This is a genomic window from Campylobacter sp. JH32 (assembly GCF_017846535.1).
Taxonomy (GTDB): Bacteria; Campylobacterota; Campylobacteria; order Campylobacterales; family Campylobacteraceae; genus Campylobacter_D; species Campylobacter_D coli.
Window position 1 is genome coordinate 56,091 of record NZ_JAEQBS010000006.1, and the last position, 57,351, is coordinate 113,441.

Annotated in this window: 62 protein-coding genes, 4 tRNA genes and 2 pseudogenes (2 of these 68 running past the window's edge); 23 read left to right on the forward strand and 45 right to left on the reverse strand. The window is 33.0% G+C overall.

Annotated elements, in window-relative coordinates; translation table 11 throughout:
- Positions 1-667, reverse strand: the 5' portion of a protein-coding gene (locus KAR67_RS05675) for a biotin synthase (RefSeq protein ID WP_002780005.1). The gene continues 170 nt to the left of window position 1, outside the view; 667 of the gene's 837 nt are visible here — the first part of the coding sequence; the start codon lies at positions 665-667; the stop codon falls past the left edge of the window.
- Between the two features lie 2 nt (positions 668-669).
- The gene (topA, locus tag KAR67_RS05680; protein WP_002839175.1) at positions 670-2,772 is read right to left on the reverse strand and encodes a type I DNA topoisomerase; all 2,103 of its coding nucleotides are present in this window, start codon (positions 2,770-2,772) and stop codon (positions 670-672) included.
- A gap of 228 nt (positions 2,773-3,000) precedes the next feature.
- Here topA and KAR67_RS05685 point away from each other — a divergent pair.
- A pseudogene (locus KAR67_RS05685) lies at positions 3,001-4,259 on the forward strand (MFS transporter).
- A 61-nt stretch (positions 4,260-4,320) separates the two neighbouring features.
- Here the strand turns inward: KAR67_RS05685 and secY are convergent.
- The 24 genes from secY to rsmA all read right to left on the reverse strand — a co-directional run bounded on the left by secY (position 4,321) and on the right by rsmA (position 17,840).
- Complete coding sequence (gene secY / locus KAR67_RS05690; RefSeq protein WP_002779426.1) at positions 4,321-5,586, reverse strand: preprotein translocase subunit SecY; 1,266 nt, start codon at positions 5,584-5,586, stop codon at positions 4,321-4,323.
- On the reverse strand, positions 5,586-5,978 hold the full coding sequence (gene rplO, locus KAR67_RS05695; protein WP_002783551.1) for a 50S ribosomal protein L15: 393 nt from the start codon (positions 5,976-5,978) through the stop codon (positions 5,586-5,588). The genes secY and rplO overlap by 1 nt, the downstream gene beginning before the upstream one ends.
- Positions 5,979-5,982: 4 nt before the next feature.
- On the reverse strand, positions 5,983-6,426 hold the full coding sequence (gene rpsE / locus KAR67_RS05700; protein ID WP_002779428.1) for a 30S ribosomal protein S5: 444 nt from the start codon (positions 6,424-6,426) through the stop codon (positions 5,983-5,985).
- Between the two features lie 11 nt (positions 6,427-6,437).
- Positions 6,438-6,794: a 50S ribosomal protein L18 gene (gene rplR / locus KAR67_RS05705; protein WP_002779429.1), complete on the reverse strand. Its 357-nt coding sequence runs from the start codon at positions 6,792-6,794 to the stop codon at positions 6,438-6,440.
- Positions 6,795-6,803: 9 nt separating this feature from the next.
- On the reverse strand, positions 6,804-7,340 hold the full coding sequence (rplF, locus tag KAR67_RS05710; protein ID WP_131235594.1) for a 50S ribosomal protein L6: 537 nt from the start codon (positions 7,338-7,340) through the stop codon (positions 6,804-6,806).
- Positions 7,341-7,417: 77 nt separating this feature from the next.
- A complete protein-coding gene (gene rpsH / locus KAR67_RS05715; RefSeq protein WP_002779432.1) occupies positions 7,418-7,813 on the reverse strand; it encodes a 30S ribosomal protein S8 in 396 nt (131 codons plus the stop codon).
- 9 nt (positions 7,814-7,822) lie between these two features.
- On the reverse strand, positions 7,823-8,008 hold the full coding sequence (locus tag KAR67_RS05720) for a type Z 30S ribosomal protein S14 (RefSeq protein ID WP_002779433.1): 186 nt from the start codon (positions 8,006-8,008) through the stop codon (positions 7,823-7,825).
- A 1-nt stretch (position 8,009) separates the two neighbouring features.
- Positions 8,010-8,555: a 50S ribosomal protein L5 gene (rplE, locus tag KAR67_RS05725; RefSeq protein WP_032685754.1), complete on the reverse strand. Its 546-nt coding sequence runs from the start codon at positions 8,553-8,555 to the stop codon at positions 8,010-8,012.
- A gap of 3 nt (positions 8,556-8,558) precedes the next feature.
- Positions 8,559-8,792 carry a 50S ribosomal protein L24 gene (gene rplX, locus KAR67_RS05730; protein ID WP_002779437.1) on the reverse strand — a complete coding sequence of 78 codons (234 nt, stop codon included), beginning with the start codon at positions 8,790-8,792 and terminating at the stop codon, positions 8,559-8,561.
- Positions 8,792-9,160 carry a 50S ribosomal protein L14 gene (gene rplN, locus KAR67_RS05735; protein ID WP_002779438.1) on the reverse strand — a complete coding sequence of 123 codons (369 nt, stop codon included), beginning with the start codon at positions 9,158-9,160 and terminating at the stop codon, positions 8,792-8,794. Before rplN ends, rplX begins: the two co-directional genes overlap by 1 nt.
- The gene (gene rpsQ, locus KAR67_RS05740; protein WP_002779439.1) at positions 9,160-9,411 is read right to left on the reverse strand and encodes a 30S ribosomal protein S17; all 252 of its coding nucleotides are present in this window, start codon (positions 9,409-9,411) and stop codon (positions 9,160-9,162) included. Before rpsQ ends, rplN begins: the two co-directional genes overlap by 1 nt.
- A 9-nt stretch (positions 9,412-9,420) precedes the next feature.
- Positions 9,421-9,606 (reverse strand): 50S ribosomal protein L29, encoded by a 186-nt coding sequence (gene rpmC, locus KAR67_RS05745; protein ID WP_002779440.1) that lies wholly within the window; start codon positions 9,604-9,606, stop codon positions 9,421-9,423.
- Entirely contained in the window at positions 9,593-10,018 is a 426-nt protein-coding gene (rplP, locus tag KAR67_RS05750) for a 50S ribosomal protein L16 (protein WP_002779441.1), read from the reverse strand. The genes rpmC and rplP overlap by 14 nt, the downstream gene beginning before the upstream one ends.
- A 2-nt stretch (positions 10,019-10,020) precedes the next feature.
- Positions 10,021-10,722, reverse strand: coding sequence for a 30S ribosomal protein S3 (rpsC, locus tag KAR67_RS05755; protein WP_002779442.1), 702 nt, complete (start codon positions 10,720-10,722; stop codon positions 10,021-10,023).
- Positions 10,722-11,129 carry a 50S ribosomal protein L22 gene (rplV, locus tag KAR67_RS05760; RefSeq protein ID WP_002779996.1) on the reverse strand — a complete coding sequence of 136 codons (408 nt, stop codon included), beginning with the start codon at positions 11,127-11,129 and terminating at the stop codon, positions 10,722-10,724. The genes rpsC and rplV overlap by 1 nt, the downstream gene beginning before the upstream one ends.
- A 10-nt stretch (positions 11,130-11,139) precedes the next feature.
- Positions 11,140-11,421, reverse strand: a complete 282-nt coding sequence (rpsS, locus tag KAR67_RS05765; RefSeq protein ID WP_002779444.1) for a 30S ribosomal protein S19 — start codon at positions 11,419-11,421, stop codon at positions 11,140-11,142.
- A gap of 1 nt (position 11,422) precedes the next feature.
- Positions 11,423-12,253, reverse strand: a complete 831-nt coding sequence (gene rplB, locus KAR67_RS05770; RefSeq protein ID WP_002779445.1) for a 50S ribosomal protein L2 — start codon at positions 12,251-12,253, stop codon at positions 11,423-11,425.
- A 1-nt stretch (position 12,254) separates the two neighbouring features.
- Positions 12,255-12,536: a 50S ribosomal protein L23 gene (locus KAR67_RS05775; RefSeq protein WP_002779990.1), complete on the reverse strand. Its 282-nt coding sequence runs from the start codon at positions 12,534-12,536 to the stop codon at positions 12,255-12,257.
- A 2-nt stretch (positions 12,537-12,538) separates the two neighbouring features.
- Positions 12,539-13,153: a 50S ribosomal protein L4 gene (rplD, locus tag KAR67_RS05780; RefSeq protein WP_002783544.1), complete on the reverse strand. Its 615-nt coding sequence runs from the start codon at positions 13,151-13,153 to the stop codon at positions 12,539-12,541.
- Positions 13,150-13,725, reverse strand: a complete 576-nt coding sequence (gene rplC / locus KAR67_RS05785) for a 50S ribosomal protein L3 (protein ID WP_002864792.1) — start codon at positions 13,723-13,725, stop codon at positions 13,150-13,152. The genes rplD and rplC overlap by 4 nt, the downstream gene beginning before the upstream one ends.
- A 9-nt stretch (positions 13,726-13,734) precedes the next feature.
- Positions 13,735-14,046 carry a 30S ribosomal protein S10 gene (gene rpsJ, locus KAR67_RS05790; protein ID WP_002779353.1) on the reverse strand — a complete coding sequence of 104 codons (312 nt, stop codon included), beginning with the start codon at positions 14,044-14,046 and terminating at the stop codon, positions 13,735-13,737.
- 197 nt (positions 14,047-14,243) lie between these two features.
- Entirely contained in the window at positions 14,244-15,005 is a 762-nt protein-coding gene (locus KAR67_RS05795; RefSeq protein WP_002853086.1) for a pseudouridine synthase, read from the reverse strand.
- Positions 15,006-15,040: 35 nt separating this feature from the next.
- Positions 15,041-17,071: a ribonuclease J gene (locus KAR67_RS05800; RefSeq protein WP_162284601.1), complete on the reverse strand. Its 2,031-nt coding sequence runs from the start codon at positions 17,069-17,071 to the stop codon at positions 15,041-15,043.
- Positions 17,046-17,840, reverse strand: coding sequence for a 16S rRNA (adenine(1518)-N(6)/adenine(1519)-N(6))-dimethyltransferase RsmA (gene rsmA / locus KAR67_RS05805; protein WP_002783542.1), 795 nt, complete (start codon positions 17,838-17,840; stop codon positions 17,046-17,048). Before rsmA ends, KAR67_RS05800 begins: the two co-directional genes overlap by 26 nt.
- An 84-nt stretch (positions 17,841-17,924) precedes the next feature.
- Between rsmA and KAR67_RS05810 the strand changes: the two genes are divergently transcribed.
- From KAR67_RS05810 to KAR67_RS09665, 3 genes are read left to right on the forward strand one after another with little or no spacing between them, the layout of a single operon-like run.
- Positions 17,925-18,461, forward strand: coding sequence for a purine-nucleoside phosphorylase (locus KAR67_RS05810; RefSeq protein ID WP_002779357.1), 537 nt, complete (start codon positions 17,925-17,927; stop codon positions 18,459-18,461).
- A 19-nt stretch (positions 18,462-18,480) separates the two neighbouring features.
- Positions 18,481-19,551, forward strand: coding sequence for a 23S rRNA (adenine(2503)-C(2))-methyltransferase RlmN (gene rlmN / locus KAR67_RS05815; protein WP_002779983.1), 1,071 nt, complete (start codon positions 18,481-18,483; stop codon positions 19,549-19,551).
- Positions 19,548-19,652 carry a hypothetical protein gene (locus KAR67_RS09665; RefSeq protein WP_002779359.1) on the forward strand — a complete coding sequence of 35 codons (105 nt, stop codon included), beginning with the start codon at positions 19,548-19,550 and terminating at the stop codon, positions 19,650-19,652. Before rlmN ends, KAR67_RS09665 begins: the two co-directional genes overlap by 4 nt.
- 452 nt (positions 19,653-20,104) lie before the next feature.
- Here KAR67_RS09665 and KAR67_RS05820 read toward each other — a convergent pair.
- A tRNA-Met gene (locus tag KAR67_RS05820) sits at positions 20,105-20,181 on the reverse strand.
- Between the two features lie 104 nt (positions 20,182-20,285).
- Between KAR67_RS05820 and KAR67_RS05825 the strand changes: the two genes are divergently transcribed.
- From KAR67_RS05825 to KAR67_RS05845, 6 genes are all read left to right on the forward strand, one after another.
- A tRNA-Ser gene (locus KAR67_RS05825) sits at positions 20,286-20,373 on the forward strand.
- A 104-nt stretch (positions 20,374-20,477) separates the two neighbouring features.
- Entirely contained in the window at positions 20,478-21,047 is a 570-nt protein-coding gene (locus KAR67_RS09670) for a hypothetical protein (RefSeq protein WP_223206573.1), read from the forward strand.
- Complete coding sequence (locus KAR67_RS09675; RefSeq protein ID WP_004284592.1) at positions 21,029-21,442, forward strand: glycosyl transferase family 90; 414 nt, start codon at positions 21,029-21,031, stop codon at positions 21,440-21,442. Before KAR67_RS09670 ends, KAR67_RS09675 begins: the two co-directional genes overlap by 19 nt.
- Positions 21,443-21,550: 108 nt before the next feature.
- Positions 21,551-21,626, forward strand: a tRNA-Ala gene (locus tag KAR67_RS05835).
- 1 nt (position 21,627) lies between these two features.
- Positions 21,628-21,703 (forward strand) — tRNA-Val (locus KAR67_RS05840).
- Positions 21,704-21,933: 230 nt separating this feature from the next.
- A complete protein-coding gene (locus KAR67_RS05845) occupies positions 21,934-22,464 on the forward strand; it encodes a GNAT family N-acetyltransferase (protein ID WP_002789817.1) in 531 nt (176 codons plus the stop codon).
- Here the strand turns inward: KAR67_RS05845 and leuD are convergent.
- Genes leuD through leuA form a run of 4 tightly spaced genes read right to left on the reverse strand, consistent with a single transcriptional unit; the run spans position 22,444 to position 27,055 of the window.
- Entirely contained in the window at positions 22,444-23,046 is a 603-nt protein-coding gene (gene leuD / locus KAR67_RS05850) for a 3-isopropylmalate dehydratase small subunit (protein WP_002785517.1), read from the reverse strand. The two genes, KAR67_RS05845 and leuD, sit on opposite strands and share 21 nt — an antisense overlap.
- 1 nt (position 23,047) lies before the next feature.
- Complete coding sequence (gene leuC, locus KAR67_RS05855) at positions 23,048-24,460, reverse strand: 3-isopropylmalate dehydratase large subunit (RefSeq protein WP_072212035.1); 1,413 nt, start codon at positions 24,458-24,460, stop codon at positions 23,048-23,050.
- Positions 24,447-25,523 (reverse strand): 3-isopropylmalate dehydrogenase, encoded by a 1,077-nt coding sequence (gene leuB, locus KAR67_RS05860; protein WP_002783534.1) that lies wholly within the window; start codon positions 25,521-25,523, stop codon positions 24,447-24,449. Before leuB ends, leuC begins: the two co-directional genes overlap by 14 nt.
- Entirely contained in the window at positions 25,520-27,055 is a 1,536-nt protein-coding gene (gene leuA / locus KAR67_RS05865) for a 2-isopropylmalate synthase (RefSeq protein ID WP_002783533.1), read from the reverse strand. Before leuA ends, leuB begins: the two co-directional genes overlap by 4 nt.
- Before the next feature lie 346 nt (positions 27,056-27,401).
- On the opposite strand from leuA, the gene KAR67_RS05870 reads away from it, so the two are divergent.
- A complete protein-coding gene (locus KAR67_RS05870) occupies positions 27,402-28,031 on the forward strand; it encodes a hypothetical protein (protein ID WP_002779976.1) in 630 nt (209 codons plus the stop codon).
- A gap of 23 nt (positions 28,032-28,054) precedes the next feature.
- On the opposite strand, the gene KAR67_RS05875 is transcribed toward KAR67_RS05870, so the two are convergent.
- The 4 genes and pseudogenes from KAR67_RS05875 to queF all read right to left on the reverse strand — a co-directional run bounded on the left by KAR67_RS05875 (position 28,055) and on the right by queF (position 30,009).
- Positions 28,055-28,699 (reverse strand): outer membrane beta-barrel protein, encoded by a 645-nt coding sequence (locus KAR67_RS05875; RefSeq protein ID WP_002779974.1) that lies wholly within the window; start codon positions 28,697-28,699, stop codon positions 28,055-28,057.
- A gap of 83 nt (positions 28,700-28,782) precedes the next feature.
- Positions 28,783-28,899: pseudogene (locus KAR67_RS09680) on the reverse strand (modification methylase); the annotation flags it as partial.
- Between the two features lie 213 nt (positions 28,900-29,112).
- Positions 29,113-29,439 (reverse strand): PepSY-like domain-containing protein, encoded by a 327-nt coding sequence (locus KAR67_RS05880; RefSeq protein ID WP_002779367.1) that lies wholly within the window; start codon positions 29,437-29,439, stop codon positions 29,113-29,115.
- A 186-nt stretch (positions 29,440-29,625) separates the two neighbouring features.
- On the reverse strand, positions 29,626-30,009 hold the full coding sequence (gene queF, locus KAR67_RS05885; protein ID WP_002779368.1) for a preQ(1) synthase: 384 nt from the start codon (positions 30,007-30,009) through the stop codon (positions 29,626-29,628).
- 160 nt (positions 30,010-30,169) lie between these two features.
- Here queF and KAR67_RS05890 point away from each other — a divergent pair, with 160 nt between their 5' ends.
- The gene (locus tag KAR67_RS05890) at positions 30,170-30,769 is read left to right on the forward strand and encodes an NAD(P)/FAD-dependent oxidoreductase (protein ID WP_002779369.1); all 600 of its coding nucleotides are present in this window, start codon (positions 30,170-30,172) and stop codon (positions 30,767-30,769) included.
- Positions 30,770-30,773: 4 nt separating this feature from the next.
- Here KAR67_RS05890 and metA read toward each other — a convergent pair whose 3' ends face one another.
- The 6 genes from metA to ruvC form a co-directional block, all read right to left on the reverse strand.
- Complete coding sequence (gene metA / locus KAR67_RS05895) at positions 30,774-31,655, reverse strand: homoserine O-succinyltransferase (protein WP_170876434.1); 882 nt, start codon at positions 31,653-31,655, stop codon at positions 30,774-30,776.
- A 10-nt stretch (positions 31,656-31,665) separates the two neighbouring features.
- Positions 31,666-31,887 (reverse strand): sulfurtransferase TusA family protein, encoded by a 222-nt coding sequence (locus tag KAR67_RS05900; RefSeq protein ID WP_002779371.1) that lies wholly within the window; start codon positions 31,885-31,887, stop codon positions 31,666-31,668.
- A 9-nt stretch (positions 31,888-31,896) separates the two neighbouring features.
- Positions 31,897-32,931, reverse strand: a complete 1,035-nt coding sequence (locus KAR67_RS05905) for a YeeE/YedE family protein (RefSeq protein WP_002779372.1) — start codon at positions 32,929-32,931, stop codon at positions 31,897-31,899.
- A gap of 11 nt (positions 32,932-32,942) precedes the next feature.
- Positions 32,943-34,214 (reverse strand): O-acetylhomoserine aminocarboxypropyltransferase/cysteine synthase, encoded by a 1,272-nt coding sequence (locus KAR67_RS05910; protein ID WP_002789803.1) that lies wholly within the window; start codon positions 34,212-34,214, stop codon positions 32,943-32,945.
- A gap of 424 nt (positions 34,215-34,638) precedes the next feature.
- On the reverse strand, positions 34,639-37,197 hold the full coding sequence (gene flgE, locus KAR67_RS05915) for a flagellar hook protein FlgE (RefSeq protein WP_192801065.1): 2,559 nt from the start codon (positions 37,195-37,197) through the stop codon (positions 34,639-34,641).
- A 203-nt stretch (positions 37,198-37,400) separates the two neighbouring features.
- A complete protein-coding gene (gene ruvC, locus KAR67_RS05920; protein ID WP_011050020.1) occupies positions 37,401-37,883 on the reverse strand; it encodes a crossover junction endodeoxyribonuclease RuvC in 483 nt (160 codons plus the stop codon).
- Positions 37,884-37,978: 95 nt separating this feature from the next.
- On the opposite strand from ruvC, the gene dnaA reads away from it, so the two are divergent.
- The 7 genes from dnaA to KAR67_RS05950 all read left to right on the forward strand — a co-directional run bounded on the left by dnaA (position 37,979) and on the right by KAR67_RS05950 (position 45,005).
- A complete protein-coding gene (dnaA, locus tag KAR67_RS05925) occupies positions 37,979-39,301 on the forward strand; it encodes a chromosomal replication initiator protein DnaA (protein WP_060786271.1) in 1,323 nt (440 codons plus the stop codon).
- 164 nt (positions 39,302-39,465) lie between these two features.
- Positions 39,466-40,533: a DNA polymerase III subunit beta gene (gene dnaN, locus KAR67_RS05930; RefSeq protein ID WP_002779379.1), complete on the forward strand. Its 1,068-nt coding sequence runs from the start codon at positions 39,466-39,468 to the stop codon at positions 40,531-40,533.
- Positions 40,534-40,564: 31 nt separating this feature from the next.
- The gene (gyrB, locus tag KAR67_RS05935) at positions 40,565-42,877 is read left to right on the forward strand and encodes a DNA topoisomerase (ATP-hydrolyzing) subunit B (RefSeq protein ID WP_170876436.1); all 2,313 of its coding nucleotides are present in this window, start codon (positions 40,565-40,567) and stop codon (positions 42,875-42,877) included.
- Positions 42,878-43,039: 162 nt separating this feature from the next.
- Positions 43,040-43,444, forward strand: coding sequence for a twin-arginine translocation signal domain-containing protein (locus KAR67_RS05940; protein WP_002779927.1), 405 nt, complete (start codon positions 43,040-43,042; stop codon positions 43,442-43,444).
- 154 nt (positions 43,445-43,598) lie between these two features.
- Positions 43,599-44,441, forward strand: a complete 843-nt coding sequence (locus KAR67_RS09685; protein WP_002829346.1) for a hypothetical protein — start codon at positions 43,599-43,601, stop codon at positions 44,439-44,441.
- Between the two features lie 11 nt (positions 44,442-44,452).
- Positions 44,453-44,617, forward strand: a complete 165-nt coding sequence (locus KAR67_RS09690; RefSeq protein ID WP_002826931.1) for a hypothetical protein — start codon at positions 44,453-44,455, stop codon at positions 44,615-44,617.
- Between the two features lie 97 nt (positions 44,618-44,714).
- Entirely contained in the window at positions 44,715-45,005 is a 291-nt protein-coding gene (locus tag KAR67_RS05950) for a cytochrome c (RefSeq protein WP_002798903.1), read from the forward strand.
- Between the two features lie 263 nt (positions 45,006-45,268).
- Here the strand turns inward: KAR67_RS05950 and KAR67_RS05955 are convergent, their stop codons facing one another.
- Positions 45,269-46,915 carry a cation acetate symporter gene (locus KAR67_RS05955; RefSeq protein ID WP_002785504.1) on the reverse strand — a complete coding sequence of 549 codons (1,647 nt, stop codon included), beginning with the start codon at positions 46,913-46,915 and terminating at the stop codon, positions 45,269-45,271.
- Positions 46,912-47,271, reverse strand: a complete 360-nt coding sequence (locus KAR67_RS05960) for a DUF485 domain-containing protein (RefSeq protein WP_002787440.1) — start codon at positions 47,269-47,271, stop codon at positions 46,912-46,914. The genes KAR67_RS05955 and KAR67_RS05960 overlap by 4 nt, the downstream gene beginning before the upstream one ends.
- 230 nt (positions 47,272-47,501) lie before the next feature.
- Between KAR67_RS05960 and KAR67_RS05965 the strand changes: the two genes are divergently transcribed.
- The 3 genes from KAR67_RS05965 (at position 47,502) to KAR67_RS05975 (ending at position 54,882) form a co-directional block, all read left to right on the forward strand.
- Entirely contained in the window at positions 47,502-48,803 is a 1,302-nt protein-coding gene (locus tag KAR67_RS05965) for a Na+/H+ antiporter NhaC family protein (protein ID WP_002797292.1), read from the forward strand.
- Positions 48,804-48,936: 133 nt separating this feature from the next.
- Positions 48,937-53,427, forward strand: a complete 4,491-nt coding sequence (gltB, locus tag KAR67_RS05970) for a glutamate synthase large subunit (protein WP_162284597.1) — start codon at positions 48,937-48,939, stop codon at positions 53,425-53,427.
- A gap of 9 nt (positions 53,428-53,436) precedes the next feature.
- Positions 53,437-54,882 (forward strand): glutamate synthase subunit beta, encoded by a 1,446-nt coding sequence (locus KAR67_RS05975; RefSeq protein ID WP_004284567.1) that lies wholly within the window; start codon positions 53,437-53,439, stop codon positions 54,880-54,882.
- Here the strand turns inward: KAR67_RS05975 and KAR67_RS05980 are convergent, their stop codons facing one another.
- Both KAR67_RS05980 and KAR67_RS05985 read right to left on the reverse strand, forming a co-directional pair.
- The gene (locus KAR67_RS05980) at positions 54,883-55,458 is read right to left on the reverse strand and encodes a ribonuclease HII (protein ID WP_002809657.1); all 576 of its coding nucleotides are present in this window, start codon (positions 55,456-55,458) and stop codon (positions 54,883-54,885) included.
- 37 nt (positions 55,459-55,495) lie between these two features.
- Positions 55,496-56,143 (reverse strand): ferritin family protein, encoded by a 648-nt coding sequence (locus KAR67_RS05985; RefSeq protein ID WP_002779391.1) that lies wholly within the window; start codon positions 56,141-56,143, stop codon positions 55,496-55,498.
- Positions 56,144-56,293: 150 nt separating this feature from the next.
- Here KAR67_RS05985 and ilvD point away from each other — a divergent pair, with 150 nt between their 5' ends.
- A protein-coding gene (gene ilvD / locus KAR67_RS05990; RefSeq protein WP_002797287.1) for a dihydroxy-acid dehydratase crosses the window boundary here: on the forward strand, positions 56,294-57,351 show its 5' portion. 619 nt of this gene lie beyond the right edge of the window; 1,058 of the gene's 1,677 nt are visible here — the first part of the coding sequence; the start codon lies at positions 56,294-56,296; the stop codon falls past the right edge of the window.

The window sequence follows — 57,351 nt, forward strand, 5'->3', positions numbered from 1 at the left end:
CCATAACCACAGTATTAGGCAAAGCTTCTTTAGTATCACTTATAATTTTTAAAGCCTCATCAGCACTTAATTTTGGAACTTGTAGTTTTAAATTTTCATTGGCTATAAAAAAATTAATAGGCGTTGAAAAAGGCTGTAATTCTTGCAAAGATTTTCTAAAACTTAGTCTATCTTCTTCACTCTCACCCATACCATAAATTCCACCACAACAAAGCATAAGTCCTGCTTCTTTAGCGTTTAAATTGGTTTGAAATCTACTTTCCCAAGTATGAGTGGTGCAAATTTGTGGAAAAAATTCCTTAGAAGTTTCAAGATTGTGATTATAAGAAAAAATTCCTGCTTTTTTAAGTTCTTTGAGTTGTTCCACGCTTGCCATACCATTACAGGCAATTAAAAGCAAATTAGGCACTTCTTTTTGCACAGCCTTAGCAGCCTCACAAACATACTCAAGCTTTTCATCATCAAGCCCAAGTCCTGCTGTAACCAAACAAAAACCCAAGGCTTCATTTTTCTTTGCCATTTTTGCTTCTAAAACGATTTGTGAAAGTTCTTTACGACGATATTTTTGAATATCTGTTTTTACATGAGCGCTTTGGGTGCAGTATTTGCAATCTTCAGAACAATTTCCACTGGCTATATTTGAAATAGCACAAAGCATGATTTGCATGATTAATCCTTTATTTCTTTTTTAATTTTGCATTTTAAACATTCTAAGAATGTGCCTTTTTTTAGCTCTTTTATCACTAAATTTTCTCCACATTCCTCACATTTTTCATCGCTTGGTTTATATTTACTTATAAAATTACATTTTGGATAAGCACTACAACCATAAAATTTACCGCGTTTTGAAAGGCGCTCTACTATCTCACCCTCTTTGCAACTTGGACAAGTAATGCCTATGCCCTTTGCTTTAGCCTTGCTAACACTTACTTCAGCTTCATTCTTGCTTTCATTTTTTAAATTTCTTGAGTATTTGCATTTTGGAAAATTTAAACAAGCTACAAATTCTCCAAAACGCCCTTTTCTAATCGCAAGTTCACCACCACAATCAGGGCAATTTTCACCCAATTTAGTCACCGTTTTTTGGCTTGCAATTTTTGTTTTTCCTTCTTCAACCTTCCTCATAAAGGGATAATAAAATTCTTTCAAAGTTTCTTGCCAATTAGCTTTATCTTCTGCAATCTCATCTAAAGTATTTTCAAGATTTGAAGTAAATTTACTATCTACTATATCACTGAAATTCTTTTCAAGCACTTCAGTTACACTAAAAGCGACTTCACTAGGAATGAGTTGTTTTTTATCGATTTTTACATAATCACGGCTTGTGAGTATAGAAATAGTCGGCGCATAAGTTGAAGGGCGACCTATGCCTAAGCTTTCAAGTTTTTTCACAAGTCCAGCTTCGGAATATCTTGAAGGAGGTTCTGTAAAATGTGAGTTCATTTCTAAATTTTGTATTTTTAAATTTTCACCTATTTTAAAATTTGGTAAAATTTTATCCTTATCCATATCACCATAAACTTTATAATACCCATCAAAAAGAATTTTCCTACCACTTATCTTAAACACTGCTCTGTCATTTTTTACAAAAACATTTTGAGTTTGAGAGATAGCAGGATTCATCTGACAAGCTAAAAAACGATTATAGATAAGCGTATAGAGCTTTAACTCGTCTTTATCTAAAAATTTAGCTGCGATTTCTGGAGTAAAATTTAAATTAGTAGGGCGTATAGCTTCGTGAGCTTCTTGTGCGCCTTTAGCTTTTGTAGTATAAACATTTGCTTTGGTTGGAAGATAGTCTTTGCCAAAATTTGCTTGTATGAATTTTCTTGCATTTTCTACTGCTTCTTTGGCTAAATTTAAACTATCGGTTCTCATATAAGTAATAACCCCCATCACACCCTCATGAGTATTTACTCCCTCATAAAGTTTTTGAGCTATCATCATAGTTTTTTTAGGGTTAAATCCCAAACGATTGCTTGCGCTTTGTTGTAAGGTTGAAGTCATAAAAGGTGGAGGTGGAGCAATTTTTCTTTCTTTGCTTTCTATATCGCTTATAGCATAATTTTCATTTTTACACGCTTCAAAAACAAGCTTTGCACGATCTTTATTTGTAAGAGTAAGCTTTTCTATCTTTGCTTTATCAAATTCGACAAGTTCTGCATTTAAATCCTTTTGAAATATCATATCTATACTAAAATATTCCAAAGGAACAAAAGCACGAATTTCTTTCTCACGATCAACGATAATCTTTAAAGCCGCACTTTGAACACGGCCCGCGCTTAAGCCTCTTTGAATTTTTTGCCCTAGCAAAGGACTTAATTTATATCCTACAATACGATCTAATAAACGCCTAGTTTGCTGAGCATTAACAGAATTCATATCAAGTTTTCTAGGATTTTTTAAAGCATTTTCGATAGCATTTTTGGTAATCTCATGAAAAACGATACGCGGTAAGACATTTTCATCTTTGCCTATAGCTTTTGCAATATGATAGGCTATAGCCTCTCCTTCTCTATCCTCATCGGTTGCTAAATAAATCTCTTTTGCTCCCTTTGCTTTTTCCTTAAGTTCTTTAACTAAAACACTATGATCGCTTGTGATTCTATACTCAGGGATAAATTCATCATTTTCTATTTTTATACCAAAACTTGATTTAGGTAAATCTCTTATATGCCCTTTAGAAGCTATGACTTCATATTCTTTGCCCAAAAAATTGCCTATAGTTTTTGCTTTTGCAGGAGATTCGACTATGATCAAATTTTTTTTCATTTGCTACTGCCTTTGTAAATTTCATTAAAAATACTATTAATAATTAAAGATAAATAATTTCTATAAAAAATTAAAAGCTGAATTTAGCTAAAAATTTTTGAAATTCTACTTATAATGAAAGATATTTTATCTATACAAATGAAAAACAGGAGTATAAATTACAAATAGAAGTAATTTTAAATACAAAAGAAAATTTTTTGAGTATAATAAAACTAAAAAGGTTCAAATATGAAGAAAAAATCTTATAAATTTCACCCCAATGATACAAAATTAGATAAAAAAATGGTTGAGATCACAGAAAAATCAGGCTTTAAAATCGCAGTATTTTCCATGGCGGCAATGACTATGCTAGGAAGTGTGGTAATCTCATCAGCACTGCCTGCAATCAATAGACATTTTGAAGATATTTTAATCCAATCAGGTGCAAATATGCAAACAAATTTTACCCTAGCACATCTTGATATTTTAGTGCGTTTAGTATTAACCCTACCTGCTATTTTCGTTGTGATTTTATCTCCTTTTGCAGGAATTTTAATGGATAAACTGGGTAAATTAAAATTTGTTTTTCCTGCAATGATTGTTTGGACACTTGCTGGAGTAAGTGGCTTTTTCTTAAATGATATTTATGCTATACTCACTTCAAGAGCTATTTTTGGGATGGCAACGGCTTTTATAATGACGGGTGCTTCGGCTTTGCTGGGAGATTATTATAGTCATGGTGGCTTTAACCGTAGAGAAAATGCTTTAAGTCTTCAAGGATTTTTTTGTGCGGTAGGGGGTGCAGTGTTTATCTCTATAGCGGGCTTTGTTTCAAGTTATTCTTGGCGCTATCCTTTTTTGGTTTATGGGCTTGGAAATTTAATCACCCTCATAGCCATGATTTATCTTTTGAGCCAAGAAAATTTAAATTTTACAATCATACAAAGATAGAAGAAAAAACTAATTACTGGAAATTTTTTCCTATTTATTTTATAGGATTTTTTATCATGGTGGTTTATTATATATCCCCTACACAACTTCCTTATTATATAGAAGAGCATCTAGGCTTAGATCCTAAATTTATAGGGATTTCAATGTCAATTTCTGCACTTTGTTATGGTATTTTTTCTCTAAGTTACAAATATATCATGCGTTTTTTAAGTATTAAAATGATTTATATTGCTACTTTATTCATTGTGGGCTGTTCTTTTTTGATACTCTTTTTGATCGATGATTTTATCGCTGTTTTATTTGCTTTAGCCTTGCTTGGAATGGGTGGAGGTATCATGCTTGTAAATAACACTGCTTATCTTTTTTCAATCTGTCCTGAAAATGCACGAGCTAGAGCTTATGGAATTTTAGCTAGTTGTATATTTTTAGGGCAATTCTTAAGCCCGATTATCTCTCAGCCTATAGTAAGACAATTAGGACTTGTTGATGCGTTTTTAATATGGGCTATTTTAAATTTTATAGTTTGTATTGTATTTTTATTTTTAAAACAAAGATGAAAAATCGCTTTTTATAGAAAGTATAAAACACAAAGAGAGATATCTCCTCCTTGTGTTAAGTTTATAAACCTATTGCATTTAAGGTTTGGTATTTATTCATATAAATTTGAGCTTCAATTTTTCTCATTGTATCCAATGCAACTTGAACTACAATCAATACAGAAGTACCTCCAAAATTAAAAGGTACACCCATGAATTTAACCAAAACCCAAGGCAAGGTTGCTACAAGTCCTAAATAAATAGAACCCGATAAAGTAAGACGAGAAGCTACTTCATTAAGATAATTTGCTGTCCCTTCGCCTGGACGAATTCCAGGGATAAAACCCCCTTGTTTTTTAAGATTTTCCGCTATATCCTTAGCATTAAATACTATAGAAGCATAAAAATACGCAAAGAAAATTACAAACAAGAAAGTCAAAACATGAAATAAATAACCATTTGGATTCAAAAAGTCATTGATAGCTTGCAAATACGGATTTGTACTTGTTTGCAAAATAGTCGTAGGAAACATTAAAATAGCGCTAGCAAAAATCGGCGGAATAACTCCACTTAAATTGATTTTAATTGGAATATAGTTCATAATACGCTTATTTTGATTTTGCATTACTACTTTACGCGAGTAAGAAATAGGAATTCTTCTTTCTCCAAGCTCTACATATATAATCACGCCAATAGTGATTAAAATCAAAGCAAGGATAACAAAAGCGGTTAAGAAATTCATTTCGCCTGAATTTATCTGTCCTACTGTACCCGAAATAGCTCTTGGAATTCCTGAAACAATACCTGCAAAAATAATCAAAGAAATACCATTTCCTATACCTCTTTGTGTGATTTGTTCACCTATCCACATCAAAAGCATAGTTCCTGCGAGCATAGAAATTGCACAAAGCGCAATAAACATATTTAAATTTTCTATCATTATAGCGCCTGCTCCACCTCTTCCATGTAAACTTTGAAGTCCTATAGCCACACCGATACTTTGAACTAAAGTGATTACTATAGTTGCATAACGGATAATTTGCATATATTTTTGCATACCATCGCGTTCTTTTTTCATTTTACCGATATTTGGGAAAGTAGCTGCTAAAAGCTCCATGATAATCGAAGCAGTAATATAAGGCATAATACCTAAAGAAATGATAGAAAAGCGTTCTGCTGCCCCACCACTAAAAACATTAAATAAACCCAAAGCATTGTTTTGATTATTGTTAAAAAATTCCGCAATCACATCAGCATTGACGCCAGGAACTGGCACATAAGCCAGAACCCTATAAGCAAACAAGAAAGCTAAGGTGATTAAAATCTTATTCGTCAATGCCTTATTCATTATTTTGATCCGGTGACGCTGATATTCTCGTCTTTAATTTTTGATGCTAAGTCTTTTGCACTTGCACCGATTAATTTAATTTTAGTAACAGACTTTGAAATTTTATGAACGCTTTTGATGCTTTCAATTGTAATTTCATTAAGCTCTTTTACGGCTGTGATTTTTTCAACATTAATCACATAAGGTTTTGCGATTTTAGAAGTAAAACCAACTTTTGGTAATCTTCTTTGAAGAGGTTGCTGACCTCCTTCAAAACCTCTTTTTTCATTATAACCCTTTCTAGCGGTTTGACCTTTGCCCCCTTTAGTGGCGGTTTTACCCATTCCACTTCCTTGGCCACGGCCTATTCTTTTGGTTTTATGCGTTGATCCCGCTGCTTTTGTCAAATTCATCTTCTTATCCTTTTAGCATTGTTAAAGCTTTGATTGTAGCACGAACCACGTTAGCTGAGTTATTTGAACCTAAAGACTTAGTTAAGATATCTTTAATACCCGCAAGCTCTACGATAGGACGAGTAGAACCACCCGCGATAACTCCCGTACCTTCGCTAGCTGGTTTAAGTAAAATTCTACTTGCGTTGTATTTTACTTCAACATCGTGAGCAATAGTTGATCCTTTAGTTTTTACTTCAACGATATTTTTAAATGCATCATCAACTGCTTTGCGAATAGCATCAGGAACTTCTTTAGCCTTGCCATAACCAACACCTACTAAACCTTTGCGGTTTCCAACAATAACTAAAGCAGTAAATCTAAATCTTCTACCACCTTTAACAACCTTAGTAACTCTGCCGATATCGACGATTACTTCTTCAAATTCTTCTCTATTATATTTTTCCATCGATTTACCCCTTATAGCCTAATACCATTTTCTCTTAAAGATTCAGCTAATGCTGCAATTACTCCGTGATATACATAACCATTTCTATCAAACACAGCTTGTTCTATTTGCTTAGCTTTTAAAACTTTAGCAAATTCAGTAGCGATTTTTTTAGCACCTTCTTTGTTTGCTTTAACGCCAAGTTTGCGTCCATCTACTGCTGCTAAAGTTACAGCTTTAACATCATCAATCGCTTGGATATAAAGAGTTCTATTTGATTTAAAAACAGAAATTCTTGGGAAGTTTTCACATCCTGAAATTTTTGCTCTAATTCTTTTTTTTCTTTTAATTCTTAAAGTTAGTTTTCTTTTTAGTACATTTGCTCTCATTGCCTATCCTTACTTTTTAGATGTCTTACCAGCTTTGCGGATAATGCGTTCATCAGAATACTTAACGCCTTTTCCTTTATATGGCTCAGGTGGTCTAAATTCACGAATTTGAGCAGCAACTTGTCCTACTACTTGTTTATCGCTTCCTTTAATGATAACATTGTTTTTATCCACAGTGATTTCAATTCCTTCTGGAATATCATAGTTGATAGGATGTGAAAAACCAAGGCTTAATTCTAAAACTTTGCCTTTTAAAGCAGCTTTATAACCCACTCCGTTGATTTCAAGAGTTTTTGAAAAACCTTGAGTTAAGCCTACAATGATATTGTAAGCTAAAGCTCTATAAGTTCCCCAATATGCTCTACTTTGTCTATCTTCACCTTTAGGAGAGAAAAGAATGTTATTATCTTTAATCTCAACATTTACATTTGCTTTTGTATCAAGCTCTTTTACTAAATTTCCTTTTTTAAATTTAAGCAAATTTCCTTCTAGTTTAACCTCTACTCCACTAGGGATAGCGATTGGTTGTTTACCTATACGAGACATATTTTTCCTTTTTATTTGTCTAGGATATTTCTACTTTTTTAAAAGAATGGATACCCAATGCCATAAAAAGCAGATTTTTACCAAATGGTACATAAAATTTCGCCGCCAACACCTGCTTTATAAGCTTCATCATTTGCTAAAACGCCACGACTTGTGCTAACTACGATAGTACCGTAACCGTTTTTAAATCTTTTAATTTCTTCTTTACCCTTATAAACACGACGACCTGGTTTAGAAACTCTTTTAAGTTCGTTAATAACGCTTTTACCTTTTTCATCGTATTTTAAAACTACATTGATAAATTTCTTTTTATCTTCTTCGATAACATTAAAACTTTCAATATACCCTTTAGCTTGGAAAATTCCAACTAAAGCTTCAACAACTTTAGAATGCAAAAGCTTGGTTGTTTCAAGCTTTCTCATTCCGGCATTGCGAATTCTTGTTAGTGAATCTGAAATTATATCATTTATCATTTTATTTCCTTACCAGCTTGCTTTTTTAAGACCTGGAATCAAGCCTTCATTACCCATTTTTCTTAGGCAAACTCTACAAATTCCAAAATCTCTATAAACCGAATGCGGACGCCCACAAATTTGGCATCTTGTATAGCCTCTTACTTTGAATTTAGGTTTGCGTGCCGCTTTTGCAATCATTGATTTTTTAGCCATCTTACTTTCCTTTTGTAAATGGCACACCGATAAGTTCTAACAACTTTTGTGCCTCTTTATCGTTTTGTGCTGTTGTAACTATAGAAATGTTCATACCATGAGTTCTTAAAATTTTATCATACTCAACTTCTGGGAACATCAACTGCTCATCAAGACCGAAATTGTAATTTCCTCTTCCATCAAAACCATCTCTACTTAAACCTCTAAAGTCTTTCACTCTTGGTAAAGCAATAGAAATTAATTTATCAAGAAAAGCAAACATATTTTCTTTTCTTAAAGTTACCATTACACCTACAGGAAAACCTTCACGCACTTTAAATCCTGCAACTGATTTTTTAGCTTTAGTAATCACAGCCTTTTGTCCTGCTATCAAAGAAATAGTATCTGCAACATTTTGCAATACTTTTTGATCTTTAGCAAGCTCACCCGCACCTACGCTAATAACGATTTTTTCTATCGCAGGGATAAGCATAGGATTTTTAATATCAAATTCTTTTACCAAAGCAGGTTTGATGCTTTGATTGTATTTTTCTTTCAATCTCATCATCGCTTACTCCTGAACTTTTGCCACATTGGAAATATCCATTGGCATTTCTTTATTGATAAAACCACCATTTGGGTTTTTCTCGCTAGGTTTTATAGCTTTTTTAGCAATCTTACATCCCTCAACAACTACTTTAAGTGTTTTTGGATATACTGCTAACACTTTACCTGTCTTACCTTTGTCATCACCTGTGATAACCTTAACGCTATCACCTTTTTTAATCTTTAATTTAACCGCCATTATAATACCTCCGGTGCTAGTGAAACAATTTTCATAAAGCCACCATATCTAACTTCTCTACCCACTGGCCCAAAGATACGAGTTCCGATAGGTTCTCTTTTGTTATCAAGAATAACTGCAGCATTTTCATCAAAACGAATCAAAGAACCATTATCTCTATGAATTTCTTTTTTAGTTCTAACGATAACTGCTTTTACTACTTGACCTTTTTTTACCTTACCATTTGGTAAAGCTTTTTTTACAGATGCAACAATTACATCGCCTACAGTAGCATATCTTCTTTTACTACCACCTAAAACTTTAATACACATTAATTCTTTTGCACCGCTATTGTCAGCAACTGCAAGTCTTGTAAAACTTTGAATCATTACTCAACTCCTGTAGCTAATACAGATTTTAAGCGAAATGATTTTCTTTTAGAAAGTGGTCTACATTCAACCGCCACAACGGTATCTCCCACTTTAACTTCATTTCTCTCATCATGAATTAGATATTTTTTAAAGCGTTTAACAATTTTTCTATATCTTGGATGAACCACTTTTCTTTCAACCAAAATACTCGCTGTTTTCTCACCTGCGATTTTCACAACAACGCCTTGTATTTCTCTTTTAAATGCCATTTTTTATCCTTATTTTAAAGCGTTAATTGCTGTATTGATTCTAGCAATGTCTTTTCTAACTTCGCTAATCTCTTTTGGATTAGTAAGTTGCATTGTTTTTAGCTTTTGTTTTAAAGTGAATAAAAGCACCTTTTTTTCTTTTAGCATTGTTGCAAGCTCAGCTGCTGTTTTGTCTTTAATCTCAGTATATTTCATTTTGGCTCTCTCTTGTAACAAACTTAGTTTTAAATGGTAGTTTATGCATAGCCAAAGTCAATGCTTCTCTAGCCATTTCTTCGCTCACACCTGCCATTTCATAAATAATACGACCTGGCTTGATATTCATTACCCATTCCTCAACTGCACCTTTACCTTTACCCATACGAGTTTCTAAAGGTTTTTTAGTTAAAGGTTTATCTGGAAAAACTCTAATCCAAGTTTTACCTTGTCTTTTAACAAAACGAGTTAATGCGATACGAGCTGCTTCAATTTGGCGTGAATTAATGCGTCCTGCTTCAGTTGCTTTTAATGCAAATTCACCAAAAGTAAATTCAGTTCCACGATTAGCATAACCTCTGTTACGCCCTTTCATCATTTTGCGATATTTAGTTCTTTTTGGCATTAACATGATTATTTACTCCTTCTTGTGCGTCTTTGCTTTTTAGCTGGAGCACTTTCTTCTGTTTTTTCAGTTTGTAAGCCTTTTTGCAATACTTCACCTTTAAAGATCCAAACTTTAACACCTATGTTTCCATAAGTAGTTCTAGCTTCTGCAAAACCGTAATCGATTTTTGCTCTTAAAGTATGAAGTGGCACACGACCTTCAAGATACCATTCAGTTCTTGCCATTTCAGCACCGCCTAAACGACCAGAAACTGAAACTTTAATCCCTTTAGCACCTGCTTTTTGTGCGCCTTGAATTACTTTTTTCATTGCTCTTCTAAAAGCGATTCTTTTTTCAAGTTGAGTTGCAACGCTTTCAGCAGCAAGTTGAGCTGAAGCACCCGCTTTTCTTTCTTCTTTGATGTTGATATTTACATCTTTACCGATTAAATCTTGCAATTCTTTTCTTAAATTATCAACATCGCTACCTTTTTTACCAATGATAATACCTGGTCTTGCAGCTACAACAGTTACGCGAAGCTTTTTAGCAGTTCTTTCTACTAAAATTTGGCTGATTCCCGCATAATAAAGTTTTCTTTTTAAGAAAGCTCTGATTTTGTAATCTTCACCGATATTTTCCACTAAATTTGCCTTAGTTGGAAACCATCTTGATTCCCAGTTTCTATTAATTCCTAGTCTTAGACCGATTGGATTTACTTTTTGTCCCATTAGCTTTCCTTTTCTGCCGTTACTTTTTTAGTACTTGTTTTTTTAACAGGAGTTTTTTTAGCTACTGCTTTTTTTGCTTCAGTTTTAACTTCCGCTTTCGCTACTTCTACTAAGATATGTGAAGTAGGTTTTCTAATACGGCTTGCACTTCCTCTAGCACGTGGTCTAAATCTTTTTAATACAGCACCAGCATCTACACGACAACTTTTTACCACTACTTCGTTCGCTTCAAAACCGCCGTTTGCTACTGCACTTGAAATTGCATTTGCGATATATTTGGCACCCTTGTTTGGCATAAATTTTAAACTAGCCATAGCTAATTCTGCATTCATCCCCTGAACTTCTCTAGCAATCAATCTTGCTTTAGTTGGAGATAATCTTATGAATTTAATTAATGCTTTACTCATATCTTATCCCTTACTTACCAATTTTCTTTTGCACAGAACCTTTATGGCCTTTAAATGTGCGTGTTGGAGCAAATTCGCCAAGTTTATAACCGATATGATTTTCAGTGATATAAACGGGAATAAAACTTTTGCCATTATGAACATTGAAAGTTAAACCTATCATATCAGGAATGATAGTACTTCTTCTAGACCAAGTTTTAATAGGTTTATTATCATTAGCCTTTTTAGCAGCGATGACTTTTTTCATTACATGATCGTCAACAAAAGGACCTTTTTTTAGTGATCTAGCCATCTTACTTTCCTTTTCTTCTTGAAATTATTAGCTTATCGCTAGCTTTTTTACGACGAGTTTTCGCACCTTTGGTTGGTTTACCCCATGGAGTTACTGGATGACGGCCTGAATTTTTCTTACCTTCACCCCCACCGTGCGGGTGATCTACTGGGTTCATAGCTGAACCACGAGTTTGTGGGCGGATACCTCTATGGCGATTTCTACCTGCTTTACCGATAGTCACATTTGCCCATTCTTCGTTACCTACTTCGCCTATACTTGCCATACATTCAGCTAGAACTTGTCTCATTTCACCGCTTGCAAGTCTTAAGATAACATATTTTTCTTCTTTACCCATAAGTTGCGCATAAGCTCCTGCTGAGCGGATCATTTGACCACCTTTGCCTGGCTTTAACTCAACATTATGAACAATAGTACCCACAGGAATGTTTTTAAGTTTCATTGCATTACCTGGTTTTATATCAAGTCCACTTTCAGCAGCTGCAACGATATCACCAACACTGAGTCCGCGTGGTTGAAGAATATATCTTTTTTCACCATCTTTATAAGAAATCAAAGCAATTCTACAATTTCTATATGGATCGTATTCGATCGCTTCTACTTTTCCTTCTATACCAAATTTGCGACGTTTAAAATCGATAATTCTGTAAAGTTTTTTCGCTCCTGCTTCTTTATGACGACTTGTAATTCTTCCGTAGCTATTGCGTCCTGCGTGTGCTGGAAGTTTCACAAGTAAAGAGCGTACACTTGGTTTTGCTGTAATATCTTCAGAGCTTAAACCTGTAATATATCTTCTACTTGGAGTATATGGTTTATAAGTTTTAATTGCCATCTTAAGCCTCCATACTTTCTAAGCTAACACCTTCAGGTAGCTTAACATAGAATTTTTTATAATCGTTTCTTTGACCTAAACGACCTCTAAAACGCTTAACTTTTCCATCCATTCTTAAAGAATTGATGCTTTTTGGAGTTACACCAAAATACTCTTTTAAAACCGCTTTTAAGCCTGTTTTAGTCATTTTTGGCGAAGTTTGAATAACTACGACACCTTGCTCTTGCAAATTCAAACTTTTTTCTGTGTAAAGTATAGTCTTTATATCAGTAATATCTGCCATAATTATCCCTCTTTTGTAATAGATTCTAACGCTGATTTTTCCATAATAACAGCATTAAATACAGATACTAAATAAGCATTTACTTCAGTTACATCAACTACATAGCAATTTGCTAAATTTCTGTAAGCTAAAAGTGTTTTTTCATCTAGTAAATCTTTAACGATTAAAGCATCTTTGACGCCAAGTTTTTTAATCACAGCGTTTGCATCTTTTGTTTTACCACTTTCAATAGCCAAAGAATCAGCAGTAAATAACACACCTTTAGCTGCTTTATCTGCTAAAGCTCTTTCAAGCGCCAATCTTTTTTGTTTTTTATTTACTTTTTGGAAGTAGTTTCTTTCATTTGTTGGACCAAAAGCAACCGCACCGCCTACCCAAACGTTAGTTCTTGTTGAACCCGCTCTAGCACCGCCACGACCTTTTTGTCTCCAAGGTTTTTTACCACCACCACTTACATCACTTCTACCTTTAGTATGAGCTGTATTTGCTCTTAAACTTGCAAGGTAAGATTTTACATACAAGTAAAGATTGTGTGGATTTACTTCCGCATATTTTGAAGGTAAATCAAGTTCACCTGCTTTTTCTAATTTATCATTTAAAACAACTACTTTACTCATTTTGCAATCCTTATTTTACCCATAGCACCATTATAACCTGGTACTGCACCTTTAACTACTAAAATTTTATTTTCAGCATCATAAGATACAACTTCGTTTTTAATGGTCACTTTAGTATTTCCATAGTGTCCTGCCATTTTCATACCTGGTTGAACACGACCTGGCCATTCTCTATTACCAATAGATCCATGGCGTCTGTGAAATCTAGAACCGTGACTTGCTGGACCCCCTGCGAAGTTATGTCTCTTCATAACACCGCTATAACCTCTACCTTTAGTGTTAAAGCTTACTTTTAAAATTTTTGCTTCATTTAATGGAGTTTCATCTAAATCTCCTGCTTCAGTATTTGCTACTTCTAAAGTCGCAAATCTATTGTATTCTGCAGAAAGATTGTATTTTTTTTGTTGTCCTGCGACACATTTATTACTTGCTTTACCTTTTGGATATGCTACTAAAGCCTTTCCACCTTCAACTTCACATACTTTTGCATTTACAACTCTTAGTAAAGTTACAGCGATACTTGGATTAGTAATTGTTCTGCTCATTCCAATTTTTTCTACAATATATTCCATATCTTATCCTTACTTACCCATAGCTCTTACTTCAACGCTTACTTCTGGCGCTAAATCAAGCTTCGTTAAAGAATCAACTGTATCTGGAGTCGCTGCCACTATATCTAGCATACGCGCGTGAATTCTTATTTCAAACTGCTCACGAGAATCTTTGTTAATGTGTGGAGATTTTAAAACTGTATAGCGTTTGATTTTAGTAGGCATTGGTATCGGACCTCTAATATCCGCACCTGTTCTTTTAACAGCTTCTACGATTGCTGCAACTGTTCTGTCTAGTACTCGATGGTCATAAGCTTTTAGCTTAAGCCTAATTCTTTCCATAATATTTCCTTTAAAAAGAACTCGTTAGTTAAAAACTAACCAATTTATAAAAATTGAAATGAGAGTATATAAAATCTTGTTTTCAAAGTCAAGGAATTTGATGAAATTTTTCTATTATTTTCCTTTTAAAAAGGATAAAAATAGAATTTTTAGAATTTAAAAATTATCATTATTTTTTAAATTTTTGCATATAATGGTCAATATCTTATTTCATTAAATTTTAAAAAATCTCTTAATTTTTCATATTCGCCATTTTCTAAATAACGATGTTTTCCCGCCTTCAACATACCAAGATCTAAAGCCCCAAAAGCAACACGCTTAAGATCCATGACTTCAAGATCAAAATGTCCAAAAAAGCGTCTAAGCTCTCTATTTTTACCTTCATTTATAACCACTCTAAGCTTAGTATAGCCTCCACTTGATCCAAAAATTTCAAAGTCTATAAAAGGAGCAAAACTCATAGAGGTAATTTTAGTTTTTGCATGTGCGCCTTTTTTTTCATTTTTAATCTCAAGTCCATTTTGCATGGCTTCGATGACTTGTTTGCTCACCGTGCCTTTAACTTTAAGGTAGTATTCTCTTTCTAAATCGCTATGCATTAAAGCATCGGCAATCACAGGAGAATCTGTAAGCAAAAGTAAGCCTTCACTTGCATAATCCAGCCTACCTACGCTAAGCCAAGTACTAAATTGTCTTGGCAAGGTATCATATATAGTTTTTCTTCCACGATCGTCTTTTTTACTGACAATTTCACCTTTTTGTTTATGGTAGATTATCACGCTAAATTGCGTTCTTTTTTGTACTCTTTTACCTTTAACAAAAACTTTATCATCAAATTTAACTTCATCGCTTAAAAGAGCAATTTTGTTGTTTATTTTTACTAAGCCTTGTTTGATAAGTTCATCGGCTTCACGGCGTGAATAGCGGGTGTTATGGGATATAAATTTATTAATTCTCATTTGATCTTCCTTAAAAAGGGCGTTTTTGCCCTTTTTTACATTACAAAAATAGTTGGAACTATGGTTGGGTATTTTTTAATCTTTCTAAAGATATGTTTTCTTAAAACTTGGCGGATTTGATTTTCTAAAAATCTTGGATCATTGAGTACTTCATCTTTAACATTGATGAAAAATTGTCCTAAAACTTCAGCCATATCTTTGCTAAAAGTATGATCGTGTTTGTCAGCTACTAGCCCATAGCTAAATACTCTTGGTTTGTTGATCAGTGTTTTTGTAGCTTTGTCAATTTGTGCGATAATAACTACTATACCACTATCTGCAAGTTTTTGGCGATCTATAACTACATCATCGGCGATTTGTTTGTTGATTTGATTATCTACAAAAACTTTACCTGTTTTTACGGTTTTTATGCGTTTGACATATTTTTGGCAAAGTTCTACTTGATCGCCATCACTCATAAGATAAATATTTCTTTCAGGGATACCGCACTTCATCGCTGTTTCTTTGTGTTTGGTGATGTGATTGTATTCTCCATGAACTGGTAGGAAAAATTTAGGCTTAGTAAGGGTTAGCATAAGCTTTTGCTCTTCTATACTAGCGTGTCCGCTTACATGAATTTCACTAAATTCTTGATACGCTACTTTAGCTCCTGCTTTTAAAAGATAGTCAAGCACCGCAGAAACACTTGCTTCATTTCCTGGTATGGCTTTAGCTGAAATAATCACTTGATCTGTAGGTTTGATTTTTATAAATTTATGCTCATCAGTTGCCATTCTATAAAGCGCACTCATGGTTTCGCCTTGACTTCCTGTAGTTACGATAAGCACTTCATTGTCTTTATATTTGCTTACTTCATCAGCATCGATGAAAATTTTTCTATCAAGTTTGATGTAGCCTAATTCCATAGTGGTATAAAGATTTCTTTCCATAGAACGACCGATCACACAAACTTTTCTACCGTATTTTAAACCATAAGTGATAGCTTGATAAACGCGGTGGATATTAGAACTAAAAGTACTCATGATCACCCTGCCTTTGGTACGTGCAAAGATTTGATCAAAAGTTGGCCCTACGGAGCTTTCACTTTTTGTATAACCTTCTTTGTACGAATTTGTACTATCGCTTAAAAGACATAAAACCCCTTCTTCTCCATAATGTGCCAAACGTCCTAAGTCTGTTGGATAGCCATCGATTGGAGTTTGATCAATTTTAAAATCACCTGTGTGGATAATCGTTCCTGCTTTTGTTTTGATCGCAAGTGCTGAAGCATCAATGATAGAATGCGTGATGTGGATCCACTCTATATCAAATTCGCCTATCTCATAAACACGGCGTTTTTCTACAGGGCGAAACCATTTGCGTTCTGCTTTTAAGCCATGTTCTTCAAATTTGTTTGAAATCATTCCTAAAGCCAAAGGTGTAGCGTAGATAGGAAATTGGAATTCTTTAAAGAAATAAGGCACTGCACCGATATGATCTTCGTGTGCATGAGTGATCACTATACCACGAATTTTATCTTTAATTTTTCTTACATAGTCAAAATCAGGGATAATAATATCTACCCCATGCATAGTTCCATCAGGAAAACTCATACCTATATCTACTATAATTGCATCTTTATTGGTTTCAAAAACACTGATATTTCCACCAATTTCTCCTAAACCTCCTAAAGGAGTGATGCGGATTTTATGCTCGCTAGAATTATTATATTTTAAAGGGTGTAAGCGGTTTTCATGTGAAATACGGTTAGCTTCTATGCATTCTGCAAGAGCGATTTGCCAATCTTCATCACCTGTGAGTTTTGAAGGAAGATTGCGATTTCTTTTTTTCTTTTTCTCACTTGGTTTTTCTACATTTTCACCTTCTAAAGGTTGAGTATTTGTAGAATTTTTCTTGGTATTTATCTTTTCGTTGTTAGAAAATTCATGAGTTGAATTTTGAGAATTTTCACTGATAGAATCGGCTAATTTTTTTCTACGATTTCTGTATTTATAGCGCTTGTTGTTTTTTGAATTTGAGTTAGGATTGTTTGTATTTTCACTATTTCCTTTGTTGTTTTCGTTCATATTCTTCCTTTACTTTTTCGTAAATTTTAAGGTATGAATCGACGCAAAGTTCATGTGGGCGTAAATTTAAATTGAGTTTTAACTCTTGAAAAAGCTCTGTTAATTTAGCTTTATGAATTTTTAAATTCCCTAATAATTGTTTTCTTGGCGCTTTAAAACAATCTTTCAAAAAAGCTTTAAAAGCATGAATTTCACAGAGATCCTGATAAGCTCTGAATTTAATCATTTTCATCACTGCTGATACTACTTTTGGCGGTGGATTAAAACATTCAGGCTCTACATCAAACAGTATTTCTCGTTCACAAATCATAGCACTTAAAACTCCAAGAGCTGAAAAATCACTTTCTCCACTATGAGCACAGAATTTCAATGCCATTTCTTTTTGAACCATTACTATCAAACCTGAGCAATTTTTATCCTCTAAGGCTTGCAAAATCAAATGACTTGCGACATAGTAAGGTAAATTAGCGACCAAAAAATACTTCTTTTCATCAAAACATGCGAGCTTACTTGCATCTTGATGAAGCAAATTTAATTTTCCACAATCAAGTTCTTTTTGAAATTTCTTACGCAAAATAGGTATAAGATCATCATCTATCTCATAAGCCTTTACATGAGAAACTTTTAAAAGCTCTTGCGTCAAATCACCTAAGCCAGGCCCAATCTCTACTATATTTTCAGTATCTTTGGGTATGGCTTGGATGATTTTTGATAAAATACTTTTATCGTTTAAAAAATTTTGTCCGTAATGTTTTTTTGCTTTCATCATAATAGTTTTTTATTTTAGCTAAAAATTCTTAATTTTAAGCCTTTTTAGCTAAAATTCTTGCTAAATTATTTTTAGGATATGTGAATGATAGTTTGTGCGGGTGGAAATGAAAATTTTTCTTTTGCCAAAACCATAGGTATAGGTTTGGTAGAATCAACCTTTCATTTAACACAACTTTGCTTAAAAGAAAAACCTTCAAAACTTATATTTATAGGAACATGTGGACTTTACGATAAAGGAGAAATTCTAGGAATTTATAAAAGTTCTCATGCTTGTAATATTGAATTTTCTTATATTTCTGATCAATTCTACACTCCTGCAAACATTGAAATCAAACTCAACAATCAAAATGTTTCTCGTGAAACAATCAAAGTCAATTCTTCTAATTATATTTGTCAAAATTCAAAAGCAGCAAAAGAATTTGCAAAACTAGGTTTTTTTGCTGAAAATATGGAAGCTTTTTCGATTTTAAGCGTGGCTAAAAATTTAGATATAGATGCAGAATGCATTTTATGTGCGACTAATTTTTGCAATGAAAATGCTCATGAAGATTTTATAAAAAATCATCAAAAGGCAAAAGAAAAACTAGAAGAATATTTAAAAATTAATCATTATATTTAGCAATCAAAGGAAAGCAATCTTGAAAGAACTCATTAATATCTTAGACTTTTTACCTGAAGAATTGGAAGAAAAAATCAAGCCTATGTTTCGCGTGAAACAAATTTATCAATGGATATATCAAAAATATGCAAATAATTTTTCCGATATGTCAAGTCTACCAAAAGATTTGCGTTTAGAACTTGCGCAAACTTACCATTTCTCTCCTCTTAAATGCGTTAAAAATGAACAAAGCAAAGATGGAAGTATCAAATATCTTTTTGAACTTATCGATGGCTTAAGGATAGAAAGTGTACTTTTGCCTATGAAAGAAGAACAATTTGACGAAGAGGGTAAAAGAATTTCACATACAAGATATACTATTTGCGTTTCTTCCCAAGTAGGCTGTAAAAGTGGCTGTAGTTTTTGCCTTACTGCCAAAGGAGGCTTAAAAAGAAATTTGAGCGCGGGAGAGATAGTCGGACAAATTTTATGGATCAAAAAACAAAACAATATCCCCTATGAGCGTCGTGTCAATATAGTCTATATGGGCATGGGAGAACCTCTTGACAATCTTAAAAATGTTTCCAAGGCAGTTAAAATTCTCTCTCAAAATGATGGACTTGCTATCAGCCCTCGCAGACAAACCATAAGCACAAGTGGTTTAGCAAAGCAAATCAAAGAGCTGGGTGAAATGAATTTAGGCGTCTTGCTTGCCATCTCCCTTCACGCGGTTAATGATGAACTCCGAACCGAACTCATGCCTATAAATAAAGCTTATAATATAGCTGCGATCATGGATGCTGTGCGTGCTTTTCCTATAGATCAAAGAAAAAGAGTAATGTTTGAGTATTTGCTCATTGATGGCATTAATGATAAACTTGAACACGCAAAAGAACTGGTCAAGCTTTTAAATGGTATAAAAGCCAAAGTGAATTTGATACTTTTCAATCCTCACGAGGGTAGTATTTATCATCGTCCTAAGCTTGAAAATGCGATCAAATTTCAAGATTTATTAAGCGCTAAAGGAGTAACTTGCACCATAAGAGAGAGCAAGGGACTTGATATTTCAGCAGCTTGTGGACAACTCAAAGAAAGGGCAAAAGAATTATGACAGCTTTGGATATTTTTCAAATCATTTTTATATTTGTCGTTGTGTTGATAGGTTTTGTGGGTATGATTTGGGTGATTTCTAAAGATAAAAGCAATCGCTAATTGAATAAATCTTTTATTGAAATTTTAAGATATTTAAATTTATAAATAAAACGATGTGCGCTTTGATAAATTTAAATATCAATCAAATTATAATTTTATGATACTATACTCTTATCAAAAGTCTATTTTAAGTTAATTTTATAATAACAAATTCCCCTTGTGTCTTTAAATTTGATTATTTTTTTGATTATTTCGAGATAAATTTTTAAACATTAATCTTTAAAATACAATAATCAAATTTCTATCTTTTATAAAATATACCTTATCTCAAAACCATCTCTTCAAACAAATTTTATTTCAAGCCATATAAAAGATGGTACAAATTTAAATGCCAAAAATTTAAAATAGAACTTAAATTCTAAGATAAAAACAAATTTATAATTTAAAACTATTAAGATAAAATTTGTAATTAAAATAATTTAAGGGTGATTTTTTAAAAGAAGTTTTAAAAATGGTGTCAAGGGGGAGACTTGAACTCCCGACCTCCGGCTTATGAGACCAGCGCTCTAACCAGCTGAGCTACCCTGACATAATAAATCTTTAAAGATTATTTTACAAAATGAAAATGTAATTATACTCTTTTTTACTAAAATTTTATTTAAAGCTTTTTTAGATATAATTTAATTTTTAATTAGACAGGTGTCCGAGCGGTTGAAGGAGCACGCCTGGAACGCGTGTAAAGTGCAAGCTTTCGAGGGTTCGAATCCCTTCCTGTCTGCCACTATTAACTTTTTAACATTAAAATATTATTGTTTTATTAAAAATTACTTTACTACTTAGATAATATTTTTGTAAAATATTATAATTTTTTATATGGACTTCACAATGCTACAATCGAGATTATTTATGAATTTAAAAGGCATCGGAATATCTTTTACACCAAGATATTTTTTTCAAACAAAATTGCATAAAATTTTCAATGAAATTTTAAAATATAATGCTAAAGAGCTAGAAGAAATACGAACTCGGGTTAAGTATTACAATCAAATAAATGATTTTTTTACATTAACAGAAAGAGAAAAAATAGGAAAATTTCCTTTTAAAAATACTTCTTATGCTTTTGATGCTTATGAAATTAGTAAATACTTTAATGATGATTTTTTATGGAAAAAAGAATTTGGTGATGTAAAATATACTTTTAAAGAGCCGGCCATTTGTAAATCAAGACCTTTAGAAAATAATACAAACAACATTTTATTAAAACTTGATAAAAATAGGTATTTTTGTTTTTTAAAAGACAATATAAAATATGAAAATAAAAAAGATATAGCAATTTTTAGAGGTGCTGTATATCAAAAACATAGAAAAGAATTTTTTCATTCTTATTTTGGTAAATCATTTTGTGATATAGGAGATACTTCAAAGCAATTGAGTCAATGGAAAAAAACTTTTTAAGTAAAAAAGAACAAATGAAATATAAATTTATAATCTCTTTAGAAGGCAACGATGTAGCAAGCAATTTAAAATGGGAAATGAATTCCAATTCTTTAGTCTTAGCCCCAAAAATAACTTGCGAAACTTGGTTCATGGAAGGAACTTTAAAACCAAATTACCATTTTGCTTTAATTGATAATGATAACTTAGCTACAGTAATCGAACATTTTATCAGTCATCCAAAAGATGCGCTAGAAATCATTAATAATGCTCATCAGTATGTTAAGAAATTCTTAGATAAGAAAAAAGAATTTTATATAGGGATTTTAGTTTTGACTAAATATTTTTACTATTCTGGGCAACTCGATCTTAACAAAGATGAATGCAAAAGAGAAATTTTAGAATTAATCAAATAATTTAAAATTCTTTTATATTTTATTTTTATAACTTTTAATAAGAATTTTAAATTTAGTTTTCAGCCAAAAAAAAGTAATATTGCGCTAAAATTTTTTAGAAAATTCTAAGGGGCATTAGCTCAGCTGGGAGAGCACAACGCTGGCAGCGTTGGGGTCAGCGGTTCGAACCCGCTATGCTCCACCATGGTTCCGTAGCTCAGCTGGTAGAGCACTACCTTGACATGGTAGTGGCCGTTGGTTCAAGTCCAATCGGAGCCACCATTTTTCATTTCTTTCAATTTCTTCAACTTTCAAAAAATACCTTAAAAGCACTATATATAAACAAACTAAAGGATTTTTGATTTCAATTTATTGCTTTTGTGTTATAATGATTTTCAATTAATTAAAGTTCTTTTTGGGGCTTTTAAAACTCAATAGGGTTTTTTGAAGAAATAAAACTTACAAAAAATATTAAAGTTAAACACTAGTATTTACATTACAAAAGGATTTTTATGCAAAATTTTGTCATAGAAAAAGCTACACAAAAAGATTTAAATTCCATACTTAACATAACAAAAGACGCTCTAAATTCCATGAAAGCTATGAATTTTAATCAATGGAATGAACATTACCCTAATGAAGAAATTTTTAAAGAAGATATCAAAGCACAAGAGCTTTATCTTTATAAAGAAAAGGATGAGATTCTAGGCTTTATTTGCATCAATGAAAAATTCGAACCCGAATTTTACGAGCAAATCAACTTTAAAAAATCCTACAATAATCTAGCTTTTTATCTGCACCGTTTGGCTGTAAAAGAAAATGCTAAAGGCAAAGGCGTGGCGCAAAAGCTGTTAAATTTTTGTGAAACTTATGCTAAAAATGAAGGAAAATATAGCTTAAGAGCGGATACTCATAGTAAAAATATCCCTATGAATTCGCTCTTTAAAAAATTAAATTTTGAGTTTTGTGGGGCTTTTCATATCCCTTGCTATGAAGATGAATTTTTCGCTTATGAAAAAATCCTAAACCAAAAAGCTTTTTGAGTTTTTCTCATAAGCCTTGATTTGTTCTTCATATTTTAAAGTTAAAGCTATATTATCAAGCCCTTCTAGTAAACAGGTTCTACGAAATTCATCCAAATCAAAAGAAAAAACTTGATCTTTAAAAAATACCTTTTTCTCAAATAAAGAAATTTCTATATTTTTATCTTCAGATTCTTTCAGTTGTTTTATAATGCTTACAACCTCATCTTTAGCAAGCTCTATAGTAAGCAAACCATTTCCTAAAGCATTATTTTTAAAAATATCTGCAAAAGAAGGTGCGATAATAGCTCTAATACCATAATCAACCAAAGCCCAAGGCGCATGCTCTCTTGAAGAGCCACTACCAAAATTTTCAAAACTCACCAAAATAGAGCTATTTTGATATTCTTTTTTATTGAGATTAAAATCCATATTTAAAACGCTTTCTTTATCGTCTAAATAACGCAAATCATGAAATAAATGCTTACCAAAGCCCTGCTTTGAAACAGCAAGTAAAAATTGCTTAGGGATGATTTGATCTGTGTCGATATTGGCATATTCCAAAGGACAAGCTATACCTTTATGAGTAGTAAATTTTTGCATTTTAAACTCCTAAATACTTTCTATTATCACAAATAATGCCTTCTATGGCACAGGCTGCTGCGCTTGCAGGACTCATTAAGTGGGTGATAGAACCTTTACCTTGTCTGCCTACAAAATTACGATTTGAAGTTGAAGCAACTCTTTGTCCCGCACTTGCTTTATCATCATTCATACCAAGACACATTGAACACCCTGCATATCTCCACTCACACCCTGCTTCGATAAAAATTTTATCAAGTCCTAAATTTTCAGCTTCTTTTCTCACTTGCATAGAACCAGGCACGATTAAAGCTTTAACATCCTTGTGAATTTTACGCCCTTTTAAAATATCCGCAGCTATCTTAAGATCTTCTAAACGCCCATTTGTACAAGAACCTATGAAAACAATATCGATTTTTACCCCTTCTAAGCTTTGATCTTGCTCCAAATTCACATAATCTAAAGCATCAAGTAAAGATTTTTGATCGCTTGGATTGATAAAATCACTGACTTTTGGAATTCTTTCATTTATAGCAATAACTTGAGAAGGATTAGTTCCATAGCTGATTTGCGGTTGAATTTGGCTTGCATCAAGGACTATACTTTCATCATATTGTGCGCCCTCATCGCTTTTTAAACTTCTCCAATACTCACAATGCTTTTCAAATTCTTCTCCCTTTGGAGCAAATTCTTTCCCTTTTATATACTCAAAAGTAATCTCATCAGGAGCTATCATACCGACTTTTGCTCCAAATTCTATAGCCATATTGCAAAGTGTCATTCTAGCTTCCATACTCAAGCCTTCTATCAACTCTCCACAAAATTCTATAGCATAGCCTGTGCCTTTTGCGGTACCGTATTTTGATATAAGATATAAAATCAAATCCTTAGCATAAACACCCTTTTGAAACTGACCCTTACATTCTATTTTCATAGTTTTAAGTTTTGCTTGTTTTAAAGTTTGCGTAGCCATTACATGCTCGACCTCGCTTGTGCCTATACCAAAAGCCAAAGCTCCAAAGGCCCCGTGTGTTGCAGTGTGAGAATCCCCACAAACCAAAGTTACACCCGGTAAAGTAAAACCAAGCTCGGGACTTACTATATGCACTATACCTTGATTTTTATCGCCTAGGCCTAAAAGTCTGACTCCAAATTCTTTAGTATTTTGCATCAAAGTCGTAATTTGCTCTTTTGCCATACCTGAACAAGCATCCAAATCTGTGCTTTTAGTCGATACATCATGATCTATAGTTGCTAAAGTCAAATCCGATCTTGCCATTTTACGATTTGCCATTTTAAGACCTGAAAAAGCTTGAGGGCTTGTTACTTCGTGGATTAAATGTCTATCGATATAAAGTATAGGAAGTTCATTTTCCTTTTGATAAACCACATGAGAATCAAACACTTTTTCATATAAAGTTTTAGCCATTGTTATTCTCCTTTAAAATTTCTACTATACAATCCCCCATTTCATCGGTGCTTAAATAAGAATTCGCATTTAAATCCTTAGTCATTTTTCCACGCTCTAAAGCTATGGCTATGGCATTTTCTATATCCCTTGCAGCCTTTTCTTCTTTAAAGCTATATTTTAACATCAAAGCAGCACTTAAAATTTGGGCTATAGGATTGGCTATATTTAAATGAGCTATATCAGGAGCTGAACCACCTGCTGGCTCATAAAGCCCAAAACCTTTATCATTTAAACTCGCAGAACAAAGCAAGCCCAAAGATCCACTTATAGCTGCTAATTCATCGCTTAAAATATCGCCAAAAAGATTAGAACAAAGCATTACATCAAAAGTGCTAGGATTTTTAATAATTTGCATAGCTGCATTATCTACATACATGTATTCTAGCTTGATATCTTCGTATTCTTTTGCAATTTGATCTACTACATCACGCCATAAAATAGAACTTGCTAAAACATTTGCCTTATCAATTAGATGCACTTTTTTATTTCTTATTCTTGCACTTTCAAAAGCAAGGCGTGTAATCCTTTCTATCTCTGCTTTAGTGTAAATTTCAGTATCATAAGCACTTTCTTTGCCCAATTCTTGCTTACCAAAATAAATCCCGCCTGTAAGCTCTCTAACGCACAAGATATCCACACCTTTTTGGATAATTTCATCTTTTAAGGGCGAAGCATGTCTTAAGCTTTCATAAATTTTACAAGGACGCAAATTTGCAAATAAATTAAAATGCTTTCTTAAAGGTAAAAGCGAAGCTCTTTCAGGTCTTTGATCTATAGGTAGATTATCCCACTTAGGTCCTCCTACTGAACCAAACAAAATAGCATCGCTTTGCTCACAAAGCTTTAAAGTCTCATCGCTTAATGCTACCCCATAGGCATCTATACTTGCCCCACCTATCTTCGCTTCTTTTGTTTCTAATTTAAAGCCGTGTTTTTGGGCGACAAAATTTAAAATTTTTAAAGCCTCTTTCATCACTGAAGGCCCTATGCCATCTCCTGGCAAAACTGCTATTTTATAAGTATTCATACTGCTTTCCTTTCTTCAACTTTTAAAGATCGATAAATTGCATTGTAAGCACTGATAAAGGCTTGAGCTGATGCTTCTATAACATCTGTTGAAAGCCCTTTGCCATGAAATTTTCTCCCTTTAAATTCTAAATCCACATCCACTTGCCCTTGTGCATCCACACCTGAACTTTTTGCATTAATGCTATATGCTTTTAAAACAGGGTTTAAGCCTGTGATTCTAGAGATGCAATTAAACACCGCTTCTATGGGCCCATTTCCGGTACAAGCTTCAGTTTTTAATTCTTCTTTTATACGCACACAAACACAAGCTGTTGGGATAGTGCCGCTGATTACGCTTAATTTTTCAAGTACTAATTCATTTTCTTCATCATTTTCATAACTTAAAAACATTAAAGCCTCTAAGTCATAATCATAAACCTGTCCTTTTTTATCCGCAAGGCGTAAAAAACTCTCATAAACTTCATCTAAATTATAAGTTTTTTCATCATATCCTAAATTATCAAGACAAGTTTTAATCATAGCTCTACCGCTTCTTGCAGTCATAAGCATACGATTTTCATGAAGTCCTATGCTGCTAGGGCTTATAATTTCATAAGTTTGTCTATTTTTAAGTACTCCATCTTGATGAATTCCAGAACTATGAGAAAAGGCGTTACTTCCTACTATGGCTTTATGTGAAGGTATGCTTTCATTAGTGATAGCTGAAACTAATTTTGAAGTTTTAGAAATATTTTCACACTTGATATCTGTATAAAAACCTTTTAAATAATCGCTTCTTGTTTTTATCGCCATTACAACTTCTTCCAAAGCGCAATTTCCAGCCCTTTCACCAAGCCCATTCATAGTACATTCTATCTGTCTTGCGCCTTGTAAAATAGCACTTAAGCTATTGCCTGTTGCCATACCTAAGTCATTATGACAATGCACAGAAATAACAGCTTTGTCTATATTTGGCACTTTGTTAAATAAAATTTTGATGATATTAGCAAATTCACTTGGCAAAGTATAACCCACAGTATCAGGTATATTGATAGTTCTAGCCCCTGCTTTGATAGCATTTTCTACCATAAAACAAAGATTATCAATAGGAGTTCTTCCTGCATCTTCGCATGAAAATTCCACATCATCAGTATAGTTTCTAGCTCTTGCAATCGCTCTTTGTGCCATAGCTAAAATTTCATCAAAATCTTTTTTTAATTTATCTTGTATGTGCAAAGTTGAAGTGGCTATAAAAGTATGAATTCTAAAAGAATCCGCCACTTTTAAAGCCTCATAAGCGGCATCTATATCTTTATCCAAAGCTCTAGAAAGCGCACAAATGGTTGAATTTTTTACTTTTGAGGCTATATTTTTTACCGCTTCAAAATCTCCTTGTGAAGATACAGGAAAACCTGCTTCTATCACATCAACACCTAAATTTTCAAGCGCTAAGGCAATCTGTAATTTTTGATTTATATTTAAAGAACTGCCTAAGGCTTGTTCACCATCGCGTAAAGTTGTATCAAAAATGATAATTTTATTATTCTTCATATTTTAATCCTTAAAAAACGAGATAAACCGAATGAATTTTATTAAAAATTCAAAAACTTAAAAACAATAGTAAAATAAATAAATTTCAGAAATGATTAAAAAAAATAAAAATTTTAGTTTAGGATGAGTGAGAGTTGCAGCATCAGGTTAAAGTGATTTTCTTTATTTTTTTGCTCTTTGACTTGAATTGAATTTGAATTTTTAAAAACCTGTGTCATTGTCGCCTCCTTCATAAAATTATATAGTTTCGAATTTAGCATATTTTTAGTTAATACACAAAATAAAAATTTACAAATTAAGAAATTTATTGTTATAATTGTAATTTTAAGTAACAAAAAGGATGTTGATGTTAAAAGAGCTTTTAGAAATCAAAAAAGAAATGGAGCCTGTTATCCATGAAGCTAATGTAAAATTAAATGTATTGGCTCGTGAAGTAATAGTTCGTAGAAAAGAGTATGAAATTTACGGACCTATGGTAGATCGTGTCTATCTTGATAATGCAATTTATGTTAAAGTTATGGCAAGTGGGCGCGATGTCAAAACTGATAATGTCCCAATCAAAACAGGTTTTTACATGGTTTTTGTTGCTCCTGAAAAAGAAAGTACAAAAGATATCAAAAATAAACTCAAAGTAGCTTATGAAGGACTTGATAACAAATTTATCGCTACACTTATACGATCTTGCCAACGCTTTAAAGAGATCATAAACAAAACCCAAGCTACACTTGCTAAAGCTTCAAAAATGAATGTTTTAATAAAAACCAATCTAGGAGAAGCAAGCGCGGCTCTTAAATTTAACATCACCATAGAATACACCAAAGAAAACCAAAAATTAACACGCGAAAATACAAAATCGGCAGGAAGTTTTAGAGATACTAGAACTTATATCAATCTTGTAGTAGATAAAAATACTGATTCTCAAATTTGTGAAAAATTATTAGACGATGTGGAAAAATATTTTATCGGTGGGGGTTGAAATCCTACCGATAAAATACTTCATTAGAATTTGTAAGTATAACCTAAATATAAACCATAATTTGTTTGTCTTGGATCATAAAAATTCGACCCTATAGTTTCTTGGTAATAATTTCTAGTATTGTATTCGATTTGTTCTGCTTTAAAACCTACTTCGATTTCATTAGAAGCGCCTAATTCAAATATAGCACCTATTTTTGCTCCGTAAACAAAACCATCAAAATCTTGAGATAAAGATAATAAAGATGTTTTTAAATCAATACTTGTTTTTGCATAGCCTAAATATCCACCCGCAACAGCTCTTACTCTTTTAAAAATTTCTGGAGTAAAATCATAGCCTAGCAAGAATTTATGTGTGTTAAAATCACCCTCTATTCTAAGATTAGGAGTTCTTATAATATCACTAAATTCATCAGAATAATTATAAGCAGCATACAATCTATGTAAATCATTAAAACGATAACCCATTCTTAAACCTAAAATAGGAATGCTACTAGATAAATCACCATTAAAAACAGCACCGGTTTTATTATGTTTTAAATCCCCTTTAACTTTAGTTTGAACATAAGCTGCATCCGCACCTATAAAAAAACCTGATTCTTCCGCAGCTAAAGCTGAACTTGAAAATAGCGCAATACCCACAATTACACTTAAAAACTTTTTATTCATAATTTTTCCTTTAAATTGGTTTTGTAAAACGCATTATATTATATTATATTGATAATTAATATAGTATTATTTTTGTTACTTTTTTAATTTTTTTCTAAGATATGTAAGTATTCTATGGTTTGAGATTGTTTGCAAATTCGAGAAGAATCGGCCTTAAAACGCTTATAAATTTGACTTTTTAAATCATATTTTCCATATTTTTAAAGATTTGTTTTTCAAGGAAAGCAAGCTCAACATAAATCACTTAACATCTAAAAATATTAGACTTTTTGCCTCAACGATAGACAACTAATATCAAAATATATAACTTATATTTAAAAAAATGTGCAATTATAATATAAATTTATCTAAAAAAGAATAAAAAACACAAAGAGTAAATTTACTCTTTGTAAAAAAGTTTCAATCAAAAGTGATTAATCATCAAATTTTTGTCCCAAAAAATTGCCATTGCGATCAAAATAAAGCTCCATAAAATTATTGAGCTTAACCTCATAACCATACTCTTCCCAATCCACATCAACAATAAAAGCACCTGGATGTAGATTTTGAATTTGGCTGTTGATATTTTTTGGTAAGCCATTAAAATAATCTTGTGGTGGCATAGCTTGTTGTGGGTATGCAGGATATGGATGAAGTGGGGCAGGTGCGACTGCAGGAGTTTGAGTCGAAGCAGGGACCATGTTCGCACTTGCAAGAATTGCAGAGCATGCTAGAATAGCAGGGATAATTTTTGTTTTCATTATCTAACTCCTTAAAATGTTTTAACAAGTGTAAGTTTATGTTTTTTGTGTGAAGCGAGCGTGAAAGGTAAGATAAAAAATATTTAGAAAATAGCTCTATAAATTTAGAATATTGAAAAAATTTTGAAGCTTTTGCACTTTAAAGCTATTTTTTATAAAGCTTTACATGAATGCAAAAGCTTTATTTCATTTTGGCACTACCATATCACTGCGACATTCTATCACTGTGTGCACATTTCCGCGTGGATTAAAATCCCCTACCACCTTAATCCATTTTGGCTTGAGCTTATCTTTTAAGGTATTATAAATTTCATTGATGCTTGCTTCATGTGAAACATTTCTATGCATAAAAGTATTGATATAAAGTTTTATCGCTTTAAGTTCAACCACAAATTGATCAGGTATATACTCAAGATAAATCGTCGCAAAATCAGGATAACCCGAACGCGGACAACAACACATAAATTCAGGTAAGGTGATTTTTATAATATAATCATTCTTCGCATCATTAGGCCAAATTTCCATATTTTCTACATCAAATTCTTTAATTTCTTTTTCACCATAACGCATGAGCTTTCCTTATTGAAAAATTTTTAGAAAATTATATAAAAAATTACTTTTAGAGCAATTGAAAAATAAACATTTTTAACAAATTGTATAAAAAAGATCGATATTAGATTAAATAAAGCTTTTTATACTAGAATAAGACAAATTTTTAAAAAGGAAAAAAATGAGAAAATCAATTGCAATTATAGGCGGTAGCATCGCAGGACTTAGCGCGGCTTTATTTTTCGCTTCAGCTAAAAATGAAGAACTTGACTTTGATATCACTGTTTTTGATGAGGGTAAAGCAGATTTAAAAGCAGCAGCAATTTACAATGTTCCTTTTTTCCCAAAAGGTGCAAAAGCAGATGAAATTTACACTCATATAAAAGAACAAATTGCTTCTATGCTTGAGGTAAAATATATCGATTCAAAAGTAGTAAGCATTAGTGGAGAAAAAGGCGATTTTACGGTTAATGATGAGCAAGGCTTGGGTATAAAAGCAGATTATATCATCGTAGCAACAGGAGCAAGTAAAAGTGAAATCAAAGGACTTGAAGACTTTGTTATACCTCATGAACTTATGCCAAAGCCAAACAAATTTTGCTTCAAACATCACGGGAGACAGATTATCAAAGAAGGAATTTACGCAGCAGGACTTGCTTCAGGTGTTACGACTATGGTAGCTTGCGCGATGGGAAGTGCCAATGAAGCAGCTTGCGCGATTTTAAGCGATATCAAAGGTGCAGTAAGCGTATATCACGATACCCCTACTACAAGAAATTAAATCATCAAAGCACAAAAGGTGTGCTTTGATACACATCATAATTGAGCCAATTTGCAAAGATGGTGTTCGCATTTGAACGCCAATTGTATTTTATATTGCCCTTTTTATCGTAATAATTTTTAGCTTTTTGTATGAAATTATCTCTTACATATTCTTGATGTAAAGTCTCTTTAAAATATTCCAAATGCCCTAAAATAAAAATATTCTTTTCATCTCTTAATAAAGCCGAACCGATTTTTTTATTTCTAAGCAAAATTTTTAATTTCCCTTGTTTTTGTAGTGCTAAAATTTGCTCTTCATCCATGCTAGAATGTCTTGAATGAGGCATTAAAACCTTTTCATCTAAATTTGTTAAAAGCAGATCAGGCGAAACTTTATCATGCTTATAGACTCCAAAAATTTTCTTATCTAAAGAGATTTTATCCACACCATAAAAGTATTTTAAAGCAGCCATGGCACCCCAACAAATATACATAGAACTTGTTACATTTTGCTTTAAAAAATCAAAAATTTCTAGCAATTCTTCCCAGTAAGCAACCTTTTCAAAATCCATTTGTTCCACAGGAGCTCCTGTAACAATAGCACCATCAAATTTATGTTTTTTAACCTCATCAAGACCTTTATAAAATTTTTCTAAATGAGTAAAAGGAGTATTTTTACCCACATAGCTAGTCGTGGCTAAAAGTGTGATATTTACTTGCAAAGGAGAATTTGCAAGTAAGCTTAGAATTTGATTTTCTGTTTCAATTTTTTTTGGCATAAGATTGACAATCAAAATTTCTTGCGGCCTGATATCTTGATGCTTTGCTCTCCTTGATCCCATGATAAAAGCATGCTCTTTTAAAAGCTCATAAGCGGGTATATTTTCTGGAATAATCAGTGGCATTTTTTCTCCTTTATTTTTTAATAAGCTTTATTCTCCATTCTGCATCGCCTAAAAGTTCAAAATCAACGATCTCATGTCCTTCTTCAGCAGCCCATTGTGGGATTGTTTCTGTAGCCTGTGTACAATCAAAAAGAATTTCTAATTCTTCACCGCTTTTTAAAGTTTGAACCAAATTCTTTGCTTCAACGAGTGGAAAGGGACAAACCTTTCCTCTAGTATCTAAAGTTACCATATCTTATCCTTATATCTTTTGTGTTGCCTTACGCGTAGGCAATATAATTGTATAAAAAGTAGCTATGTAAGCACCTATTAAGAAAAATACCGTAGCAACCCAACCTTTATACGAAAAAAGCGATGTTTCTACCAATCCATTACCTATGGTACAGCCTCCAGCAAGAGAAGCTCCAACCCCCATTAAAATTCCTCCTATGCTTGCATAAGCTAGAGTTTTTTTATCAGGAAGACGAAATCTAAATTCCCCTGATAATTTAGCACCTAAAAAAGATCCAAGTGCGATTCCAAGAACCAAAAAAACTCCCCAATCAACAAACTGAACATCACCTGTACTAAGGTATTGTACAAGATTTGCCGAAGGAGTTGTAATCCCTAAACCATAATTTCTTCCACTTAAGCTTGAAAGAGGCCAAGCTAAAATTGCGATCAATGCAACCAAAACAGCCGTAACAAAAGGATGCCATGATTTTTCAAACAATATGTGTGAAATTCCTTGCTTTCTAGGCTTTAATCTTGCGACTTTAAGGCGTGGCTTGCGTAATTCTCTAATCACAAAAAAGCCAACAACCAAACTCAAGGCAAGCACCAAAATCCAAGGAGAAATTCCCAAGCTTTGATAAAAAGTTCCATCAGAAATTTTAAAAGTATTTAAATTATCCTGCAAAGGCAAAAGAACTCCGTATTTTACAGCACTTGCACTAAAAGCATAAAACAATAAAGCTGCGATAGAACCGATCAAGCCCTCCCCTGCTCTATACCAAGTTCCTGTAGCACATCCTCCTGCTATGACCATACCAAAGCCAAAAATAATCCCACCAATAATCGTTGAAAGCCAATAAAACTCTTGAGGCTTTATCGAAATATATCCTAAAGAATGAAGAGCCCAAACACCAATACTTTGCAATGCAACGACGATAAAAAGCGCTATAAAAATTGTAAATTTTTTACTTAAAAATACATCTCTATAAGCTCCCACAACGCAAAATCGTCCCCTTTGCAAAACAAAGCCTAATAACAAACCAACTATAATTCCACTTAACATAAACACGCTCTTTAACTTTCTATAGCTTGTTTTAAATCCGCTATCAAATCATCGCTATTTTCAAGCCCTATGCTTAAACGCACAGTGGTTTTCTTAATGCCTGCTTTTTGAAGTTCTTCTTCACTTAGTTGAGAATGAGTAGTAGAAGCAGGATGGATAATTAAAGATTTACTATCACCTAAATTTGCAGCAAGTAAGAAAAGTTGAGTTTTATCACAAATTCTTCTAGCATGCTCATAATCCCTAGCTTCAAAGCTTAAAAGTCCACTAGCGAAATTTTTATCAAAATATTTTTTAAATAAATTATGATAAGCATTACTTGCTAAAGTAGGATAATTTACACCCTTGATATCAGGATGAGAATTTAAAAAATTCGCAACTTTTTCAGCATTTTGGCTGTGTTTTTCTATACGCACTGCTAAAGTTTCAAGTCCTTGTAAAAGCAACCAAGCATTTTGAGGCGCTAAACTAGCTCCTAAATCTCTAAGCCAAGTGATGATGATTCTAATGCTAAAAATTGGCAAATCAAGTGTATTTAAATTCAGTCCATGATAACTTGGATCAGGAGTATTAAAAGTTTTATATCTATCGTTATTTTTAAGCAAGTCGTTTAAATCTTTTCTTTCTATAAGCACTCCGCCTAAAGCACTGCCTTGACCGCTTACATATTTACTTAAACTATGCACGATTATATCCACTCCATGTTTAAAAGGTTGGAGTAAGAAAGGAGTAGCAACGGTATTATCACAAATGGTAGCGATTTTATGTTTTTTTGCTATTTGGGTTATTTTTTCTATATCAGCTATGGCAATTTGAGGATTTGAAAGACTTTCGAAAAAAATCGCTTTTGTGTTTTGATCTATAACTTTTTCTAAGCTATCTAAATCATCGATATCAAATTCCCTAGCTTCTATGCCAAAATTTTTAAGTGTGTGAGAAATTAAAGTTTGAGTTCCACCATAAATTTTATTTGAATACGCGACATTATCTCCTGAACTTGCTAAATTCACAAGGGCATAAAAACAAGCTGCCATACCGCTAGAAACAGGAATTCCAAAAGCCCCACCCTCAACATTAGCAAGTCTTTGTCCTAAAACATCGCTTGTAGGATTGCCTATCCTTGAGTAAATATTGCCAAGTTCTTGAAGATTAAATCTCGCTGCAGCCTGATCTAAATTTTCAAAATTATACGCAGTATTTTGATATATAGGCACACTAATACTTCTTTGAGTGTCAAAATTATAAGCTCCATGTAATGCTAAAGTTTCTTTATTAAAATTCATTTTTTATCCTTTTTTGTTAATTAAAAAAATACTAAAAAGCCTTTTATCAGCTTTAAACTAGATTGTTTGGAAATGTAAATTTATAGAATATGAGTATATACGAGTAGATTAAGCGTGCCAAGCACGCATACAGAAAGAAGAAAGCATTAAGTTAAAACTAATATAAGACATTTTTTCTCCTTTCTAAAAAATTATTGGCTATTTTATCTTTAAAAAATAAAAATAAAATTAAATTTTAAAAAATTTATATCACATTGCTGAAAATTTTATTGCAACCCACCCCTAGCAAGAGTGAGTTAGCAATAAATTGAAGGCAGTTCAAGCCTAAGCCTAGTATTACAAGACTACCAAGATAGGCTTGTAAAGCAAGGCTGCTCCCTTTAAGGGAGCAAAAAACAATATTTTATAGAATACTAAGCTTAAATTATTGTTTAAGCTGGATTAGAGTTTGAAGCATTTGATCACTCGTTGAAATGGTTTTTGAGTTTGCTTGATAACCTCTTTGAATGATAATAAGCTCTGTTAAAGAACGACTTAAATCCACATTTGACATTTCAAGAGCTGAGGTTCTCATTTCACCACGACCTCCTGTTCCTGCTTCACCTACTACGATATTACCACTATTTGCAGTGACTTTAAAAAGATTTCCACCAATTTCCTCAAGACCTGAGTTATTTGCCACTGAAGCCATTGCTATTTTTGCTACAGCAAAGGTTTTGCCATTAGTAAATTCACCTAAGATATTACCTTTATCATCCACACGGATAGCATCAGGTTTTAAGTTACCTGAAGTATAACCATCAGTTGCCTGTCCTGTTAGAGTTGAAGCAGAATTTGAGCTTACAAGGCCGTCATTGCTTCCACTTGTTCCAAAGGAAAGTTTGATTTGTTGATTTGGTGCGGCACCGTTATTTGGTGAAAAATTTAAAGTTTTAGGATTATAACTAGCCAAAGAGCCATCATTGTTAAATCTTGCTGTTCCTACAACAATATTGTTTGGTCCTTCACCTGTAGTGTTAATCTCAGCAGGTTCTGGCACACGGATAATCATTTGCCATTCATTACCCCCATCTTGAGTGGTACTTTGCTTGACAAACTGCACTTCTAAAGTGTGTTTTGAACCTAAAGAATCATAAATTTCAAGCCCCGCCGAAAAAGCAGAAAGCTTAAGTTGCTCACTTTCTTTGATCTGACCCCCGACTGTTAAAACTCCATCAAAAGCTTTAAAAATTTTAGTAAAAGCATCATTAGTGCTTACAGTTCCTTGTTTATTACTATAGGCTGTTACATTAAAATTTATATTATGTGTTGTTCTATTTGGATTATTAATACCAGCTGGTGGATTACTTGCAACATTAGGATTTGCTATAGAAAAATTTCCATTTTCTGTAATAACAACACTTACACCTTCATTTACATCTTCACCTGTAACTTCAAATCCACCGCTTCCATCATAATCCACCCCATACCTAGCATCTCTCTGTAAAAGCTCTCTTAAGTCCTCTGTAGTTCTAAAAACCCTTGGTGTTGTAGTTAAAAATGAACCATTCATAGCTAATTGATAATTATTTTCAGGAGTACCAGGAGTATTTATATTTGCCTGATTCCAAGTGTGTCCACCATCAGGATTATACAAAGGTGGTAAAGTTTGAGGAGTAGAGCTATAAATATATTTATGTGCTGTTACTATTTGTATTCTATCTTGATTTTGAGCAGCAGTTCCTGCTATCCAAGCACTTCCAGCACCATTCACTATAGGATTACCAGCAGGTCTTAAATTGATATTATTCCAATCAAAATCTGCGGGATTACCAGCAACCCTTATATTAATAAGTTCTCCAGCTGAATTATTGGCATTAACTTGTAAATCTATATTTTTCATGTTATCTGTAGTGCCATCAGCATTGTCATTGATAAAATCAATCCCACTACCATCTGCTTTTTTTACCGCTCTTACCCCTGTTCCATCTCTTGTATCATTTGGTGCAGTAAAGGTATTGATATAAGCTATAGCTTCATCTAAGCTTTTTATAGAAGTATTCTGTATATGAACTCCATTTAGAGTAATATCCAAAGTTGTAGGTTTTTGCTCATGTCCCCAAAATATAACAGGATTTTGATTTACTTTTTGATTAGGATCAAAAACACCATTATTACCTTGATTTGCTCCAGCTCCAGCTCCAGCTGTACTAAACTTAGCATCTGCATAAGATACCCAAATTCCTTGACCTTCTCTTAAATTTAAACCTGTACCATTAGCATTAAATAAAGCTCCAGCATCAACGCCTTTTTCAGTTACTTCTACAGAATTCTTAGAAGTCGTATAAAACTGAGTGGTTCCTGTATCATTTTCATCTTTAGTTTCACCTGTTTTTTTATTAAAACCATGTATAGAATCAAGTCCATATATAGGACGACTTGCTGTTCCTATATTTAAACCACTATTTAAATTCGCTTTGATGGCTACTTCGGTTGATTTTGCTGCAGGGATATGCATACCGGGATCGATAAAAATATTTTGTGGAGTTCTTGAACTATCTATAGTTTGATCATCCCAGTTGATATTCCACCCTTGGACAACAAAACCTGCATTATTAACAAAATTTCCATAAGCATCGAGTTTAAAATCCCCGCTCCTTGTAAGATAGTTTGTAAGACCACCATCATCACTCACCATAAAAAAACCATCACCATCTATAGCAACGTCAGTGTTTTTATCTGTGGTTTGAACTGAACCTTGAGAATGAATTCTAGTTGTAGAACTTACTGAAACGCCAAGACCGATTTGAAGTGGATTAGATCCGCCTCTTCCATCAGTTGGAGCTGTAGCGATTTTCACAGTTTGGCTAAACATGGTTCCAAAATCTGCACGAGAGTATTTAAAACCAGTGGTATTAACATTTGAAATGTTATTACCTTCAACATCCATCGCAACTTGATGTGCTTGTAGTCCGCTTACGCCAGACCAAAGTGATCTCATCATCTTAAATCCTTTATAAAATATTGCTTTAAAAAATTTAACGCTTTGGCTTTAAAAAACTTTTGCGTTTATGTGAAGTTTACAAGCAAGTTCTGTTCCAACTTTTGAAATTTTTTATGAATTTTTTAAAAATTTATAGAAAAAATTTAAAGGTATTTTAGGAGTTTATGAAGCTTTGGGCTTTTGTGTAATAAAAATTACTAAAATCACACCCTAACTCTTAAATTTGCTGCATGGGTTAAAGCTACTGCAATAGCATCTGTGATATCCAAAGGCTTGATATCTTTACTAAGTCCTAAAAGCCTTTTTACCATAAAAGCAACTTGTTCTTTAGTTGCTTTGGCTTTTCCTGTAACGGCTTTTTTTACTTGTAAGGGAGTGTATTCTGCAAAATCTCCATGAATTTGAAGAATTTTTAAAGATAGGGCTCCGCGAAATTGTGCGAGTTTTAAAACGGTTTTTGGATTGTAAGCAAAAAAGATATCTTCTATAGCCACCTCATCAAAAGAATGATTTTTAAAAATCAAGTCCAAACCCTCACAAAGCTCTGTGATTTGATACTGTAAGGTACTTGGCTTTATCTTTATAAGTCCTGCTTCTATGAGAATGTTTTTTCCTTTGTTGGCTTCTATGATAGCATAACCGCAATTTCTTGAACCTGGATCTATACCTAAAATTTTCAAATTCATACCTTTTGAAAAATAAAATACAAAAGCGGATTTTAACCTTTTTTTATAAAATTTAAGATAAAATTTATACATTATGCAAAATTTAAAGAGAGATTATGAATCCAAGCCAAATACTTGAAAATTTAAAAAAAGAATTAAGTGAAAACGAATACGAAAACTATTTATCAAATTTAAAATTCAACGAAAAACAAAGCAAAGCAGATCTTTTAGTTTTTAACGCTCCAAATGAACTCATGGCTAAATTCATACAAACAAAATACGGCAAAAAAATCGCGCATTTTTATGAAGTGCAAAGCGGAAATAAAGCCATCATAAATATACAAGCACAAAGTGCTAAACAAAGCAACAAAAGCACTAAAATCGATATCGCTCATATCAAGGCGCAAAGTACGATTTTAAATCCTTCTTTTACTTTTGAAAGCTTTGTAGTGGGGGATTCTAACAAATACGCTTATGGAGCTTGTAAAGCTATCTCACAAAAAGACAAACTGGGAAAACTTTATAATCCTATCTTTATCTATGGGCCTACAGGGCTTGGAAAAACGCACTTGCTTCAAGCTGTGGGAAATGCAAGTTTGGAAATGGGAAAAAAAGTGATTTATGCTACGAGTGAAAATTTTATCAATGATTTTACTTCAAATTTAAAAAATGGCTCTTTAGATAAATTTCACGAAAAATATAGAAATTGTGATGTTTTACTCATAGATGATGTGCAATTTTTAGGAAAAACAGACAAAATTCAAGAAGAGTTTTTCTTTATATTTAATGAGATTAAAAATAATGATGGGCAAATTATCATGACAAGTGATAACCCACCCAATATGCTAAAAGGTATCACCGAACGCTTAAAAAGTCGTTTTGCTCATGGTATCATAGCAGATATCACTCCACCTCAACTGGATACAAAAATAGCCATCATACGCAAAAAATGCGAATTTAATGATATCAATCTTTCTAATGATATCATTAATTATATCGCCACTTCTTTAGGGGATAATATAAGAGAAATAGAAGGTATCATCATAAGCTTAAATGCTTATGCTAACATACTTGGACAAGAAATCACCCTTGAGCTAGCAAAAAGCGTGATGAAAGATCATATCAAAGAAAAGAAAGAAAATATAAGCATAGAAGACATTTTATCTTTGATCTGTAAAGAATTTAACATCAAACCAAGCGATGTGAAATCTAGCAAAAAAACTCAAAATGTCGTTACTGCAAGACGCATAGCAATCTACCTAGCAAGGGAACTTACAAGCCTTACTTTTTCACAACTTGCTAACTTTTTTGTGATGAAAGATCACACAGCTATTTCACATAGTGTGAAAAAAATAAAAGAACTCATGGAAGATGATGAGCAAATAAAAACAAAAATCGAAGAATTAAAAAACAAAATTCTTACAAAAAGTCAAAGTTAAGTGAAGAAATGTGAAAAGAAAAAAAGCAAAATGTGAAAAAATATAATTAAGCAAAATATGGTAAAATACAAATTTAATAATTTTTTGCTAAAGAATTTCACAATTTCAATAGTCTTATTATTACAATGAATTTAAATTATATATAATAAAGCCAAGGAGAAAAAATGAAACTAAGTATCAATAAAAATACCCTTGAATCAGCGGTACTTTTATGTAATGCCTATGTAGAAAAAAAAGATTCTAGCACCATCACTTCACATTTACTTTTTGAAGCTGATGAGGATAAACTTATCATTAGAGCGAGTGATTTTGAAATAGGGATAAACTATAAAATAAGAAAAATTCGCGTAGAAAGCGGTGGATTTGCTACTGCAAATGCAAAAAGCATAGCCGATGTGATAAAAAGTTTAAACAATGAAGAAGTGGTATTAGAAACCATAGATAATTTTTTATTTATAAGACAAAAAAGTACAAAATACAAACTTCCTATGTTTAATCATGAAGATTTTCCAAATTTCCCTAAAACAGAAGGTAAAAACCAATTTGACATTGATTCAAGTGATTTAAGTAGATCTCTTAAAAAAATTCTACCAAGCATTGATACTAACAACCCTAAATATTCTCTAAATGGTGCATTTTTAGATATAAAAACAGATAGAATAAATTTCGTTGGAACCGATACAAGACGCCTTGCAGTTTATACTCTTGAAAAAACAAACAATCAAGAATTTCACATCAGCATTCCTAAAAAAGCTATCATGGAAATGCAAAAACTTTTTTATGAGAAAATCGAAATTTATTATGATGAAAATATGCTTATCGCTAAAAATGATAATTTTGAATTCTTTACAAAACTTATCAATGATAAATTCCCTGATTATGAAAAAGTTATCCCAAAAACTTTCAAACAAGAACTTAAATTTTCAACTGAAGATTTTATAGATAGTCTTAAAAAAATCAGTGTTGTAACTGAAAAAATGAAACTTCATTTCAACAAAGATAAAATCATCTTTGAAGGTATAAGCTTAGACAATATGGAAGCAAAAACCGAACTTGAAATCGAAACAGGAGTAAGTGAAGAATTTAATCTTAATATCAAGATAAAATACCTACTTGATTTCTTAACTTCAATCGAAGAAGAACAATTCACTTTAAGTGTAAATGAACCTAACTTAGCCTTTGTAGTAAATTCTCAAGGCTTATCTATGGTTATCATGCCTATGATTTTATAAAAACTTAAAATCTTGAGTTAAAAGGAAAAATATGCAAGAAAATTATGGTGCGAGTAATATTAAAGTTTTAAAAGGCTTAGAAGCTGTTAGAAAACGCCCAGGTATGTATATAGGAGATACCAATATAGGCGGACTTCATCATATGATTTATGAAGTAGTGGATAATTCTATCGATGAAGCAATGGCAGGACATTGTGATACTATAGATATAGAAATCACTACCGAAGGAAGCTGCATCGTTAGCGATAATGGTCGTGGAATTCCTGTAGATATGCACCCAACTGAAAATATGCCAACCCTAACTGTTGTTTTAACTGTTCTTCATGCAGGGGGAAAATTCGATAAAGATACTTATAAAGTTTCAGGGGGTTTGCATGGTGTGGGCGTTTCAGTCGTAAATGCACTTTCTAAAAAACTTATAGCTACGGTTGAAAGAAATGGAGAAATTTATCGCCAAGAATTTTCAGAAGGTAAAGTCATCAGTGAATTTGGTGTTATAGGAAAGAGCAAAAAAACAGGAACCACCATAGAATTTTGGCCTGATGATACAATTTTTGAAGTAACAGAATTTGATTATGATATTTTGGCTAAAAGATTTCGTGAACTTGCATATTTAAATCCAAAAATCACTATAAATTTTAAAGATAATCGTGTAGGCAAAAGTGAAAGTTTTCATTTTGAGGGCGGAATTTCACAATTTGTTAGCGATTTAAATAAAAAAGAAGCTTTAACCAAACCTATATTTTTTAGCGTAGATGAAGAAGATGTAAATGTAGAAGTAGCTTTGCTTTATAATGATACTTATAGCGAAAACTTGCTTTCTTTTGTAAACAATATCAAAACCCCTGATGGTGGAACGCATGAAGCTGGATTTAGAATGGGTTTAACAAGAGTGATTAGCAACTACATAGAAGCAAATGCTAGTGCTAGGGAAAAAGACTCTAAAATCACAGGCGATGATGTGCGTGAAGGACTTATCGCTGTAGTAAGTGTAAAAGTGCCTGAACCTCAATTTGAAGGACAAACTAAAGGAAAACTTGGCTCTTCTTATGTGCGTCCTATAGTTTCAAAAGCAAGTTTTGAATATCTTAGTAAATATTTTGAAGAAAATCCTATCGAAGCAAAAGCTATTATGAATAAAGCTTTAATGGCAGCTAGAGGAAGAGAAGCAGCAAAAAAAGCAAGAGAATTAACGCGTAAAAAAGAAAGCTTGAGTGTAGGAACTTTACCAGGGAAATTAGCTGATTGTCAAAGTAAAGATCCGAGTGAAAGTGAAATTTATCTTGTGGAAGGGGATTCTGCAGGAGGTTCTGCAAAACAAGGTAGAGAAAGATCTTTCCAAGCTATACTGCCTTTGCGTGGTAAAATTTTAAATGTTGAAAAAGCAAGATTAGATAAAATTTTAAAATCTGAGCAAATTCAAAATATGATTACCGCTTTTGGCTGTGGTATAGGTGAGGATTTTGATCTTTCAAAACTAAGATATCATAAAATCATCATCATGACAGATGCGGATGTTGATGGATCACATATACAAACCTTGCTTTTAACTTTCTTCTTCCGTTTTATGAATGAACTTGTGGCTAATGGACACATTTATCTTGCCCAACCACCGCTTTACCGCTATAAAAAAGGTCAAAAGAAAGAAATTTATCTCAAAGATGAAAAAGCTTTGAATGATTATCTCATCGAAACAGGTATTGAAAGTTCTAATTATGAAGGAATTGGCTTAAATGATTTAAAAGATTTTCTAAAAATCGTTGCCGCTTATCGCTCGGTATTAAATGAGCTTAAAAAGCGTTTCAATGTGATTTCTGTGATTAGATATTTGATCGAAAATCCTGACTTTATCAAAGAAAATAATGAAGAACTTTTTAAAATCATTAAAGCTTTTTTGGAAAAAGAAGGGCATAATATTTTAAATCATTATATCAATGAAAATGAAATTCGCATTTATGTGCAAACTGAAAATGGTTTGGAAGAACTTATCATCAATGATGATTTATTTTCACACCCTCTTTATGAAGAGGCAAATTATATCTTTAATAAAATAAAAGATCGTGATTTGAGCTTTGAAAAAGATATTTTAGATATCTTAGATGAAGTAGAAAAAAATGCCAAAAAAGGTGCTTATATCCAACGCTATAAAGGTTTGGGTGAAATGAACCCTGAACAACTTTGGGAAACAACTATGGATCCAAGCGTAAGAAGACTTTTAAAAATCACTATCGAAGATGCACAAAGTGCTAATGATACTTTTAATCTCTTCATGGGCGATGAGGTTGAACCAAGACGCGATTATATCCAAACACATGCTAAAGATGTAAAACATTTGGATGTGTAAAAATTTTTTAGTGTCAGATTGTAAATTTGACACTAAATTCTATCTTTTTGTTTAAAAATTTCACACTTTGTTACAATAATTCATATTTTATCTTTACTCAAATTATTTTTTAAATTTATAGATTTATAATTTGTAATACTAAATACTTAAAACGATTAATTCATGTTAGAAGTTTCGCGTAGAAATTTTTTAAAAGCTACGGCTTTAAGTGCTGTTTGTCTTTCTGGTTTGAATGCTTCTTTTTTGGAATTTTCTCAAGCTAAACAAGTGAAATATTTTATCAAAGATAGTGAAATTCCTCATCAAGGAAATTTCATTAACGCGGATGAAATTTTACTTATTGAAAAAGATATCAGCAATATTTACTCACAACTTAAAGAAGCTTTTGAAAATAAAGCACTCATTGGAAGTGTGAGTAGTGGGACAACTTTTTTTGTGATCCGCACTATGGCGGCGGATTATGGTATGCGTGTTGCATATGAAAAAAACAAGGTGATTTTTATACTTGGATTTTGGCACCAAAAGGAGTTAAATTATAATTTTACCAAAAAATGTTTCGCAAAGTGATTTTACAGCTGCAGTAGCAAAATTTGAAAAAGCTTTGGGTAAAGAGTGGGTATTTAAAACCTAAGAGGATTTAGATCTTTATAGAGATGCGTATAGCCCGCAATGGGATGATGATGACGAACCTATCCCTTCTTTAGCGCTTGCACCTAAAAATGTGGAAGAAGTTCAAGCTATAGTTAAAATAGCAAATGAATTTAAAATTCCTCTTTTTCCTATTTCCACAGGTAAGAATTTAGGCTATGGTCCTTATGTAGATGGACTTTTTTCACAATCTAATTTCGGTATCGTTACAAAAATGGGCTTTTGGATGATGCCAAAACCAGAGCATTATATGCTTTTATCTATAAAAATGAAAAAACGCGAGGATTTGATCCCAGCGGTTGAAATTTTAAATTATCTTGAGGATAGTTTTATTGTGGGTTGGCCGCAGTATTTTAGTCCATTAAATCCACCTTATGGAAAACCGATGAATGCGGAGTTAAAAGGCTATCTTACAAGTAAAAATGGCTTACCTGATATGGATAAAATTCAAAATTATGCTTTGAAAAATAAAATCCCTTATTGGAATATCGATGTTTCAGTTTATGGCTGTAAAGAAGTGTGCTATGCAAATTTAGAATATATCAAGCAAAGATTTAAAATCATTGAAGGTGTAGATATTTCTATCGTTCAAGAATTTAGTTTACCTTTGAATTTGGAGCAAAAAAAGCAGCTTAAACATAAGGTTACTCTTGGAATTCCAAATATGGAAATTTTTTGGCTTAGCACAAGAGGTGAGGTTTTAGAACCAAGTGATGGGCATGTATGGTTTTCACCTATTATTCCACGCGATGGTAAAGAACTTTTAAAATGCCAAGAAGTGTATATGAATTTATTTAGAGAATTTGGGGAAGAATCTCCTATAACACCTTTTTCGCATCCTAGAAGTTGGATGTATCGTGCATTTTGCTTTATGTTAGCCTTTAATAACTCAAGAACCGATAAAGCACACAATTAAAAGTGCGTAAAATGTATCGTCAAATGGTTCAAACTGCTGCAGAACATGGATGGGGAGATTATCGCGCAGCTCCAACTTTCCAAGATGATGTAATGGGTGCGTATTCTTATAACAATCATATTTTACGCCGCTTTAATGAGCAGCTTAAAGATTGTATTGATCCAAATGGAATTTAGCACCTGGTCGTGGAGGTATTTGGCCTAAAAATTTAAGAGATGAGCGTTTTGTTAATAACAAACGCGACGCATTAAGAATGAAAGAAGGTAAAGAAAAATGAAAAAAATCGCTTTATTTTTTGTTTTATTTGTTTGCTTGCTGAATTTAAATGCTAAGGATAAAGAATGGTTGCCAAAGGGTGAATCTATAAGTGTTTATGAGTATATTCCAAACAATCCAAGATCCCCTGCAGCATTTTCAAGCGTTGATAGTAAAAAATTAAATGCAAATCAAAGAAAGGGACAGCAAGTTTATAGTAAGTGGTGTATAGCATGTCATGGCGAGGGAATGCTGGGACAAACGCACTTTCAGCTCTTTATAAAGATCAAGGAATTCCTGCGCTTTTAGAAGATAGAACGGATTTAAGCCCTGATTTGGTAACGATTTTTTTTGCGTTATGGTAAACATTCAATGCCGTTTTTCCGTAAAACTGAAATCAGCGATAAAGAATTGCAGTATTTAGGTGAGTATTTGGGTAGAAACTACAAATAAAGATAAACTCTAAAGGACTTTATGTTAAGTAAAGTCCTAAAATACTTTTCTAATGAGAATATTTACTGGTTTAAATTTAAAAAAGCTTCTGTGCTAAATGTAAAAAAGCTTTTTTTTGTTTAATGCGCCACAGCTTCACTTACTCCCACACCGCTTTGAGCTCTAAAATCTTGTGCTTCAAAACCTTCTTTATCTTTTTTAGCTCTTTTAGAATTATCCAATTTTGAAATGATATAAATGAGTATAAAACTTAAAGGCATTGAAAATAAAGCAGGATGATCATAAGGAAAAATAGCTTCACTAAAACCAAAACTTTTTACCCATATACTAGGGCTTAAAATCACAAGAGCAAGAACGACTATAAGTCCTATAAGTCCACCCCAAAAAGCGCCTTTAGTGGTAAGATTTTTCCAATAAATACAGAGTAAAAGTATAGGAAAATTTACACTCGCAGCAATAGCAAAAGCAAGTCCTACGGTAAAAGCAACATTTTGTTTTTCAAAGACAATGCCTAGCAAAATAGCAAAAATTCCTATAGCTATAGTTGCGATTTTTGTAACTCTCATTTCATCTTCATGTTTGACATCACCCTTTTTGATAACATTGACATATAAATCATGACTTATAGCTCCTGCACCTGAAATCGCAAGTCCTGCAACGACTGCTAAAATAGTAGCAAAAGCTACTGCTGAAATAAATCCTAAAAAGACATCTCCACCCAAAACATCAGCTAAGGTAACTGCTATCATATTACTAGCCCCATTAAAACTTCCATCAGCGTTAGTAAATTGAGGATTACCAAGTAAGAGCGCTATAGCACCAAAGCCTATGATGAAAGTAAGTATGTAAAAATACCCTATAAATCCTGTTGCATAAAATACTGACTTTCTAGCTTCTTTAGCATCTTTTACGGTAAAAAATCGGATAAGTATATGAGGTAAACCTGCAGTTCCAAACATAAGAGCCAAGCCTAAAGAAAGAGCTGATACGGTATCAGGCAAAAAAGTCCCTGGTTTCATTATGTTTTCACCTTTTGGATGATGAGAAATGGCTAAATCAAAATAATATTTTAAATCAAATTTCGTAAGGTATAAAATCATAACAGCCATAAAAGTAGCCCCTGCTAGAAGTAAAATGGCTTTGATGATTTGCACCCAAGTGGTTGCGTGCATTCCTCCAAAGGTTACATAACAAATCATTAAAATTCCGACCAAAACAACCGCAAAAGTGTAAGGTAAACCAAAAAGCAATTGTATGAGTTGTCCTGCTCCTACCATTTGAGCAATAAGATAAAAGATAATAACGCTTAAAGCAGAAATAGCTGATATAACGCGTATAGGCTTAGCTTCTAAACGATAAGCGGTAATATCTGCAAAGGTAAATTTGCCAAGATTTCTAAATTTTTCTGCAATTAAAAATAAAATAATAGGCCAACCCACTAAAAATCCTATAGAATAAATAAGCCCATCAAAGCCATTAGTAAAAACTAAAGCGGTAATTCCAAGAAAGCTTGCCGCACTCATATAATCCCCCGCTATAGCTACACCATTTTGCATTCCTGTGATATTTCCTCCGGCGGTATAAAATCCACTTTTGGATTTGGATTTTTTGTTAGAATAATAGGTGATAAACAAAGTAGCTAAAACAAAGACTAAAAACATACTAACAGCAGTTATATTTATAGGTTTTTGATGAACTTCTCCTAGATCAAAACCGGCGCTTAAAGCTAAATTAAAGATTAAACTTAAAAATATAAAGACTTTCATACTAGCTCCTTATAATTGATTTTTCCATCTTTTAACGCATCAAGCAACCCTTCATTTTCCAAGCTTTTAATCACTTCTTCTTGCTCTTTATCAAGAAAATAATTTGCGATAAAAGTGTAAATTCCTGTGGAAATAATACACAATAAAATCAGGCCAATGCCTACCATAATACCAAGCGTGATGGAACTAGGACCCAGTTTATACCCTAAAATTTCAGGCATAAGTCCTATACCTAAAACAAAGATATAGTAACAAATAAGCACTATCAAAGATAGGTTAAGCGATATTTTGTTTCTAAAAGAAACAAACTTTTTAAATCTCAAAACAGCATTTTTTTGCTCCGCATTTAAATTCATGAGTACTCCTTTCAATGTTTATAATTCAATATAACAAAAAATTCAATGAATTAAGGCTTTTTATTTTAAAAATTTGTGTAATAATAGAATTTTTATCTTAAATATGAAAAAAAGTAACATATATTTATCAATGTTACTAAGATTTACATATTAATTCATTGATAATTTTTATCTCATTTTAAAAAATTTTTCTTTAGAATTAAGCTTTTATAAATTCACAAGGAAAAATTTTGACCCTGCTTACAAATCCTATCATCATCAGTGTAGTTTTGATGACTTTACTTTGTTTATTTCGTTTTAATGTACTTTTGAGTCTTTTGATTTCTGCTTTAGTTGCTGGAATTTTTTCTCATATTGAGATTATGGAAACTATGAGTATTTTAATCGACGGAATGAAGGGAAATTTAAAAACCGCTTTAAGTTATATACTTTTAGGTGCTATTGCTGCTGCGATTTCAAGGACAAATTTAACAGCTTATTTGATTAAGGTAGTCAGTCGTTTTATCTCTCATAAAAAATATCTTTTACTTTTGTCCATAGCTTTGATTTCTTGTTTTTCGCAGAATTTAATTCCTATTCATGTGGCGTTTATTCCTTTGCTAATCCCACCACTTCTAAGTCTTTTTAATAAATTAAAAATCGATCGTAGGGCTGTTGCTTGTGCTTTAACCTTTGGACTTACGACACCTTATATGGTTTTGCCTATAGGTTTTGGACTTAACTTCCAAGATCTTTTAAGAGAAAATTTGGAAAAAAATGGGGTTAATGTCAACTTAGCAGATGTAACAAATGCGATGTATTATGCTGCTATTTGTATGGTGTTAGGACTTTTTTTAGCGCTTTTTGTATTTTATAGAAAACCAAGAGAATATCAAGAAATAGAAATTCAAAAAATGGATTTTGATAATATCAAAATGGGACGCAAAGAATGGGGCGTTTTAGTAGGGCTTATTTTGACTTTGGTTTTACAAATTTTTACGATGAATTTACCTTTATCAGGGCTTTTGGGCTTTATTTCTATGGTGATTTTGGGCGGAGTTGAATATAAAAGTGTCAATGATATTTTTGATGATGGACTTAAATTAATGGGCTTTATCGCTTTTGTTATGCTTGTAGCAGCGGGTTATGGAGAAGTTTTAAAACAAAGCGGTGCTGTAAATGAGCTTGTAAATTCCGTAGTGCCTTGGATGCAAGAAAATAAATTTTTAGCGGTATTTTTAATGCTTTTAATAGGTCTTATTATTACCATGGGTATAGGTACTTCTTTTGGGACTATTCCTATCATAGCTACACTTTTTTGTCCGCTTTGTTTAGAACTTGGTTTTAGCGCAGCACTTATTATATTTATCTTAGGAGTAGCAGGGGCCTTAGGAGATGCAGGAAGTCCAGCAAGTGAAACGACGATGGGAACGAGTGTGGGATTAAGTGTAGATAAGCAACACGATCATATAAAAGATACTTGTATTCCTACTTTTATTTTTTATAATGGGCCTTTGCTGATTTTAGGAAGTATCATAGCGATGTTTTTATAATTTTTATAAATCCATTGAAATATTTTTTAATTTATTTATTTTTAAGATAAAAAATATCTCGATATTAAAAAAATATATGTTATAATCCTTAACAAGCTATCAAATTTAAAATCAATCTTATAAGGAGAATAAAATGGATTTGGAAAATATCTTAGAAAACAATCAAAGCGTAGGTTTATATCACCCTAAAAATGAACACGATGCCTGTGGTATTGCCGCAGTTGCCAATATACGCGGTATTGCTTCTTATAAGGTTATTTGTGACGCTTTAGAAATTTTGATGAATCTTGAACACCGAGGCGGTGCGGGAGCTGAAGAAAATTCAGGTGATGGAGCGGGAATTTTGATTCAAATTCCTCATGATTTTTTCATGACTCAAGAGCTTGGTTTTGAGCTTCCTCAAAAAGGTGATTATGCTGTAGCTCAAATGTTTTTATCGCCTAATGCAGATGCTAAAGAAGAAGCAAAAGCGATATTTTTACAAGGTTTAAAAGATAAAAATTTAGAATTTTTAGGTTTTAGAGAAGTGCCTTTTAATCCTAGCGATATAGGAGCAAGCGCTTTAAAAGCTATGCCTTATTTTTTACAAGCTTTTGTAAAAAAACCAAGCACGGTTAATGCAGGACTTGAATTTGAAAGAGTACTTTATGCTTGTCGTCGTCTTATAGAAAAAAGAGCTATTAATGTGCCTAAATTTTATTTTTCAAGCTTTTCTTCACGCACTATAGTTTATAAAGGAATGCTTCTTTCTACTCAATTGAGTGATTTTTATCTTGATTTTAAAGATGTCAATATGAAATCAGCCATTGCTTTGGTGCATTCTCGTTTTTCGACTAATACCTTCCCAAGCTGGGAAAGAGCTCATCCAAACCGCTATATGGTGCATAATGGAGAGATTAACACTATACGAGGAAATGTCGATAGCATAAGAGCTAGAGAAGGTTTGATGGAGAGCGAATATTTTGAAAATTTAGATGAAATTTTTCCTATCATAGCAAAACCAAGTAGTGATTCTGCTATGTTTGATAATACTTTAGAATTTTTAGCTCTAAATGGTCGTACTTTAGAAGAAGCTTTTATGATGATGGTGCCAGAACCTTGGCATAAAAATGAAAATATGGAAAGCAAAAAGCGTGCTTTTTATGAATATCATTCTTTATTGATGGAGCCTTGGGATGGGCCTGCTGCTATAGTTTTTACTGATGGAGTGATTATGGGGGCGAGTTTGGATAGAAATGGTTTTCGTCCTTCAAGATATTATCTTACAAAAGATGATATGCTCATACTTTCAAGCGAAACAGGAGCTTTAAAACTTGATGAAAACAATATCAAAGCTAAAAAACGCCTAGAACCTGGAAAACTTTTACTTGTAGATACTGCAAGAGGTAGAGTAATAGCTGATAATGAAATCAAAGAGCATTATGCTAATGCGAAGCCTTATAAACAATGGCTTAAAAATTTAGTAGAGCTTGAAAAACAACACAGCGGGGTTTATAAACATAAATTTTTAAAAGAAGATGAGGTTTTAAAACTTCAAAAAGCTTTTGGATGGAGCTATGATGAGCTTAAAATGAGTGTAGCAAGTATGGCACAAAATGGCAAAGAAGCTTTAGCGGCTATGGGTGTGGATACTCCTTTGGCTATTCTTTCTAAGACTTATCAGCCTTTGTATAATTATTTTAAACAACTTTTTGCTCAAGTGACTAATCCACCTTTAGATGCTATAAGAGAAGAGATTGTTACTTCTACAAGGATATATTTAGGAAGCGAAGGGAATTTGCTAAAACCAGATGAAAATAATGCAAAGCGTGTTAAAATTTCTTTGCCTATTATTAGCAATGAAGAGCTTTTCGAGGTTAAAGCCTTAAACAATTTCCAAGTTAAAGAATTTTCTATACTTTATGATTATTCTAAAAAAACTTTAGAAAAGGCTTTAGATGAACTTTGCGTTAAGATAGAAGATGAGGTTAAAAAAGGTGTTTCTATTATCATTTTAAGCGATAAAGGAGTGGATGAAAAAAACGCTTATATCCCTGCTTTGCTTGCTGTTTCTGGAGTGCATAATCATCTAGTAAGAAAAAATTTAAGAACACATACAAGTCTTATCATCGAAAGTGGTGAACCTAGAGAAATTCATCATTTTGCATGTCTTTTAGGTTATGGTGCGACTGTTATTAATCCTTATTTGGTTTATGAGAGTATACAAAAACTCATTGCCAATAAAGATTTAAATTTAAGTTATGAAAAGGCGGTAGAAAATTTTATCAAAGCAAGTTCAAGTGGTATAGTAAAAATTGCTTCTAAAATGGGAGTTTCTACTTTACAAAGTTATAATGGTTCTGCTCTTTTTGAGTGTTTGGGCTTAAGCTCTAAGGTGATTGATAAATACTTTACTTCTACAACTTCACGCATTGAAGGTATGGATTTAGAAGATTTTGAAAAAGAACTCATTGCTTTACATAAACATGCTTTTAACGATACGCATAAGGCTTTAGATTCTAAAGGAATTCATGGTTTTAGAAGTGCTAAAGAAGAACACTTAATCGATCCACTTGTGATTTTTAATCTTCAGCAAGCTTGTCGCAATAAAGACTATAAAAGCTTTAAAAAATACTCGGCTTTAGTAGATGAAAAACAAGTGAATTTGCGTTCTTTGATGGAATTTGATTTTAGTGAAGCTATCAGTATAGATAAGGTTGAAAGTGTAGAAAGTATAGTTAAACGCTTTAGAACAGGGGCGATGAGTTATGGTTCTATTTCTAAAGAAGCACACGAGTGTTTAGCACAGGCTATGAATAAAATAGGTGCTAAATCAAATTCAGGCGAGGGCGGTGAAGATGAGGAACGCTATGAAATCAAAGATGGAGTCAATAAAAATTCCGCTATCAAACAAGTAGCAAGTGGGCGTTTTGGGGTGGATTTAAACTACTTAAGTCATGCAAAAGAAATTCAAATCAAAGTCGCTCAAGGTGCAAAACCAGGCGAGGGCGGACAATTAATGGGCTTTAAAGTTTATCCTTGGATAGCTAAGGCTAGACATTCTACAGCGGGTGTGACGCTGATTTCTCCACCACCTCATCATGATATTTATTCTATAGAAGATTTGGCTCAACTCATTTATGATTTAAAAAATGCGAATAAAGACGCCAAAATTTCAGTAAAACTTGTAAGCGAAAATGGTATAGGAACAGTTGCTGCAGGTGTGGCAAAAGCAGGAGCGAATTTAATCCTTGTTTCAGGTTATGATGGAGGAACAGGAGCAAGCCCTAGAACTTCTATACCGCATGCGGGAATTCCTTGGGAGTTAGGCTTAGCTGAAACGCATCAAACTTTGATCTTAAACAAGCTTAGAGATAGAGTAAGATTAGAAACTGATGGAAAGCTGATGAATGGACGCGATTTAGCTATAGCTGCACTTTTAGGAGCTGAAGAATTTGGCTTTGCTACTGCGCCTTTGATTGTTATGGGCTGTACGATGATGAGAGTTTGTCATCTTAATACTTGTCCTTTTGGTATTGCCACTCAAGATAAAGAACTTAGAGATCGTTTTAAAGGCAAAGTAGATGATGTGGTTAATTTCATGTATTTTATAGCTGAAGAGCTTAGAGAATATATGGCAAGACTTGGTTTTGAACGCCTTGATGATATGATAGGAAGAGTTGATAAACTCCGTCAAAAACCTATGGAAGGTAAAGCAGGTAAAGTGAATTTAGATAAAATTTTAAAATCCTTACCTACTTATAACAGAACCGCTGTGCATTTTAAAGACTATAAAGACAATAAACTTGAAAAAACGATTGATTATAGAATTTTACTCCCACTTTGTAAAAATGCTGTGGAGAAAAAAGAGCCTATCAAACTTTCTTTAGAGGTAGGAAATCAAAGCCGTACTTTTGCTACTATGCTTTCAAGTGAAATTCTAAAAACTTATGGCAAAGACGCTTTAAGCGAAGATAGCATACAAATTAAAGCCATAGGAAATGCAGGCAATAGCTTTGGAGCATTTTTGTTAAAGGGTATTAAGCTTGAGATTATAGGCGATAGCAATGATTATCTAGGTAAAGGTTTAAGCGGAGGTAAGATCATTGCTAAAATTTCAAATGAAGCCACTTTTTCACCTGAAGAAAATATCATCGCAGGAAATGCTTGTTTGTATGGAGCAACCGAGGGTGAAGTGTATTTAGATGGTATAGCAGGAGAAAGATTTTGCGTAAGAAATTCAGGAGCTAAAGCGGTAGTTTTAGGAACAGGCGTGCATGGTTGTGAGTATATGACAGGGGGGCTTGTCGTAGTGCTTGGCGATGTGGGTGCAAACTTTGCTGCAGGTATGAGTGGGGGTGTGGTTTATATCTTTGGAAGACACAATGAAGCCCATGTAAATACCGAGCTTGTGGATATTAAAGATCTTAGCACTAAGGATGAAAAAGAATTAAAAACGATGATAGAAAATCATATCGCTTATACCAATTCTAAAAAGGCTAAGGACATACTCGAAAAATTTGACAAAAAAGACTTTTTTAAAGTTATGCCAAGAGATTATGAAAAAATGTTAGAGATGATCGAGCTTTGCAAAGATGAAGAAGATCCAAGTTTGGCAGCATTTTTGAAAATCACACAAAAATAAGGAGTAAAAATGGGAAATGCAAGAGGTTTTTTAGATTTTAAAAGGGTAGATTTTAAAAAAGTTGCTCCTAAAGAAAGAGTTTTAAATTTCAAAGAATTTACAACGCTTTTAGACAAGAAAGAACAAGAAATTCAGGGCGGACGATGTATGGATTGTGGGGTAGCATTTTGCCATACGGGTGTGATGAGTGAAGGCAAGGATGTAGGCTGTCCTTTAAACAATCTCATCCCTGAATGGAATGATCTTATTTATCGTTCTTTATGGAAAGAAGCTTATGAAAGACTTGATCTTACCAATCCTTTTCCTGAATTTACTGGCCGTGTTTGTCCGGCTCCTTGTGAGGATTCTTGTGTGTGTGCGATTAATGGAAAAAGCGTAAGTATCAAAAATAACGAGCTAGCCATCATAGAAAATGCTTTTAAAGAAAATTTAGTAAGTCCAAATAAACCTAAACAATACAATGGCAAAAAAATCGCCGTCATAGGAAGTGGGCCTGCTGGACTTGCTTGTGCTAATACCTTAAATTCACTTGGCTACAAGGTAAGTGTTTTTGAAAGAAGCGATAAAGTAGGCGGGCTTTTAATGTATGGAATTCCTGATATGAAGCTTGATAAAAGTATAGTTGATAGACGCGTTGATTTACTCAAAGAAAGCGGTATAGAATTTAAGGTAAATGAAAATATAGACAGCAAAGATAAGGTTTCTAAACTTTTAAAAGAATTTGATGCTTTAGTACTTTGCACAGGAGCGAGCAAGCCTATAGATATTGATATAGAAGGTAGAAAACTAAAGGGCGTTGAATTTGCTCTTGATTTCTTAACGCAAAATACCAAAACCTTGCTAAAAACAGGTAAGGGTGCTGATACAGCAAAGGGTAAAAATGTCTTGGTTATAGGAAGTGGGGACACAAGTGTTGATTGTATCGCTGTAGCTACAAGACAAGGAGCTAAGTCCATAGTGCGTTTTGAAAGAAGCCCAAAAAGACCTTTACAAAGAAGCCAAAGCAATCCTTGGCCTTTAAAAGCTGATATCTTTACGACAGATTATGGTTTAGAAGAAGCCATTGCTGTATATGGCAAAGATCCTAGAGAATATCAAAAAATGACAAAAAAATTCTTAGGTAAAGACAAAGTAGAAAGCGTAGAAGCATGTGATTTAAAACGCGAATTCAAAGAAGGTAAGGCTATAAATGTCGAACTTCCAAATTCTAATCAAAACTATAAAGCAGATTTAGTACTTTTGGCTATGGGTTTTAGCGGAAGTGAAGATGCTATCGCTAGTAATTTTGGAGTAAGTTTGGATGAGAAAAACAATGTCAAAACAAAGAATTTCCAAACCACACATGAAAAAATCTTTGCTTGTGGAGATGCTAGAAAAGGACAATCTTTAGTCGTTTGGGCTATAAAAGACGGTATAGAGTGTGCTTTAAATATACATGAGAATTTAGCAAAATAGTCATAAAAGTTTAAAACTTTTGCGATGAAGCTTGCAAATTCCAAATTTTGCTATCAATTCCTTATGGGCTTTTGTCCCATAAGCCTTGTTTTTTTCAAACTCATAGCAAGGAAAATCTTTAGCTAAAAAATTCATTACCCTATCTTTGCTCACCTTTGCAAGTATGCTTGCTGCACTTACTTGTTTGATATTGGCATCGGCTTTGATTTGAGTTTTTATACCGCTAATGCCTAAATTTGTATTGCCATCGTATAAGAAATTATTTTCTGTTTTAAAGTGTTTTTTTATGAGTGTTAAACCCATTTTTAAACAAGCGCTAAGCCCTATTTCATCAATTTTTTCTGAAGAAAAAGCAAGTATGAGATAATTTGAATTTTTGATGATAATTTCATAAAGTTCTTCGCGTCTTTTTTCGCTCAATTTTTTAGAATCACAAAGCCCCTCAAGATCTTTATGCAGTTTACAAGCTGCCATCATCATAGGACCTGCTAAGGCACCTCGTCCTGCTTCATCAATGCCGATTAAGTTAATATCAAATGGAGTTAAAAGTTCGTTTTCTTCAAATAAAGTTTTCAAATTTTCTCTAAGAAAGGGCGAAAAATCGCCCAAGGATTTAGCCTAAAAATTCACGCTTAAAGTATTCTTTAGGTGCTTTACATAAAGGACAGGCTGCAGGAGCTTTTTTGCCACGATGGATATGTCCACAAACCTCACAAACCCATAGTTCTTCTACTTCGCTATTAAAGAATTCTTCTTCTTCAAGCATTTTTTTAAGAGCTAGGTATTCTCTTTCGTGTTCTATTTCTACTTTTCCAATCGCAGTAAATAATCTTGCTATAGCTTTTTTACCCTCATCTTCAGCGATTTTAGCAAAATTTGGATACATAGTTGTGTGCTCATAGTTTTCACCTTCTGCAGCAGTTACTAGGTTTTTTGTAGTTACTTCTAAAGGTTTGCCATCAACGATTTCGTGATAAGCTTTAAATTCAGCTCTTGCATGCCATTTTTCATTTTCTGCTGCTTCTCTAAAATGTCTTGCAACCGCATGCCATCCTTCTTCTTCAGCTACATCCGCAAATAAATCGTATTTATTTCTAGCCATTGATTCTCCAGCAAAAGCTTTCATCAAATTTATTGCAGTTAAATCTTGAGTGATACACTCCATCTCAACACCACAACAGCTAAGTTTTCCACCGCCTACATTTTGAACTTCTACTTCATTGCCGCATTTTGGACATTTATAGGATTCATATTGTCTCATTTTGTACTCCTTTTTGATAATCAAAAAGCATTGTATTATAAAAAAATACTTTTGTCAATTGATGAAAATTATACACAGAAAGCTTACTTCTTGCAAGTAAATTTTATAAAAATTAAGTTATAATATTAAAAAAATATTAAGGAGTTTTTAGTGAGAAGTGATGCGATTAAAAAAGGGCATTTAAAAGCACCCAACCGCTCTTTACTTAGAGCATGTGGCTTAAAAGATGAGGATTTTGACAAGCCTTTTATAGGTGTGGCAAATAGCTATATTGATATTATTCCAGGGCATTATTTTTTAAATGAATATGCAAAAATTATAAAAGATGAAATTCGAAAAAATGGCTGTATCCCTTTTGAATTTAACACTATAGGCGTGGATGATGGCATAGCTATGGGTCATGAGGGTATGCTTTATTCTTTGCCGAGTCGTGAAATCATTGCAAATTCAGTTGAAAGCGTTATGAATGCGCATCAGTTAGATGCTTTAATTTGTATTCCAAATTGTGATAAAATCACTCCAGGTATGCTAATGGGTGCTTTAAGGGTTAATGTACCGACTATTTTTGTAAGCGGTGGTCCTATGCGTTCGGGTGTGACTAAAAAGGGTGAAAAAATAAGTCTTAGTTCAGTTTTTGAAGCTGTAGGAGCATATGAGGCCAATAAAATCAGCGAAGAAGAATTTAAAGATATAGAATGTTCGGCTTGCCCAAGTGGAGGCTCTTGCTCGGGTATGTTTACTGCAAATTCTATGAATACTTTATGTGAAGCTATGGGTATAGCTTTAGAAGGAAATGGTACGATCTTAGCACTTAGTAAAGAAAGAGAAGAGCTTTTAAGAAAGGCTGCAAGAAGAATTTGTGAAATCGCTTTAGATGAAAGATTTAAAATCAAAAATATTATCACCCAAAAAGCTATAAGAAATGCTATGGTGGTAGATATGGCAATGGGTGGAAGCACAAATACAATCTTACATATGCTAGCTATTTCAAGAGAAGCGGGAGTTGCGCTTGATATCAAGGATTTAAATTTTATTTCAAGCAAGGTTGCACATATTGCAAAAATCGCTCCATCACTTAATACTGTTTATATGGATGATATCCATAAAGCAGGGGGTGTAAGTGCTGTAATGGCTGAAATTTCAAGCAGAGAAGGACATATTTTAGAGCTTGATGCCTTAACCATCACAGGAGAAAGTTTACAAGATCG

Coding starts and splice junctions, on each gene's coding strand:
- rplB (WP_002779445.1), bottom strand. CDS start 12,253: ATGGCAATTAAAACTTATAAACCATATACTCCAAGTAGAAGATATATT.
- KAR67_RS05890 (WP_002779369.1), top strand. CDS start 30,170: ATGAGAAAATCAATTGCAATTATAGGCGGTAGCATCGCAGGACTTAGC.
- gltB (WP_162284597.1), top strand. CDS start 48,937: ATGGATTTGGAAAATATCTTAGAAAACAATCAAAGCGTAGGTTTATAT.
- rplX (WP_002779437.1), bottom strand. CDS start 8,792: ATGGCGGTTAAATTAAAGATTAAAAAAGGTGATAGCGTTAAGGTTATC.
- rsmA (WP_002783542.1), bottom strand. CDS start 17,840: ATGATGAAAGCAAAAAAACATTACGGACAAAATTTTTTAAACGATAAA.
- KAR67_RS05870 (WP_002779976.1), top strand. CDS start 27,402: ATGTTAAAAGAGCTTTTAGAAATCAAAAAAGAAATGGAGCCTGTTATC.
- KAR67_RS05975 (WP_004284567.1), top strand. CDS start 53,437: ATGGGAAATGCAAGAGGTTTTTTAGATTTTAAAAGGGTAGATTTTAAA.
- KAR67_RS05720 (WP_002779433.1), bottom strand. CDS start 8,008: ATGGCTAAAAAATCAATGATTGCAAAAGCGGCACGCAAACCTAAATTC.
- KAR67_RS05800 (WP_162284601.1), bottom strand. CDS start 17,071: ATGAACGAAAACAACAAAGGAAATAGTGAAAATACAAACAATCCTAAC.
- rpsS (WP_002779444.1), bottom strand. CDS start 11,421: ATGGCTAGATCACTAAAAAAAGGTCCTTTTGTTGACGATCATGTAATG.
- rplF (WP_131235594.1), bottom strand. CDS start 7,340: ATGTCTCGTATAGGTAAACAACCAATCGCTATCCCTAGTGGAGTAGAG.
- gyrB (WP_170876436.1), top strand. CDS start 40,565: ATGCAAGAAAATTATGGTGCGAGTAATATTAAAGTTTTAAAAGGCTTA.
- rpsE (WP_002779428.1), bottom strand. CDS start 6,426: ATGGAAAAATATAATAGAGAAGAATTTGAAGAAGTAATCGTCGATATC.
- leuA (WP_002783533.1), bottom strand. CDS start 27,055: ATGAAGAATAATAAAATTATCATTTTTGATACAACTTTACGCGATGGT.
- rpsC (WP_002779442.1), bottom strand. CDS start 10,722: ATGGGACAAAAAGTAAATCCAATCGGTCTAAGACTAGGAATTAATAGA.
- rpsQ (WP_002779439.1), bottom strand. CDS start 9,411: ATGGCATTTAAAAGAGAAATACAAGGCGTTGTTGTGAAAATCGCAGGT.
- KAR67_RS05845 (WP_002789817.1), top strand. CDS start 21,934: ATGCAAAATTTTGTCATAGAAAAAGCTACACAAAAAGATTTAAATTCC.
- rpsJ (WP_002779353.1), bottom strand. CDS start 14,046: ATGGAAAGAATTAGGCTTAAGCTAAAAGCTTATGACCATCGAGTACTA.
- KAR67_RS05910 (WP_002789803.1), bottom strand. CDS start 34,214: ATGAATTTTAATAAAGAAACTTTAGCATTACATGGAGCTTATAATTTT.
- rplD (WP_002783544.1), bottom strand. CDS start 13,153: ATGAGTAAAGTAGTTGTTTTAAATGATAAATTAGAAAAAGCAGGTGAA.
- dnaA (WP_060786271.1), top strand. CDS start 37,979: ATGAATCCAAGCCAAATACTTGAAAATTTAAAAAAAGAATTAAGTGAA.
- rplV (WP_002779996.1), bottom strand. CDS start 11,129: ATGAGTAAAGCATTAATTAAATTCATAAGATTATCTCCAACTAAAGCA.
- KAR67_RS05810 (WP_002779357.1), top strand. CDS start 17,925: ATGATAGTTTGTGCGGGTGGAAATGAAAATTTTTCTTTTGCCAAAACC.
- queF (WP_002779368.1), bottom strand. CDS start 30,009: ATGCGTTATGGTGAAAAAGAAATTAAAGAATTTGATGTAGAAAATATG.
- KAR67_RS09665 (WP_002779359.1), top strand. CDS start 19,548: ATGACAGCTTTGGATATTTTTCAAATCATTTTTATATTTGTCGTTGTG.
- KAR67_RS05875 (WP_002779974.1), bottom strand. CDS start 28,699: ATGAATAAAAAGTTTTTAAGTGTAATTGTGGGTATTGCGCTATTTTCA.
- KAR67_RS05900 (WP_002779371.1), bottom strand. CDS start 31,887: ATGGTAACTTTAGATACTAGAGGAAAGGTTTGTCCCTTTCCACTCGTT.
- rplN (WP_002779438.1), bottom strand. CDS start 9,160: ATGATTCAAAGTTTTACAAGACTTGCAGTTGCTGACAATAGCGGTGCA.
- KAR67_RS05880 (WP_002779367.1), bottom strand. CDS start 29,439: ATGAAAACAAAAATTATCCCTGCTATTCTAGCATGCTCTGCAATTCTT.
- rplO (WP_002783551.1), bottom strand. CDS start 5,978: ATGAATTTGACAAAAGCAGCGGGATCAACGCATAAAACCAAAAGAATA.
- KAR67_RS05795 (WP_002853086.1), bottom strand. CDS start 15,005: ATGAGAATTAATAAATTTATATCCCATAACACCCGCTATTCACGCCGT.
- KAR67_RS05985 (WP_002779391.1), bottom strand. CDS start 56,143: ATGAGACAATATGAATCCTATAAATGTCCAAAATGCGGCAATGAAGTA.
- secY (WP_002779426.1), bottom strand. CDS start 5,586: ATGAATAAGGCATTGACGAATAAGATTTTAATCACCTTAGCTTTCTTG.
- rplC (WP_002864792.1), bottom strand. CDS start 13,725: ATGGAATATATTGTAGAAAAAATTGGAATGAGCAGAACAATTACTAAT.
- topA (WP_002839175.1), bottom strand. CDS start 2,772: ATGAAAAAAAATTTGATCATAGTCGAATCTCCTGCAAAAGCAAAAACT.
- dnaN (WP_002779379.1), top strand. CDS start 39,466: ATGAAACTAAGTATCAATAAAAATACCCTTGAATCAGCGGTACTTTTA.
- KAR67_RS09675 (WP_004284592.1), top strand. CDS start 21,029: ATGGAAAAAAACTTTTTAAGTAAAAAAGAACAAATGAAATATAAATTT.
- rpmC (WP_002779440.1), bottom strand. CDS start 9,606: ATGAAATATACTGAGATTAAAGACAAAACAGCAGCTGAGCTTGCAACA.
- KAR67_RS05940 (WP_002779927.1), top strand. CDS start 43,040: ATGTTAGAAGTTTCGCGTAGAAATTTTTTAAAAGCTACGGCTTTAAGT.
- flgE (WP_192801065.1), bottom strand. CDS start 37,197: ATGATGAGATCACTTTGGTCTGGCGTAAGCGGACTACAAGCACATCAA.
- leuD (WP_002785517.1), bottom strand. CDS start 23,046: ATGCAAAAATTTACTACTCATAAAGGTATAGCTTGTCCTTTGGAATAT.
- metA (WP_170876434.1), bottom strand. CDS start 31,655: ATGCCACTGATTATTCCAGAAAATATACCCGCTTATGAGCTTTTAAAA.
- rpsH (WP_002779432.1), bottom strand. CDS start 7,813: ATGATAAATGATATAATTTCAGATTCACTAACAAGAATTCGCAATGCC.
- KAR67_RS05905 (WP_002779372.1), bottom strand. CDS start 32,931: ATGTTAAGTGGAATTATAGTTGGTTTGTTATTAGGCTTTGTTTTGCAA.
- KAR67_RS09690 (WP_002826931.1), top strand. CDS start 44,453: ATGTATCGTCAAATGGTTCAAACTGCTGCAGAACATGGATGGGGAGAT.
- rplE (WP_032685754.1), bottom strand. CDS start 8,555: ATGATGAGATTGAAAGAAAAATACAATCAAAGCATCAAACCTGCTTTG.
- rplR (WP_002779429.1), bottom strand. CDS start 6,794: ATGAGAGCAAATGTACTAAAAAGAAAACTAACTTTAAGAATTAAAAGA.
- KAR67_RS05950 (WP_002798903.1), top strand. CDS start 44,715: ATGAAAAAAATCGCTTTATTTTTTGTTTTATTTGTTTGCTTGCTGAAT.
- KAR67_RS05955 (WP_002785504.1), bottom strand. CDS start 46,915: ATGAAAGTCTTTATATTTTTAAGTTTAATCTTTAATTTAGCTTTAAGC.
- ruvC (WP_011050020.1), bottom strand. CDS start 37,883: ATGAATTTGAAAATTTTAGGTATAGATCCAGGTTCAAGAAATTGCGGT.
- KAR67_RS05960 (WP_002787440.1), bottom strand. CDS start 47,271: ATGAATTTAAATGCGGAGCAAAAAAATGCTGTTTTGAGATTTAAAAAG.
- rplP (WP_002779441.1), bottom strand. CDS start 10,018: ATGTTAATGCCAAAAAGAACTAAATATCGCAAAATGATGAAAGGGCGT.
- KAR67_RS09670 (WP_223206573.1), top strand. CDS start 20,478: ATGCTACAATCGAGATTATTTATGAATTTAAAAGGCATCGGAATATCT.
- leuB (WP_002783534.1), bottom strand. CDS start 25,523: ATGAATACTTATAAAATAGCAGTTTTGCCAGGAGATGGCATAGGGCCT.
- KAR67_RS05775 (WP_002779990.1), bottom strand. CDS start 12,536: ATGGCAGATATTACTGATATAAAGACTATACTTTACACAGAAAAAAGT.